Raw genomic sequence first — 56,470 nt, 5'->3', positions numbered from 1 at the left:
CGTTGACGATGCCGTTGGCGTCGATGTCGAAGGTCACCTCGACCTGCGGCACGCCGCGCGGCGCCGGCGGAATGCCGACCAGATCGAACTGGCCGAGCATCTTGTTGTCGGCCGCCATCTCGCGCTCGCCCTGGAAGACCCGGATCGTCACCGCCGTCTGATTGTCCTCGGCGGTGGAGAAGGTCTGGCTCTTCTTGGTCGGGATCGTCGTGTTGCGGTCGATCAGACGGGTGAAGACGCCACCCAGCGTCTCGATGCCGAGCGACAGCGGCGTCACGTCGAGCAGCAGCACGTCCTTGACGTCCCCCTGCAGCACGCCCGCCTGGATCGCCGCGCCCATGGCCACGACCTCGTCCGGGTTCACGCCCTTGTGCGCTTCCTTGCCGAAGAAGTTGGTCACGACCTCCTGGATCTTCGGCATGCGGGTCATGCCGCCGACGAGCACGACCTCGTCGATCTGGCCGGCCGCGATGCCGGCGTCCTTGAGCGCCGCCTTGCAGGGCTCGATCGTGCGCTGCACGAGATCGTCCACGAGGCTCTCGAACTTCGCCCGCGTCAGCTTCATCGTCAGGTGCTTCGGACCGGACTGGTCGGCGGTGATGAAGGGCAGGTTGATCTCGGTCTGCGACGAGGACGACAGCTCGATCTTCGCCTTTTCGGCGGCCTCCTTGAGGCGCTGCAGCGCGAGCTTGTCGCCCTTCAGGTCGATGCCCTGATCCTTCTTGAACTCCGAGGCGAGATAATCGACGAGGCGCATGTCGAAGTCCTCGCCGCCGAGGAAGGTGTCGCCGTTGGTGGACTTCACCTCGAACACGCCGTCGCCGATCTCCAGGATGGAGACGTCGAAAGTGCCGCCGCCGAGGTCATAGACCGCGATGGTCTTGCCGTCGTTCTTGTCGAGACCATAGGCGAGCGCGGCCGCCGTCGGCTCGTTGATGATGCGCAGGACCTCGAGCCCCGCGATCTTGCCGGCGTCCTTGGTGGCCTGACGCTGCGCGTCGTTGAAGTAGGCCGGAACGGTGATCACCGCCTGGGTGACGCTCTCGCCGAGGTAGCTCTCGGCCGTTTCCTTCATCTTCTGCAGGATGAAGGCGGAGACCTGGGAGGGAGAATAGGTCTCATCCTCGACCTTGACCCAGGCGTCGCCATTGTCGGCCTTGACGATCGTATAGGGCACCAGATCCTTGTCCTTGGCGACCGTCGGATCCTCATAGCGCCGACCGATCAGGCGCTTGACCGCGAACAGCGTGCCGGTCGGGTTGGTGACCGCCTGGCGCTTCGCCGGCTGGCCGACCAGACGCTCGCCGTCGTCGGAGAAGGCGACCATGGAGGGCGTGGTGCGCGCGCCTTCCGAATTTTCGATAACCTTGGCGGTCTTGCCGTCCATGACGGCGACGCACGAGTTGGTCGTGCCGAGGTCGATACCAATGACCTTTGCCATATTGTCCTCTCTTTCCAGCAGACCGGACGGACCCGTTGCGGCGTCGGGCCGGCCCCTATTTTCCTGGTACGCCTGAAGATGCCTCACCGTCGTTCCGCGTGGCGTTCCGCGCGGGGGTGCGATACGGTGCGGCGGCAAACCGTGACGGCTATATAAGAGGCCGTTTCCGGCATCGCAAGGCTGACGCGCGGCCCGCTCCCCCGGCAGGACAACGCCCCGTCGCATGGCGGGTTTGCGCGCCGCGTTGTTGCGTCGCAGCATCGCCTCGCGTAAACCCGGCGTCAAAACGCATCCGCTCCTACGCGCAAGACGCCGCACCGGATGCCCCTTGCACGTGCGGCGCCAAGCGATGCGCCCGCCCCATGCGCCCCGCATCCGGGGCCCGACGCCAGACAGGATTTTCCATGTTCTCCCTTCTCGCGTATCGCGACCAGTGGACCGGCAATGTGCGCCGCGATCTGCTCGCCGGCCTGGTCGTCGCCCTCGCGCTCATTCCCGAGGCGATCGCCTTTTCCATCATCGCCGGCGTCGACCCGAAGGTCGGCCTCTATGCCTCCTTTTCCATCGCCGTGATCACCGCGATCACCGGCGGCCGGCCCGGCATGATCTCGGCCGCCACCGCCGCGACCGCCGTGCTCATGGTCACGCTGGTCAAGGAACACGGCCTTGAGTATCTGCTCGCCGCCACGGTGCTCGCCGGCCTGCTGCAGATCGGCGCCGGACTGCTGAAGCTCGGCGCGGTGATGCGCTTCGTCTCGCGCTCGGTGATGACCGGCTTCGTCAATGCGCTCGCCATCCTGATCTTCATGGCGCAGCTGCCGGAACTGATCGGCGTTCCCTGGCTCACCTACGTGATGGTCGCCGCCGGGCTCGCCATCATCTATCTGTTCCCGCGCCTGACGACGGCGGTGCCCTCGCCGCTCGTGTGCATCATCGTGCTCACCGCGATCGCCATCGGCTTCGGCCTCGACGTGCGCACCGTCGGCGACATGGGCGAACTGCCGGACACGCTGCCGGTCTTCCTCATTCCCGACATTCCGCTGACGCTGGAAACCTTGATGATCATCCTGCCCTATTCGGCCGGCGTGGCCGCCGTGGGCCTGCTGGAAAGCCTGATGACGGCCTCCATCGTCGACGATCTCACCGACACGAACAGCGACAAGAACCAGGAGTGCATCGGCCAGGGGCTTGCCAACACCGCCACCGGCTTCATCGGCGGCATGGCCGGCTGCGCCATGATCGGCCAGTCGATGATCAACGTGAAGTCCGGTGGGCGCGGCCGTCTGTCGACCTTCGCCGCCGGCGTGATCCTGCTGTTCCTGATCGTGGTGCTCGGTGACTGGGTGAAGCAGATCCCCATGCCGGCGCTGGTCGCGATCATGATCATGGTGTCGATCGGCACCTTCTCCTGGTCCTCGATCAGGAACCTCAAGGACCACCCGCGCTCCTCCTCCGTCGTCATGCTGGCGACGGTGGCCGGCGTCGTGGTCACGCACAATCTGGCCATCGGCGTCGTCATCGGCGTGCTGCTGTCGGGCATCTTCTTCGCGTGGAAGATCGCCCAGCTGTTCCGCGTCACCTCGACCCTGTCGGCCGACGGACGGGCACGCACCTATGTCGTCGAGGGCCAGCTGTTCTTCGCCTCCGCCGAGGAATTCTCGGCCGCCTTCGACTTCAAGGAGGTGCTGGAGCGGGTCACCATCGACGTCAGCCGGGCGCATATCTGGGACATTTCGGCGGTTGCCGCGCTGGACATGGCCGTGCTCAAGTTCCGCCGCGACGGCGCGGAGGTCGAGATCGTCGGCATCAACGAGGCGAGCGAGACCATCGTCGACAAGCTCGCCATTCACGACAAGCCGGGCGCGCTCGAGCGCCTGATGGGCCACTGAGTGTCAGGAGACGGACCCATGACGACCCTCATCGCGCTGGTTGACGGCTCCCTCTACTCCAGAAGCGTGTGCGATCACGCCGCCTGGATCGCGACGCGCAGCGACGCCCGCGTCGAGCTGCTGCACGTGCTCTCCCACCGCCACAGCGAGGGCGGCGAGAGCGATCTGTCGGGCAATATCGCGCTGGGGGCACGCACTGCCCTGCTCAACGAGCTTGCCGATCTCGACGCGCAGATGGCGAAACTCGCCCAGAAGCGCGGCCGCGCCATCCTGGAGGATGCCGAGGCGGTGCTCGCGGAAGACGGCGTCAGCGAGGTGACCGCACGGCTGCGCGTCGGCGACATCGTCGAGACGCTGGCCGAGGTGGAGGCCGACGCGGACCTCCTGATCGTCGGCAAGCGCGGCGAGGCGGCGGATTTCGCCAGGCTGCACCTCGGCTCCAACCTGGAGCGGATCGTGCGCAGCTCCACCAAGCCGGTGTTCGTCGCCGCCCGGGCCTTCAAGCCGATCACCCGGGTGCTCGTCGCCTTCGACGGCGGCCCGAGCAGCCTCAAGGCCGTCGATCACATCGCCCGCAGCCCGCTCTTCTCCGGCCTCGACATCCGGCTTGTGAGCGTCGGCGCGGACACGCCCGACACCCGCAAGAAGCTCGAGGACGCCCGCGCGACGCTCGCCGCCGGCGGTCACGAAGCAAGCGTCGCGGTGGTCCAGGGGCAGCCCGAGGCGGTGATCGCCGAGCGGGTGGAGGCAGACGACATCGACCTGCTGGTGATGGGCGCCTACGGCCACTCGCGCATCCGCTCCTTCATCATCGGCTCGACGACGACGGAGATGATCCGCTCCTGCAAGATCCCGATCCTGCTGTTCCGCTGAGGCGAGACCGCCGGACCGGGCGGGGCTGGAACGGGCCGCGCGGCACGCTATAACTGCGAGGATGCGGGCGGCTGCCTTGGTGCACGGCCCGCGCCCGCCTTCGCCCCGCCCCGCTTCGACATCCCGTTTCGACAGAATGAGCCAGCCATGACCCAGGATCCCGATCTGCACGACGACGCCACGCTTCAGGACGTGGAGAGCCGGGTCGCCGCGGGCGATCCGTTCACGCTGTTCGGCGAATGGCTGTCGCTTGCAGAAACGAAAGAGCCCAACGACCCGAACGCCATGGCGCTTGCCACGGCGGGCGCCGACGGACTGCCGGACGTGCGCATGGTGCTGCTGAAGGAGTTCGACGAGACGGGTTTCGTCTTCTACACCAACACCGAATCCCAGAAGGGCCGGGAACTTTCGGAAAACATGCAGGCCGCCGGCGTGCTGCACTGGAAATCGCTGCGCCGGCAGGTGCGCTTTCGCGGGCCCGTCGAGTTCGTGGACGATGCGGAGGCCGACGCCTATTTCGCCTCGCGGGCCCGCGACAGCCGCATCGGCGCCTGGGCGAGCCAGCAGTCGCGGCCGCTGGAAAGCCGCTTCGCGCTGGAAAAGGCGGTGGCGCGCGAGGCCGCGCGCTTCGGCTTCGGCGAGGTGCCGCGCCCGGCGCATTGGACCGGTTACCGCATCCGCCCGGTCTATATCGAGTTCTGGATGGACAAGCCCTTCCGCCTGCACGACCGCCACGTCTTCCGCCGCGACCGGCCGGACGGCTCCTGGACGACCGAACGCCTCTACCCCTGACCTCTCCCGGCGGGGGGTGCAACCGCCGCCCTTTACGCAGCCGTCCCCGCCGTGCTTTCCTCAAGGGAAGGGACGATCAAGATCCCTCTTGAGAGCTTGGGTCGAAACACCCCGGGGAGGGACGCGCCATGGGCGGGACGCACCGCGTCGCGACGACGCATGTCAGCGAGATCGAACAGGTCCTCAACGGCGCGGCCTCGGCCCGCGACACCATCGTCGTCGACAGCTGGAAACGCTGCGTCAACGACCACGGGCTCGACCCGGCGCGCGCGCAACCGGCCTACATCGTGCCCGACACGCGGCTGCGCGAGCACCGCGAGCAATCGGAACGGCTGATTTCCATCGCGCGCAGCGGCGTGGAGGATCTGTTCCGTCAGGTCGCCGGGCAGAACTACGTGCTGCTGCTGGCCGACCGCGCGGGCGTCACCGTCGACTTTTTCGGCGATCCCGCCTTCGAGGACGAGCTGCGCCGCGCCGGTCTCTATCTCGGCGCCGACTGGTCGGAGGATCTCGCCGGCACCTGCGGCGTCGGCGCCTGCATCGCCACCGGCGAGGCGATGACCATTCACCAGGACGATCATTTCAACGTCGCCCATACGCCGCTGAGCTGCACGGCCGCGCCGATCTTCGACACGACGGGCCAGCTCACCGCCGTGCTCGACATCTCGCTGCTGCGCTCGCCCCAGCCCAAGATCAGCCAGAACCTGGCGCTCAATCTCGTCAGCCGCTCGGCGCGGCGCATCGAACTCGCCAACCTGATGGCGACCATGCGCCGCGACTGGGTGCTGCGCCTCGCCCATGCGCCGGACTTTCTGGACGTCGATCCGGAAGCGGCCGTGGCGCTCGACGCCGGCGGACGGATCCTCGGCTTCACCCATGGCGCGGCCACGCTGCTGGCGCGGGTCGGCGGTCTCGACGCGCGCACCCCCGACACGCTGGCGCAAAGCCTGATCGGCGCGCCGCTGTCCGACTTCTTCGACATGGCGGTCGACGACCTGCCCGCGCTCACCCGCAGCCTGCCGGCGGAAGAGCGCGTCGCCCGGCTCAAGGACGGTTCGGCGATCTATTGCCATGCCATTGCGCCGACCCCGGTCCGCGCGCCGGCTCGGCCCGGCACGCCGACCCTGCCCGCCGCCCTCAAGGCGCTCGGCGAGGCGGACACCGCCATCCGCGCGGTCCAGGCCAAGGCGACTCGGCTGGCCGACACTGATCTGCCGATCCTGATCGCCGGCGAGACCGGCACCGGAAAGGAGCGGCTGGCCCGCGCGCTGCATGCCAGCCGCAAGCGGCCCGGGCCCTTCGTCGCCGTCAATTGCGCGGCCATCCCCGAGACGCTCATCGAGGGCGAATTGTTCGGCCATGCGGCCGGGGCCTTCTCCGGGGCGCTGTCGAAGGGCCGTCCCGGCCTGATCGAGGAGGCCGACGGCGGCGTGCTGTTTCTCGACGAGATCGGCGACATGCCGCTGGCCCTGCAAGGCCGCCTGCTGCGGGTGCTGTCGGAAGGCGAGGTGACGCGGCTCGGCGAGGCGCGCGCCCGGCCGGTGCGGATCAAGACGATCTCCGCGACCAACCGGGACCTGGCCGAGCTTGCCGCTTGCGGCGCCTTTCGCAAGGATCTCTTCTACCGCCTGGCGGCGGCGACGCTGGACCTGCCGCCGCTGCGCGCGCGCACGGATTTCGAGTGGCTGGTCGACCGGCTGCTCGACGACATCGGCCGGAGCGGGCGGACGCGTCCGCGCCTCGACCCGGCCGCGCGGCTGGCGCTGATCCGCCGCGCGTGGCCGGGCAACATCCGCGAGTTGCGCAACACGCTCGAGGTCGCCGCCGCGCTCTGCGACGACGCCACCATCACGCCCGCCGACCTGCCGGCGCCGCTTGCCGAACGCCTGACGGCGGGCGCCCTGCCCGAACATCCGATCCCGCCCGTCGACCGCTGCGGCCTGCCCGCCGCCGCGGCCTCGCAGGCGGACCGGCGCAGCGACGCGCAGATCGGCGCGCTGGTCCGGGCGCTCGAGACGGCCGACGGCAACATCAGCGCCGCCGCCCGCGCCCTCGGCGTCGACCGCACGACGGTCTACCGGCGGATGCGCCGCTTCGGCCTGAGCACCTGACGCGCCCCGAACTTCCCACCGGACGCGCCACCGCGCATCGCCCCCGAATGACGCGACACGCGTGCGCCTGAGCGTTCGGGCGCAGCGCGGCTTGCGGCGCGCGGGCTCCGATGTGTGGCGGGCGACTGTGGCGGCGGGTTGCAACACTGTTGCGGGCACGGGCGCGGGCCTGCAACAGACCCGCCTCTTTCCCCGACTGTCCGGCGCGCATCTCTTCCGACTTTTCAAGGGCCTGGCCGGCCGGACGCCGCGCGCCGGCGACTGGCACGCAACTTGCGGAACTGTCGGCGCCGCAACGTCGGCATGCAACAGCGCCGCGACCGTCCGCAAGAGACGGCGACGCGCCTTGCATCGACCCCAAAACGTCTAGGGAGATCTTTCCATGCTCGACACATCGCCCAACGCCCGCGCGCAAGGCGTGCTCTCGTCGCTCGACGAGGCGCTGGCCGCCCGCGACATCGACGCCGCGCTGGCGCTTTTTCAGGACGATTGCTACTGGCGCGACCTTGTCAGCTTCACCTGGAACATCCGGACGATGGAGGGCAAGGACCAGATCCGCGACATGCTGAGCGCCCAACTCGACAAGGTGAGCCCGGCCAACTGGACGCTCGCCGACGGTGAGGACGCGAGCGAGGACGCCGGCGTGGTGACCGCCTGGCTGACCTTCGAGACCGAGGTGGCGCGCGGTTTCGGGCTGGTGCGCCTCAAGGACGGGCTGATCTGGACATTGCTCACGTCGATGACCGAACTCAAGGGCCATGAGGAGCCGCTCGGCTACGAACGCCCGCTCGGCGCCAAGCACGGCGCGGGCAAGCACCGCAAGACCTGGAAGGAGGAGCGCGACGAGGAGGCCCGCACGCTCGGCTACACCACCCAGCCCTATGTGGTGATCATCGGCGGCGGCCAGGGCGGCATCGCGCTCGGCGCGCGGCTGCGCCAGCTTGGCGTGCCGACGCTGATCATCGAGCGCAACGAACGCGCCGGCGACAGCTGGCGCAAGCGCTACAAGTCGCTGTGTCTGCACGATCCGGTCTGGTACGACCACCTGCCCTATCTACCGTTCCCGCCCAACTGGCCGGTCTTCGCGCCGAAGGACAAGATCGGCGACTGGCTGGAGATGTACACCCGCATCATGGAGCTGAACTACTGGTCCTCGACCACCGCCAAGTCCGCCCGTTACGACGACAAGGCCGGCGAATGGGTCGTCACGGTGGAGCGTGACGGCGAGGAAATCGTGCTGCGGCCCAAGCAGCTGGTGCTGGCCACCGGCATGTCAGGCAAGGCCAACGTCCCGAACTTCCCCGGCATGGAGCGCTTCAAGGGCGACCAGCACCATTCCTCGCAGCATCCCGGACCGGACGCCTACACGGGCAAGAAGGCCGTGGTGATCGGCTCCAACAATTCCGCGCATGACATCTGCGCCGCGCTCTGGGAGCACGATGTCGACGTCACCATGGTGCAGCGCTCCTCCACCCATATCGTGCGCTCCGACACGCTGATGGAGGTGGGCCTCGGCGCGCTCTACTCGGAAGAAGCGGTGGCCAACGGCATGACCACGCAGAAGGCGGACATGATCTTCGCCTCGCTGCCCTACAGGATCATGCACGAGTTCCAGATCCCGCTTTACGACGAGATGCGGAAGCGCGACGCCGACTTCTACGCGGGCCTGGAGAAGGCCGGTTTCCAGCTCGACTGGGGGGCGGACGGCTCGGGCCTCTTCATGAAGTATCTGCGCCGGGGGTCGGGCTACTACATCGACGTCGGCGCCAGCCAGCTGATCATCGACGGCGAGATCAAGCTCAAGGCCGGTCAGGTGAGCGAGATCACCGAGACCGGCGTCAAGCTCGACGACGGCACGGAGCTGCCCGCCGATGTCATCGTCTACGCCACCGGCTACGGCTCGATGAACGGCTGGGCCGCCGATCTCATCAGCCAGGAGGTGGCCGACAAGGTCGGCAAATGCTGGGGGCTCGGCTCCGACACGCCCAAGGACCCCGGCCCCTGGGAGGGCGAGCAGCGCAACATGTGGAAGCCGACCCAGGTCGAGGCGCTGTGGTTCCACGGCGGCAACCTGCACCAGTCGCGCCACTATTCGCTGTATCTGGCGCTGCAGCTCAAGGCGCGGATGGAAGGGATCTCCACCCCCGTCTACGGCCTGCAGGAGGTGCATCACCTCGGCCGGTGATCCGCCGAAAGCGCAAAAGGATGCGGGCGCGGGGGATCTCCCCCGCGCCCGTTTCGCGTGTGGTCACGGGCTCATCGGGCCGTTCGTGCCTCCCCGATCCCGGGTCGCGGCTTCGCCTTGCCCGGGAAGACGCCGGGGTGTGGCGTTTCACACCCCATCTTTCGTCATACCGGCCGAGCGCCAAGCGAGAGCCGGTATCGGGGAGCTCCGTCGAAGACGGCGGGGACACGGGCGCCGCCAGGGCTCGGCGAGGGCTCGGCAAGGACCCGGCAAGCGCCCGTCTGACCCGCGCCTCAGGCGGCGTGCGCGACCGGATCCGCCTCCGTGGCCGGCAGGGTCTCAAACGTCAGCTCGCCCGCGTAGCGCGCGGCGATCCGCCCGTCCTCGCCGAGCGCGAAGAGCGTCACCCAGCCGTTGTCGAAGAGGTCCCGCAGCAGCGCATGGCGGGCGATCACGTCGAGGATCGCCTCCTGCGGCGCCTCCACCACCACCTTGAGGCGCTTCGGCGCATGCATGAGCCTTTCGCCGTCATGCACGGATTGCCACGGCAGGCCGACCCGAAGATCGCCGCCGCCGCCTTCCAGCACGCCGATGCCGCCGACCACATTGTGCAGCACCTTGTTGCCGCTGCCGAAGACGGCATTGTCGACGCTGGAGGCGTAATACTGGAGATTGATCCAGCTGGCGACGACCACCGGCGCGGTGAGGATCAGCTCCAGCGTGCCGAAGCCGGTATCCTTGCGCCAGTCGTAGCTGTGCAGGAAGGCCGAGCCGCCGAGATCGAGGGCGGCGGTGCGCCCGCGCGGCGCCGCGATGAAGGAGGAACAGCCGGCAAGCCCCCACTCGGGCCGGGTCTCCGCCCAGTTGGCGGCCCGCGCCAGGACGCCCGTCTGCGCATCCGCGCCCGGCGCGAGCGGCAGCCGGCCGGCCCGCTCCGCCCGCGTCAGCCGGCCCGCGTCCTCCGCCCAGCGCAGCAGATCCGCCACGTCCCCGGCGTGCGACGCCGGCACGCTGTCCCGGTCGAAGAGCGTCAGCCGGTCCGTCGTCGTGTCGTGCAGGCCGGCGAGAAACACCGTGTCGGTCGGGATCGCGATCCCGCGTTCGGCGAGGCCTTCGCGCACCTGCGGATCGTTCAGGATGGCGGCGCCGACGCGGGCGTTGGCCTCGCCGGTGTGACCGCCGCAGGCGCCGCAGTCGAGGCCGCTGGCATGCGGATTGTTGACCGTGGTCGACCCGTGACCGGCGAGCAGCACCAGCCGGGCGAAGTTTTCGGTCAGCGACATCGCCTTCAGCACGCCCTCGGCCGCGTCGATCCGCTCGGCCAGCGAGAAACCGCTTGCCCGTCCGGCGATCTCGCCCGGAGCGATCTGCGGCTTGAGCGCCGGATCGCCATCGGCCGAGGCGCGCAGGCCGAGCCCGTCCGTCACCAGCTTGCCGAGATAGGCAAGGCCCAGCGTCTCGACGAAGGCGAAGGAGGAGACGGCGGCGAGCTTGAACGAGGACCAGGCCGCGCCGATCCGCGCGGTCAGACCACGCTCGGTCAGCCGCCGCGCGATGGCGCCCTCGTCCGCCCCGTCGACCGCCTCGCACACGAGCTTCTGCGGCGTGAGCAGGACCGGGCATTGCGCCGCGCCCCTGGTCTCGCCGAAGCGGACATATTCGATGGCAAAGCCGAAGAAGCCGGCGAAGCCGATGGTCTCGACCCGGGGCGCGACGCTCTCCAGCGCGCGGCGATAGACTTCCGAGCGCACGTCGATGCAGAAGACCGCCTGCACCGCCTTGCGGGTGCCCGCGCCCGTGTCCAGGTCGCTGTCCGCGTCTGGCGCGGAGGCCGTCGCCGTGCGCGCGAAGGTCGCCGCCAGCCGCCGCTCGGCCGCCCGGTCGAAGGCGGCCTGCAGCAGGCAGTCGAGCGCAAGGTCGGCATCCGGCGCATCGGGTGCCGCATAGGCCGCGCGCGCCGACTGCCAGGTCTCGCCCAGCCGCGCGTCAGCCTCCAGGATCGCCAGATCCCAGCCGGCCCGGATGGCCAGCAGCTCGATCAGCGTCGGATCGCTCTCGCCGGCCAGCTCGCTCTGCCAGACCTTGTGCCGGGCGTAAGCCGCCCAGCCGCCGACGCTCATCAAAAGCCGATGGAAGTAGAGTTCGAGCGCCGCACCTTCGAGCCCGAGGGTCGAAGCGGCGGCCGCCAGCACCGCCTCCGGCGTCTCCGGCAGCCGCGCGATGGCGGCCCGCGCCCCCTTCAGCCCGGCGAGATCCGGCGTCCGGTCGATCGCCGCTTCCGCCCGCCAGCCGGCATAAAGGCCGTCGCCCTTCACCGGCGAGGTCCAGCCGGCCTGGCCCTCGTCGAAGAAGGCCGCCGCATGGGCCGAGATCCGCTCCGTGACAAGCTCCGTCCAGAGCTTGCCCGCCCGCGCGCCGGCGAGATCGGCGATGGTGGGCAGCATTTCGGGCGGCGCGGCCGGCGCGGCCGCCGCCATCCGGGCCAGCGCCTCGGCGTCCCGGGGCAGGTCCGGATGGTCCACCGTTTGCCGGGCGGCGAGGAGATCGGCGGGCGTGATTTCGCCCGCTTCGAGCGCGGCGCGATAGACCGCCCGGTCCTGCGTCGTGCGGGCCCCGGCCACCCGCGCCAGCCGCGTGGCGGCGGAGGCAAAGGTCTTGTCGGCGAGGCCGAAATAGGGATTCACGGCAACGAAGGTCTTGAGCGGCCAGAGCGGGGCGACCCGCTTGGCGGCGGCATTTGCCGCAGCCTGCACGGCGGATATATCGGCAATCTGTTGAGCGGTCATCGGTCGTGTCCTCCGGTCACGGGGAAAGTCTGGAAGATGGGGGGCGGTCAGCTGTCGGCGGCGGGGGCGCGGCGGTCGAAGCCGCCGACCAGACGGTCGAACACCGCGTTGGCGTAAAGCCCGTTCGCCAGATGCACCCGCGCGGCGCGCCACAGCGGCCGGGTGGCGCGGGCCGGCTCCATCACCTGAAGCACCGTGACAGCCGCGAAGGAGACGACGGCCAGCACCAGGACCGCGATGCCGAGCGCATCCGGCGTCGGGGGTAGCGGCAGGGTGGCGGCATAGAGCGCGGTCACGCCGGCATGCAGCGCAAGGTAGGCGAGCGTGACCAGACCGGCCGCGCCCAGCACCCGGGGCAGGATCGCCGCCAGCGCGGGCGCGGGGCCCTCCCCGTTGGCGGCGGCCTGCACGATCATCAGCGTCAGGCCCATCACCAGGATGGCCCCGAGCGCCAGCGCCTGCGGCGCGGTGTTGACCGCATCGCCCATCAGGGGACCGGCGACCAGGGAGAAGAGGCTGGCGAGACCGAGGGCCAGCGTCAGTGCCAGCGCACCGGAGAGCGCCAGATGCGCCGGGCGCGGCGCCAGCCGGGCGAGCGCACGCGCCTCGCCCGCCGTTTCGACCGCGCCGCCCGACGACAGGAAGGCATGCGCCTTGTAGAGCGAATGGGCGACCAGATGCAGCAGCGCGAGCGCGAAGAGACCGAGCCCGCATTGCAGCAGCATGAAGCCCATCTGCGCGACGGTCGACCAGGCGATCGAGACCTTGATGCTGGTCTGGGTCAGCATCACCGCCGCGCCGAACAGCGCGGTGAAGCCGCCGACGATCGCCAGCAGATGCAGCGAGGCGGCCGAGAGCACCATCACGTCGGCGAAGCGGATCACCAGAAACCCGCCGGCGTTGATGATCCCGGCATGCAGCAGCGCGGAGACCGGCGTCGGCGTGTCCATCACCTCCGGCAGCCAGCCGTGGGTGGGAAACTGCGCCGACTTCACCAGCGCGGCGAGCGCGATCAGCACGGCGGCGGCGATCACGCCGGCCGGCACCGTCTCCAGCGTCGCAGCCTGGGCGAGAATGGTCGCGATGTCGGTGGTGTCGAAGGCGAGCGCCAGCGCCACGGCGGCGGCGATCAGAAAGCCGTCGCCGAGGCGGGCGGCCACGTATTTCTTGCGCGCGGCCAGCACGGCGCGCGGCCGGTCGCCATAGAAGACCAGCAGCCCGTGCAGGGCGAGGCTGGTGCCGATCCAGGCGGCGACGAGATGGACCAGATTGCCCGCCGTCACCAGCAGCATCACGGCGGCGAGCGTCGCGCAAAGCCGGCTCATGAACAGGCCCTGCCGCGCGTCCCCGTCGAGATAGCTGACGGAAAAGCGCACCACGGCGACGCCGACGGTGGCGACCAGCAGAAGCATGGTGACGCTCACCGCGTCGAGACGCAGCGACAGGCCGATGCCGGCAACGCCCAGCAGCGGAGAGGTGGACGGTCCGGCAACGATGAGGACGATCAGCGCGGCGACGGCGCTGGCCAGCCCCAGCAGCGACGCCGCGCCGACCAGAGAAAGCGCGCGGTGCGGCCTCAGGCCGGGCCGGGCGCGGGCGACGGCAGCAGCCGCCAGAAGCGCGAGAGGGGCGGCAAGCGGCACGAAAGCGGCGAGAGAGGTCATGGCTTCCTCCGTTTGAGTACGGTGACGGGGGATAGCAAAGACACAGATATCTATTAAATTCATTGTTTGGATGTTATCGTTCTTCAAAAGGGAACGATTGATGGCGGCCTTGAATTACAACCACCTGCGCTACTTCTGGGCGGTCGCGCATGAGGGCAATCTCACGCGCACTGCGGAGCGGCTGAACGTGTCGCAATCGGCGCTGTCGACGCAGATCCAGAAGCTCGAACACCAGCTCGGCCACGCGCTGTTCGAGCGGCGCGGCAAGCAGCTGCATCTGACCGAGGCCGGGCGGATCGCGCTCGACCATGCGGATGCGATCTTCGCTTCGGGGGCCGAGCTTCTGGCGACGCTCACCGGAACGGGTGGACCGGCGCGCCAGGTGCTGCGGGTCGGGGCGCTCTCGACGCTGTCGCGCAACTTTCAGGTCAACTTCCTGCGCCCGGTCCTGACCCGGCCGGATGTGGAGGTGGTGCTGCGCTCCGGCGGGCTCGGCGAGCTGCTGCAGGCGCTGGAAGCGCTGCGGCTCGACGTCATCCTCGTCAACCAGACCCCGGTGCGCGATGCGGCGACGCCCTGGATCACCCATCGCCTGATCGAGCAGCCGGCCAGTCTGGTCGGCACGCCGGCGCGCCTTGGCGACGCAGGACACGCGCAAGGCGCGCTCGACGCGCTGATCCGCGCGCATCCGCTGATCCTGCCGCCGCTCGACAGCAGCGTGCGCACCGGCTTCGATGCGCTGACCGACCGTCTCGGCCTGCGTCCGACCATCGCCGCCGAGGTCGACGACATGGCGATGATGCGCCTTCTGGCGCGCGAGGACATGGGACTGGCGCTGGTGCCGCCCATCGTCGTGCAGGACGAGCTTGCCAGCGGGCGTCTCCTCGAGGCCGCGCGGCTGCCGGATCTCGGCGAGACCTTCTTCGCCGTCACCCAGGCGCGGCGCTTTCCCAACCCGCTCGTCGCGGATCTTCTGCGCGCCGCCGGCAACGCGCCGGGCGATACCGCTGCCGCCGCGAATGGTCTACCCTCGCCCCGATGAGCGTGCCCGACGACACCCCACCCGCCGCGCCGGCCGCGGCCGACGACAGCGGCCTGCGCCTGAGACTGGTGCTGGAGCCGGACGTGGCCTTCGGCCCCGGCAAGGCGGACCTGCTCGAGGGGATCGCCGAAACCGGCTCGATCGCCGCCGCCGGGCGCCGCATGGGCATGAGCTACAAGCGCGCCTGGACGCTGGTCGAAACCCTCAACGGCGCCTTCGCCGCGCCGCTGGTCGCGCGCAGCCGGGGCGGCGCGCAGGGCGGCGGCGCGCGGCTGACGGAGACCGGCGCCACCGTGCTCGCGCTCTACCGGGATATCGAGGCCAAGGCGGCGCGGGCCTCGCGCGCCGACCGGGATCGCCTGCAGGCGCTGCTGCGCTCGCAACGCCCGGCGGGCGAGGCCGCAGAGGATCCCGACGCCTGAGCGGACGCCGGCGCGCGATACGGGCGCAACAGGACCCTTGCTTTCGCCGCGCCACGCGTCGATATTTCCCACTGGACATATCGCTTTCCCGTTCCGCCGGAGCCCTCCATGTCGCACAAAGGCGCCTCTCGCATTCTCACCCTCGCCCGCGCGATGGCGCTTGCGCTGCTCCTGATGACGGGAGTGACGGGACGCGCGGCGGCCTCCGACCTCACCGTCTTCGCCGCCGCCAGCCTGAAGACCGCGCTGGAGGACGTCGCGGACGCCTGGCGGGCGGAGACGGGCAAGCGGGTGACCCTTGCCTTCGCCGGCAGTTCGGCGCTCGCGCGTCAGATCGAGGCCGGCGCGCCGGCCGATCTCTTCATCTCCGCCAACACCGCCTGGATGGACCATCTGGCGGCGGCCGGGCTGATCCGCCCGGAAACGCGGCGCGATCTTCTCGGCAACGATCTGGTGCTGATCGGCCATGGCCGCGATGCACCGCCCGTGCGGCTCGCGCCCGATCCCGACCTCGCCGCCCGCCTTGGCGAGGGGCGGTTGGCGATGGCGCTGGTCGATGCCGTGCCGGCGGGCATCTACGGCAAGGCGGCGCTGACCCGCCTCGGCCTGTGGGACGCGGTCGCCGACCGGGTCGCCCAGACCGACAATGTGCGCGCCGCCCTTGCGCTGGTCGCGCGCGGCGAAGCGCCATTCGGCATCGTCTATGCGACCGACGCGGGCGCTGCTGACAGTGTCTCCATCGTCGCCCGCTTTCCCGCCGACACGCATCCCCCCATCGTCTATCCCGTGGCGCAGGTCGCGGGGCGCGACCACCCGGACGCGGCCGGCTTCCTGGCCTTTCTCACGGGCGAAACGGCGGCAGCGCTGTTCGCGCGCCACGGATTTCGGTCTGCGGAGTGAGGCGCCGTTCGATGAGGGTCCGCTTGCGATGACACCCGATCGCGTCCCCCCACCCGGCAAGGAAAGCGGCGCATGACGGAGCTTCTCGGCCCGGAGGAATGGACCGCCGTCGCCCTGTCGCTGCGCGTCGCGTTCTGGGCGACCTTCGCCAGCCTGCCCTTCGGCATCGCGGTCGCCTTCGTGCTGGCGCGCCTGGAGTTTCCCGGCAAGCAGATCCTGAACGGCCTGGTCCATCTGCCGCTCATCCTGCCCCCCGTCGTGACCGGCTATCTGCTGCTGGTCACCTTCGGGCGCACGGGTCCCGTCGGCGCCTTTCTCGACGAACATTTCGGCGTGGTGCTCGCCTTTCGCTGGACGGGGGCGGCACTGGCGGCGGCGATCATGGCATTTCCGCTGATGGTGCGCGCCATCCGGCTGGCGCTCGAGGCGGTCGACCCCAAGCTCGAACAGGCCGCCAGCACGCTGGGCGCGGCGCGCCCGCTCGTTTTCGCGACCGTCACCCTGCCGCTCATTCTGCCCGGCGTGCTCGCCGGCGCCGTCCTCGCCTTCGCCAAGGCGATGGGCGAGTTCGGCGCGACCATCACCTTCGTCTCCAACATACCGGGACAGACGCAGACGGTCCCTTCCGCGATCTACGCCTTCCTGCAGGTGCCCGGCGGCGAGGAGCAGGCCCTGCGGCTGGTGGTCGTCTCCATCGCCATCGCCATGGCGGCGCTGCTCGTGTCGGAAAGCGTGGCGCGGCGCGTCGCCAGACGGATTTCGGGATCATGAGCCTCGACGTCGCCGTCCGCCACGCCTTCCCCGGCTTCACGCTGGATGTCGCCTTTTCCGCGCCGCCCGGCGTTACCGCCCTGTTCGGCCGCTCGGGCTCGGGCAAGACGACACTGGTCAACGCGGTCGCCGGCCTGCTGCGCCCGGACGAAGGCCGCATCGCCGTCGACGGCACGGTGCTGGTCGACAGCGCGACGCGCGTTTTCCGCCCGCCCCACCGGCGCGGCATCGGCTACGTCTTTCAGGAGGGGCGGCTCTTTCCGCATCTCACCGTCGCGCAGAACCTCAGCTACGGGCGATGGTTCGCCCGCCCCCGGGTGCCGGCGACGGATGTCGCGCCGGTCGTCGAGCTTCTCGGCATCGGCGATCTGCTGGCCCGCCGACCGGGCACCCTGTCGGGCGGCGAGAAGCAGCGGGTCGCCATCGGCCGGGCGCTCTTGTGCGCGCCGCGCCTCTTGTTGATGGACGAGCCGCTCGCCGCCCTCGACGCCGCGCGCAAGGCGGAGATCCTGCCCTATCTGGAACGTTTGCGCGACGAGACGCGGATCCCGATCCTCTACGTCAGCCACGCGGTGGACGAGGTCGCCCGGCTTGCGACGACGGTCGTGTCGCTCGACGCCGGGCGCGTCACCGGCGTCGGTGCGCCCCGCGCGGTGCTGGCCGACCCGCAGGCGGTGCGCCGGATGGGGGTGCGCGACGCCGGCGCGGTGCTCTCCGCCGTGATCCGCCGCCACTGCGCCGACGGGCTGAGCGAGCTGGACACGGCGGCCGGGCCGCTGGTGCTGCCGCGTGTCGACGCTCTAGAAGGCACGCCCGTGCGCGTGCGCATCCAGGCCCATGACATCATCCTGGCGCGCAGGCGCCCTCAGGAGATCTCGGCCCTCAACGTGCTGGACGTGCGCATCTCGGACCTGCGCATCGGCGAAGGCCCGGGCGTCGTGGTGCAGCTGGAGGCGGGCGGCGACCGGCTGCTGGCGCGCATCACCCGCCGCTCGGCGGAGGCGCTGGCCCTCGAACCGGGGCTTGCCTGCCACGCGATCCTGAAGTCGGTCGCGGTCGCGCCTTCCGATGTTTGGGTCGGCGACGCGCCGGCTGACAACCTGCGGAATGGCGACGGGTCGAGCGGCGACCGCGATCCTGCCGGGCCCTGACCGGTCCGGATCTGCGCCTCAGTCGCCGGCAGCCTCCCGGGGCGCGCGGTTCGTCTCGCCGAGGCGCGCCAGCACCAGACCCGTGACGATGGGGCCGACGAGTTCGAACACCACCGTGGTCGCCACCGTCACGGTGATGATGGTGGTCGCATGCTCCGGCACCGCGCTCGCCGCGACGAGCGCCATGCCCAGCGCCACGCCGGCCTGCGGCAGCAGCGTCAGCCCCAGCAGACGCGCCGGCCGGCCGGACAGACCGCCAAGCCGCGCGCCCGCATAACCGCCCGCCACGCGCCCGAGCGTGCGCAGGATCACGAAGCCGAGACCCAGCGGGCCGGCCACGAGCACCGCCTCCAGATCGATCGCCGCGCCCGCCAGCACGAAGAAGAGAATGAGAAACGGCCAGCTCACGTGTTCGATCTCGTGAAACGGCCGGTCGTGATGGCGGGCGAGGTTCACGATCACCACGCCGGCGGTCATGCCGGCGAGCAGGCCCGACACGTCGAGCCATTCCGAAATGCCGGCGATCAGCAACACCAGACCGAGGGCCTCCGACAGGGTCGGCTCGCCCGGCTCGATCCGCCCGGTGAGAAAGACCGCCGGCAGGCCGACGACGAGGCCGACCGTCACCGCGCCGACCACGTCGCGCATCCCGTGGACGAGCGCGACCTCCAGTCCGCCCGCGGCGCCGACGACCCCCAGCACCAGCGAAAAGGCGATGACGCCCCAGGCATCGTCGATGGCGACGACGCCGAGCAGCACGCGCGTCGCGGGACCGTCGGCGCGGACCTGACGCACCACGTCGCGGGTCGCGGCCGGGTCGGTCGCAAGCCCGACGCCCGCCAGCAACAACGCAAGCGCCACCGGCACGCCGGCCAGCGCCAGCCCGCCGGCGACAATCGCGAAGGAGCCGACCATCACCGCCGCGGAGACCGCGAGGATCGCCCGACCATGCGCCCGCAGCCGGTCGCGCGAAAGTTCGCCACCAAGCAGGAAGGCGATCATGGTGAGCGTCACGGCGGCGACGACATCGCGCCAGCCTTCGGTGTCGATCGCCAGCAGATCGGCCCCCGACGGTCCGACGGCGATCCCGAAGAGCACCAGCAGCGTGATGCGCGGCAGACGCGTCAGCCGGCCGAGCCCGTCGATGGCGAGACCCGCCAGCACCAGAAGGCCGAAGGTGATGAGGGGAAGACTCAGATCCATTGTGGTCCTGTTCGGCTCGGCGACGCGGCGCGGCAAGGGGCGAGAGGTCGACCAGACCCTACCGTGCGAGCGCCGAGGATCAAGCCGCACCGCCCGCGCCCCGCCAAGCGCGGATTTCGCGCTTTCTTGAAACGCCCGCGCGAAACAGCCATATAAACACCGAAACGGGGCGGCAGCCCCGGCCGGATGCCGATGTCGGGTCCGGCGCACAGGGATGTCCCGCTTGTCGGCCGCGACCGGCCGGGCGAGGCGTTTCGAAGACAGGCCGCTTTGAACAAGGGCTTTGAGCACATGACGCGCATGTCTGCGTTTTCCTCGCCGCTGCTCCTCGGCTTCGAGGACATCGAGCGGGTGCTGGACCGGGTCAGCAAGGGCGCCAACGACGGCTATCCGCCGTATAACATCGAGCGCCTTTCCAAGACCGAGACCCACGGCGATATCATCCGTATCACCCTGGCGGTGGCGGGCTTCACCCGCGATCAACTCGACGTCTCGATCGAGGAAAGCCAGCTCGTGATCCGCGGACGGCAGGAGGACGACAAGTCCCGTCAATTCCTGCATCGCGGCATCGCCGCCCGGCAGTTCCAGCGGGCCTTCGTTCTCGCGGAAGGCATCGAGGTTCTCGGTGCCGAGCTCAAGGACGGCCTGTTGTCGATCGACCTCACCCGACCGGAACCGGAAAAGATCGTTCGCCGCATCGAGATCGACGCGCGCGACTGATCCCGACCCCTGAACACACGCCCACCGGTCCAGTACCGGCGCGGGTGCGTAACCAGACTATGCGGGACCGGCGGCTCGCCACGCGAGCCGGCCATCACGGAAGGAACGACGCAATGATCCGAGACATTGAACGTCAGGCCATGAATCCCGGCGAGTTCAAGGCGCTTGGCGCGGGCGAGATCGCCTACGTCAAGCCGATGACCTCCGACGATCTCTCCACGCTGTTTCCCGAGGCGCCGAAAATGGCGTCCGGCCTGCAGCTCTGGGTGCTGCTCAATGCCGACGGCACGCCGATCATGCTGAGCGACAGCAAGGATGTGGCGCTGGCCAATGCGGCCGAGCACGATCTGGACACGGTAGCCCTGCACTGAGGCCCGGAAGCCGGCCGGAGAGCCAGACGGCGGCCAAAACGGCCGGACGCCGAAGACACCAGACAAAAGGGCGCCGACCGCGATGGCCGGCGCCCTTTTTGTTCGATGATTTGCTTGATGCCACGGGCGGCGGTGTGCGTCGGCGACGCGTTCGTCGGCCTCCACCGCTCCGATGGCGCAGCCCCGCTCAGGCGGCGTTGGAGGCCGCCTGCTCGGTCAGCAGCGTGTAGAGCGCGTCGGCGTCGTCGCTGGCACGCAGCTTCGCGACCATGCCCGGATCGCGCATGCGCCGCGCGATGCGGGCCAGCGCCTTGAGATGGTCGGCGCCCGCGCCCTCCGGCGCGAGCAGGACGAACACCAGATCCACCGGCTGGTCGTCCAGGGCGTCGAAATCGATCGGCCGCTCGAGCCGGGCGAACAGGCCGACCAGCCGGTCGAGCGCGACCAGCTTGCCGTGCGGGATCGCGATCCCGTTGCCGACGCCGGTCGACCCGAGGCGTTCGCGCTGCAACAGCGTGTCGAAGATATCGCGCTCCGGCAGTCCGGTGACGCGCGCCGCCTTGGCGGCGAGTTCCTGCAGGGTCTGCTTCTTGCTGTTGGCCTTCAGGCTTGGAACGATCGCTTTCGGCGAAATGAGATCGCTGAGATCCATGGTCCGACCTGTGGGTTTGAGCAGCGGGTTCGGGCAGCAAGGCCCGCGATGCCGGGCCGCGATGCGGCGGCCCGGCACGCCCGGATTATTTTGCGGCGTTTTCTGGGTCGATCCACCCGTAGTTTCCGTCGGGACGACGGTAGACGACATTCACCGTCCCGTTGCCCGCATTACGGAACACAACCACGGGAGATTCCGAGAGGTCAAGCTGCATGACCGCCATGCCGACGGTCATCGTCTTCACCTTGGCGGAGGTTTCCGCGACGACGAGGGGATTGTAGTCGGCAGGGACTTCCTCCTCCTCCTCGACGGAGGCAAGCACGTAGGAGGCCGCTTCGAAGACCTCGCGCCCGTTGGCGCCGTGCGCGTGGTGATCCTTGAGCTTGCGCTTGTAGCGGCGCAGGCGCTTCTCGATCCGCTCGGCCGCCGCGTCGAAGCTGTGGCGCGGATCATGGCTGTCGGCGGAAACCTGAAGATCGATCCCGGTGTCGAGGTGAAGCAGGCACTCGGAACGGAACCCGGGGCCCTCGCGGCCGATCGTCACGTGTCCCGTAAATCCGCCGTCGAAATACTTCGACACCGCCTCGTCGACCCGGGTTTCGATGTGCGTGCGCAGCGCATCCCCGACGTCGACATTCTTCCCCGATACACGCAGTGTCATGGGACCCTCTTCTTATCTCGAAAGCCATGAAGTGACGCCTCGAAAAGCCGGCGCCGCACCTTCGGAGCAGTGTGCTCCGATTCGATCCCGTGTCACGCGCGTCATGGCGCGCGAAACGGCAGGCCCCGCGCACGGCGGGTCCCGAGGGCGCGTCTATAAGCGCGCGCCCCGGCGAAGTCAAATCGGATCCGCCGTGCAGCCGGCCCCTTGCGGCCGGATCGGGCGGGGCCGGCCAGAATGCCGCTGCGCCCGCGCGCGGCCACGCGACCCGCCGGCATCTCCTGTTTCAGGTCTCTCAAGTTTCCTGCAAGGAGTCCTGCAGTGTCTCCTGCGATCGTCCGCCGCGCTCACGGGCTTCGCCTCCTGATCGAGTTCAGGCGCCCCCCTTTTCTCACTGTACCGGTTCGTCCGGCCCGATGCCAGCGTTGCCCGACCGCGCCCGGGAAACCGGGCTTCGACCGTCACCCGAGGCGGGCCCGCTTTTCGCGCCGGCGCTGGACCGAAGAGGGAATGCGCAGCGATTCCCGGTATTTGGCGACCGTGCGCCGGGCGATGTCGACGCCGTCGTCCTTGAGGATCTTGACGATGGTGTCATCGGAGAGCACGGCATCGGCGCTCTCCGCGTCGATCAGCGCCTTGATGCGATGACGCACGGCCTCGGCCGAATGCGCCTCGCCGCCGCCGGCGGCGGGAATCGAGGCGGAGAAGAAATACTTCAGCTCGAAGATGCCGCGCGGCGTCGCCATGTACTTGTTGGAGGTCACGCGGCTGACGGTCGACTCATGCATGGAAATCGCATCCGCCACGGTGCGCAGGTTCAGCGGGCGCAGGTGCTCCACGCCCCGGGTCAGAAAGGCGTCCTGCTGGCGCACGATCTCGCTCGACACCTTGAGGATCGTGCGTGCGCGCTGATCGAGGCTCTTGGCCAGCCAGTTGGCCGTCTGCAGGCATTCGCTGAGGAACTCCTTGTCCTGCGGCGTGCGCGTCTTCCGGCTGACGGTGGCGTAATAGGTCTGGTTGACCAGAATGCGTGGCAGCGTGTCGGAGTTGAGCTCCACCGCCCAGCCGCCGTCGCGCGCCGGCTGCACGATCACATCCGGCACCACGGGCTGGATCAGCGTCGTGCCGAAGGAACTGCCGGGCTTGGGGTCGAGCGCCCGCAATTCGCCGATCATCTCGGCGAGATCCTCGTCGTCGACGCCGCAGGCGGCGCGCAGGCCCGCGTAGTCGTGGCGGGCGAGCAGGTCGATGTTGTCGATCAGCGCCGCCATGGCCGGGTCGAAGCGGTTGCGCTCCTGAAGCTGCAGGCGCAGGCAGTCGGTCAGCGAGGTGGCGAAGACGCCGGTCGGCTCGAGCCGCTGCAACACGGGGAGAAGCGCGTCGAGCCGCGCCCGCTCGACGCCGAGCCGCTCCGCCGTCTCGTCCAGATCGCCGCGCAGATAGCCCGCCTCGTCGAGCGTGTCGATCAGGCTGCGGGCGATCATCCGGTCCGCCGGATCGTGGAGCAGCAACACCATCTGCTCCGCGAGATGCTGCTGCAGCGTGACATCCGAGGCGACGAAGCTCTCCAGATTGTAGTCCTCGCCCGATCCGCCGCTGCCGCGCGCGCCGAGGCCGCTCTGCCAGGGGTCGCGGTGCAGCGTGTCGCCGCCTGGCGCGCCGCCCTCGTCCGCGCCGGCGCGGGTGCCGGGTTCGTCCGGGTAGAGATTGCCGAGATCCGTGTCGAGCCGCCCGGCAATGTCCTGCGCGCTGTCGGCGAGATCGGTGCGGATCCAGTCGCCGTCTCCCTCCGATCCGGCGTCCGTCCCCCGCTCCTCCGCCGGCGGCTCCGACGACTCCCCGGCATCGCCCGGCGCGGAATCATTGTCGGCGCGCTCCAGCAGCGGATTGCGCTCCAGCTCCAGATCCACGAAGGAGGTCAGCTCGACGCTCGACATCTGCAACAGCTTGATCGCCTGCATCAGCTGCGGCGTCATGACCAGGGACTGGCCCTGGCGGATTTCAAGCTTTGGCGACAGGGCCATGCCGTCTCCCGCTGTCGAGACACGCAAGATGGAAGGACCGCCCGCCAGTCCGGCATGCCGTTCGGCCGGCAGCCCCGCCCGCAGCCTGGACCGCGGCGTGACCGACAGTTGGTCCGCTTCTTGCTTTGTACCTCAAGGGCAGGGTGTCATCAAAGCGTAAACTGCTCGCCGAGATAGAGGCGGCGCACGTCCGGATTGGCGACGATCTCGTAAGGCGCGCCTTCGGTCAGCACCTCGCCGGCGGCGATGATATAGGCCCGGTCGATCAGGCCGAGCGTTTCGCGCACGTTGTGATCGGTGATCAACACGCCGATGCCGCGCTGGGTCAGATGACGCACCAGTTGCTGGATGTCGCCGACGGCGATCGGGTCGACGCCGGCGAAGGGTTCGTCGAGCAGCATGAAGGTCGGCCGGCTGGCCAGCGCCCGGGCGATCTCGACACGGCGGCGCTCGCCGCCCGACAGGGCGATGGCCGGCGACTTGCGCAGGTGGGTGACGCCGAATTCCTCCAGCAGGCTTTCCAGATCCTCGGCGCGGCGCCGCCGGTCGGGCTCCACCACCTCCAGCACCGCCTTGATGTTGTCCTCCACCGACAGGCCGCGAAAGATCGAGGCCTCCTGCGGCAGATAGCCGATGCCGAGACGCGCCCGGCGGTACATCGGCAGGCGGGTGATGTCGAAGCCGTCGAGCCGGATGGTGCCGTGATCGGGCTGGATCAGCCCGGTGATCATGTAGAAGCAGGTCGTCTTGCCGGCGCCATTGGGGCCGAGCAGGCCGACCGCCTCGCCCCGGCGCACGGTCAGCCCGACATTGCGCACCACCTGGCGGCGCTTGTAGCTCTTGCCGATCCCGTCGACGACGAGCAGGCCGTCCTCCAGCGCAGCGCCCTCGACATCGGCGTGCGACGCGTCGCGCGCATGACCGTTCGGGGCGCCGTCGGCGGGGGCGGATTTCACACGGGAAAAGAGTTTCACGATCGTTCCATGCCTGATCGTCTTATGCCTGATCGGTTCATGCTTGCGCGGCGGGTCCGCAGGCCAATGCGGCCCGCGACCCTACGGCCGGTCGCGGTCCCTGTCGAGAGGGTCAGTTCGTGCCGCCCTGCGGCTGCAGGCTGTTGGGCTGGATCAGCAGACGGATGCGCCCGTCGCCGCCGCCGCCCTCGGTCTTCTTGGCGTCGAGGTCCGCCTGACCGGTCTTGAGATCGACGGTCAGCCGCGTGCCGACCACGACGTTCGGCCCCTGGGTCAGCACCACCTCGCGCCCGGTCATCACCATCACCTCGCGGTTCATGTCGAAGGTCGCGCGGTCGCCGGTGGCGGTCTGGTCCTTGGCCGCGATATAGACGCGACCGCTCGCCTCGAGCTTGGAGATGCGCTGGTTGACCCCGCCGGCGGCCGAGCCGTCGTAGCGCACGACCAGGCGATTGGTCTTCAACTCCGCCTCGCCCTGACGCACGATGACGTCGCCGGTGAAGACCGCGCTCTGGCTCTTGTCCTGAACCTTGAGTTCCTTCGCCTCGATCTGGATCGGCTCGCGGTCGTTCGATCCGAAACCCGCGAAGGCATCGGAAAAGGTCTGCGCCCCGGCGGGCAGCGCGGCCCAGGCCAAAAGGCCGAGACACGCAAGCACCGCGCGGCACGAACGCCAAAACTCCATCATGGTCGGGTCTCTCCCTTGGACGGATGAACGGTCATCCGGATGCCCTCGCCGAAGATCAGGGCGCCCGCCGCCTCGTCGAACCGCATGGCGCCGGCGGACAGCGACCCGAAGGACGAGGTCAGCGTGAGCTTATCCTCGCTCCAGATTGTGCCCGTTTTGAGCTCGGCTTCCAGAGTTTCCAGACGGCCCGTCTCGCCGTCGTTCGTCGTCACCGTGATCCCGCCCCCCAGGATGAGGGTCTCGGCGGTGCTGTCATAAGTTCCGCGCACCGCCTCGAGCCGCACCTCCTGTTCCGCCGACAGGCGCAACTCGGCGGTGATGTCCTCCAGATCGATGATGCGCGGATCGGTGATGCGCTGGATCGCCCGTTTCGCCGACACGCGGTAGGAGCGGTCGCCGTCGTGGCCGGAGAGCTCCGGACTGTCCATCACCAGGCCCTCCGACGACAGCCGCACCTTGCCCAGGCCCAGACTGTCGAGATAGTTGCTCGCCGCGATCATGCCGACGGTCGCCAGCAGCAGCAGCGCGCCGGTGCCGGGCAGCAGCCAGCGCATCCAGCGCACCCGGGTCGAGTGCCGCCGCGCGCGGGCCCGGGCCTCGGCCCGGCGCATGCCGTCGCGCGCGGTCTCGCCGGGCGCATTCGCGCCGCCGTGCATGCCTGATGTCGCGACCGTTTCGTAATGATCCATCGCCTGGCCGTTTCGTCACGCCCCGATCGCGCGTACCCGCCGGGTCATGCCCGACACGCTCAATGTTGCGCGCAGTATACGCCGCGGCAAGTGCCGTGTCTTTTCACGCGGGCGCGCCCCGCCGCAGCCGCTCAGCTGTGGGCGAAGATGTCGGCATCCTCCCAGCCGGCGAGATCGAGCCGCGCCCTTGTGGGCAGGAACTCGAAACAGGCGGCCGCCAGATCGCCGCGGCCCTCGCGCGCGAGCCGGGCCGCGAGCTTGTCGCGCAGGGCATGGAGATGCAGCACGTCGGAGGCGGCATAGGCCTGCTGGGCGTCGGTCAGGTCGTCGGCGGCCCAGTCGGAGCTTTGCTGCTGCTTGGAGATCTCCACGCCGAGCAACTCGCGCGTCAGATCCTTCAGGCCGTGCCGGTCGGTGTAGGTGCGGGTCAGCCGCGAGGCGATCTTGGTGCAGAAGATCGGCGCGCAGGCGATGCCCAGCGCGTTTTCCAGCACCGCGACGTCGAAGCGGGCGAAGTGGAAGATCTTGGTCTTCGACGGATCGCCGAGCAGGCGCTCCAGATTGGGCGCCCTTGTCTGGCCGGCGGCGATCTGCACCAGATCCGCCGTTCCGTCGCCGGCCGAGAGTTGCACGACACACAAGCGGTCCCGATGCGGCCTGAGACCCAGCGTTTCGGTATCGACCGCCACCGCGTCGGCGGCGGCGTAGGCGGAAAGCGTGTCGCTCGCAAGATCGGGCAGGTCGCCGCGATGGAGACGAATGGTCATGGGGCATCCTTCGTGTCACTCGTGCCGCCTTGATAAAGGGCTTCGCGGCGCGCGTCCATGGCGCGGCCGCGACACGCGCCCCTGGCCGCGCGGCAGCCGCCATCCCACGTAGGGCAGTGACGCCCGCGCGCCGCCTTGGCACTTGGGACACCGCTCCCTCAAAAAACCGAAAGGCCCCGCATGACTGACCCGATCCTCGACGATCTCCGCAATCCCCACCCAAGGGCCGCGACCGGCACGCGCTGGGAGCTGGTGACCGACGGCGTGATGGGCGGCGTTTCTCAGGGCAATCTTGTCCGCGCGGAGATCGACGGGCGTCCCGCCCTGCGCATGACCGGCGACGTGCGTCTCGACAACGACGGCGGCTTCGTGCAGATGGCGCTCGATCTCGCCCCCGACGGCCGAAGCGTCGACGCGCGCGGCTTCGAGGGGCTGATGCTCGACGTCCTCGGCAACGGCGAGCGCTACAATCTCCACCTGCGCACCGCCGATGTGACGCGCCCCTGGCAGTCCTATCGGCAAAGCTTCACCGCGCCGCCGCGCTGGACGACGGTCGCGCTCCCCTTCGCCGGCTTCACACCGCATCGCCTGGAGGCTCCGCTCGATCTGTCGACCCTGCGCCGCATCGGCATCGTCGCCATCGGACGGGCGTTTGCCGCCGACATCGCGATCGGCGGACTGCGGTTTTTCCAGAAAGCCGCCCCTCCCCTGCCGGACGAACCTCGCCTCCGCCCGGATTGACGCCGGCGCGGGGCCCTGCTACCTGTTTTAAGTCTTATGCTTTAAGCAATTGACTTTTGCTTGAGCGGTGACGTTTCAGGCCGGCGCGCGCCGGCTTGACCAGGGAGGAAAATCAATGCCGTCCAAAGTTCTCGCGGCCGCGCTTGCCGGTGCCGCGCTGTGCACGGGTGCGTCGCTCGCATCCGCCGACACGCTGAAGTTCGCCTACGGTCATCCGCCGGGATCCTATTTCGATATCGGCGTGAACGCCTTCGCCGACGCCCTCGCCGAAAACACCGACGGCGGGATCAAGGTCCGCACCTTTCCGCTGTCGCTGCTGAACCTGATGGAGACCTCCGACGGCATCGCCTCGGGGATCGTCGACTTCGGCGCGCTAATGACCACGCTGTTTCCCACCGAGTATCCGCACACCAATCTCGCGATGGAAACCGCGATGATCCTGCTGCAGGAGAACGGGATCGACGACGACATGCAGGGCGTGCTCTACGGCGCGGCGATGACCGACTTCGTGCTCAACGACTGCCCCGAGTGCAATGCCGAGTTCGCCGCCCGCAACAACGTCTTCACCGCCGGCGCGGCGTCCACGCCCTATTCGCTGAACTGCACCGAGCCCCATGTCACGCCCGACGACATGACCGACGCCCGCATGCGGATCTCCGGCTCCTACTGGGCGCGGTGGTCGCAGGCCATGGGCGCCTCGCCCGTCACCGTCTCGGGCAACGAGATGCTGGAGGCGCTGAGCCAGGGGCTTATCGATTGCGTGCTGCTGTCGGTCCCGGACGTGTTCAACTTCGGCATGGGCGATCTGGTCACCGACATCACGCCGGGCATTCCCGGCGGCATCTATGTCGCCTCCTACGCGCAGGTGAACCGCGACACCTGGGCGGGGCTGTCCCTCGACGCGCGCGCCGCGGTGATGCGCGCCGCCGCCACCGGCGCCGCCGAGATTTCGATGATGTACGAGAACGGCCTGCGCGAGTTGCGCGCCAGGTCCGAGGCCGGCGAGATCAAGGCCCGCTTCCACGATCCCGATCCGGCGCTGGTCGAGGCCACCCGCGCCTTCGTCGCCAGGGACATCGAACAGGTCGTGCAGCATTACGCCGAGACCTACGGCGTGCAGCGGGGCCAGGCGATGGTCGCGGCGCTGCGCCTGCGCGTCGCCGAATGGCGGGCGCACCTGGAGGGCGTGACGACCGCCGAGGAGCTCGCCGCGCTCTACTGGGACGAGATCCTGTCCGAGGTCGATCTGGCGTCTTACGCGCAATAACCCCGCGCAGGCGCTGCGCGCTCCGGCCGGCAAGCCCCGGCCGATATCCCCCGATAGACTGGACAGGGCTGGCAACGCCATCCCGAGACCGGCGCCCCGGCGGCATTTCGCCGGGGCGTGTCGTCCCTCGCACATCCGGACAGCTTCATGACCACCGAACGCCTCGCCATTGAACGCCTGGATCGTGTCGCCCTTGCGGTCTCCGACCTCGACCGGGGCGCGTCCTTCTTCGAACGCCTGCTGGGGCTGCGGTTCGACCCGGCCGTGTCGGACGAGCGCCTCGGCATGACCGCGCGCTATTCGCGCGAGGGTCTCGAGCTCGTGTCGGGCACCCCGGGCTCCGTCATCGACCAGTTCACCCGGGCGCGCGGCGAGGGCGTCTTCTGCGTGGTGTTCAAGGTCTCCGACATGGAGGCCGCGATCGCGCATTTTCGCGACTGCGGCCTGGAACCGGTGAACGACGTCACCTTCGGTGAACTCCGCGAGGTCGCCTTCCACCCCAAGGCCGCGCACGGCCTGCAGATCGTGCTCGCCGCCTACCCCGAGCCGCATCCGGCGACGCGCGCGGCGGGAGGCTGACATGACGGGCGCAACGGACATCGGGACGGACGCCGGGACGGACGCCGCGCTCACCGGCCTCAAGGTGCTGGACCTCGGACGCCTCGGCCCTCCGGCCATGGCGTCGATGTATCTGGCGGATTTCGGCGCCGATGTCGTCACCGTCACCGCCGAGCGGGTGGACGATCCGGGCCCCCCGCCCGCCGACATCTGGAGCTTCGAGGCCCAGGTCCGGCTGATCACCCGGGCGCTCAACCGCAACAAGCGCAGCGTCGCGGTGAACCTGCGCGATCCCGCCCGGCGCGACGCCTTTCTCGAGATGGCCCGCGACGCGGATGTGGTGATCGAGGACTTTCGCGCCGGCACGGCGGAGCGACTCGGCATCGGCTACGAGACCCTGAGCCGGATCAACCCGCGCCTCGTCTACTGCGCCATGTCGGGCTATGGCGCCGGCAGCCCGATGGGCGACCAGGGCGGCCACGACCTCAATTTCATCGCCAAGGCCGGTCTGCTCGACCTGATCGGCCCGCGCGCCGACGCCCCGCCGGTCATACCGCTGATGTTCCTGTCGGACTTCGGCGCGGCGGCGATGCATGCGCTGTCGGGCATCCTGATCGCCCTTCTGGCGCGCGGCCGCACGGGACGCGGCCAGTTCATCGACCTCGCCTTCCTGGACACCACGCTCGGGCTCGCCAATCCGCTGGCGTTCCACCTGCTGAACGGCGGCGCGGCGCTGACGCGCGGCGCGCTGCTCTATTCCGGCAGCTACCCCCACTATGCGCTCTATCCCGCGAAGGACGGGCGCTATCTCTCGGTCGGCTGCGTGGAGCCCTGGCTGTGGGCGCGGTTTTGCGCCGAAATCGGCCTGCCGCAGCATGCCGAGGCCGACCTCATGGATCCGAAGACCGCCGAGGCGGTGCAGGCGGAGGTGGCCGAGGTTCTGCGCGGCGACACCGCCGACGCCTGGGAAGCCCGGCTCGGGCCGAAGGGGCTTTGCGTGACCGCCGTGCAGACCATGAGCGAAATGCTGGCGAGCGATCAGGCCCGCGCCCGCGCCCTGATCGGCGAAACCCGCCATCCCGCCTTCGGCACCGAGCGCCATCTCGTCAATCCGATCTCGCTTTCGGCGACGCCCGCGACCCTGCGCCGGGCCGCGCCGCTGCCCGGCGCGGACACGCCCGCCGATGCCCCATCCCTCCCCGCTCACGTGAAGGAGACCGACCGATGATCGCGACCATGCTCGCGCACCAGGCCGACCGTCAGGGTGGCAAGACCGCCCTCCGCTTCGGCGATCTCACCCTCAGCTACGGCGATCTGCATGCCCGCGCGGCGGCGCTCGCCGTCCGTCTTCAGGAGATGGGCGCGGGCGAAGGCACCAAGATCGCCCATCTGAGCTTCAACGACGTGTCCTTCTTCGAGCTGCTGTTCGCCTGTTCGCGCCTCGGCGCGGTGATCGTGCCGCTGAACTTCCGCCTCGCGCCGGCCGAGATCGTCTATCAGATCGAGAACGCGCAGGCCGAGGTGGTCGTGCATTCCGCCGACTTCCGGGAGACGATCGCGGAGGTGCGCGCCGCCACCGGCGGCGTGCGCCACTGGATCGAGGCCGGCGAGACCGGGCTCGCACCGGACGCGCCGCCCGCCCCGACGCAAGGGCTCACCCGCCACGCGCCCGACGCCTGTCTGGTGATGATCCACACCTCCGGGACCACCGGCCGGCCGAAGGCGGCGATGCTGTCGGAGCGCAATCTGGTCGCCACCGCGCAGAACCAGATCGCCGATTTTCCGCTCACCCACGCCGATGTGACGCTGACCGCCGCGCCGATCTTTCACGCGGGCGGGTCGCTGATCTGCACGCTGCCGCTGCTCCTGATCGGCGGCCAGGTCGTGCTCAAGAAGCACTTCGATCCGGCCGAGATCGCCGAGGATCTGGCGACGGGCGGCATCACCTGCATGTTCGCCGCCCCCGCCATGTGGCAGGCGCTGATCGCGACGCTCAAGGACACGGGCACGCGCGCCCCCGACCTGCGGATCTGCCTGTCGGGCGGGGCGGCGGAAACCGAACGCTCCATGCGCGCCTTCCGCGAGATGTTCGGCGTGCCACTGATGCAGGGCTTCGGCCTGTCGGAATGTTCCTCGACCTCCACGGTGCTGCGCGCCGAGGACGCGGAAGCCCGCATCGGCTCGGTCGGCAAGCCGATGCTGATGAACCGGGTCCGGGTGGTCGACGCGCAAGGGAACGACGTGAAGCCCGGCGAGGTCGGCGAGATCGTGCAGAGCGACGACACGGTCATGCTCGGCTACTACCGCAATCCGACGGCCACCGCCGAGGCGATCCGCGACGGCTGGCTGCACACCGGCGACCTCGCCACGGTCGACGAGGACGGATTCATCTACATCCACGGCCGGCTGAAGGACATGATCATCTCCGGCGGCGAGAACATCTATCCGGCCGAAGTGGAAGCCGTGCTCAACGCCCATCCGGATATCTCGGAAAGCGCGGTCATCGGGGTTCCCGACGCGCGCTGGGGCGAAACGCCGGTTGCCTACATCGTGCCGCTGGCCGGGGCGACCCCGAGCGCGGAGGAGATCATCGCCCACTGCAAGGCGCATCTCGCCTCCTACAAGAAGCCCTCGCGGGTGTTCGTGGTCGACGCCCTGCCGCGCACGCCGACCGGCAAGGTCAAGAAGTTCGAACTGCGCGAGACCTTCTCGCCGGAAGGCGCCCCCGCCGGGTGATCCCGACGCCGGCCTTCCGACAGGAGCCACACAAAAACGCCCGCCACGGTCTCGCCGTGGCGGGCGTTTCGTTTGACCGGCGGGCGCCTCAGCCGCCGTCGGCGATCCGGCTGCGCAGATCCTTCTTGGAGATCTTGCCCGTCGCCGTCATCGGCAGCGCGTCGGCGACCACCACCTGGTCCGGCACCTGCCACTTGGCGAGATGCGCGCGCATGTGATCGAGCAGCGCGTCCGTATCGACGCCCGTGCCCGGGTCGGCCGGCACCACGACGAGCAGCGGGCGTTCGTCCCACTTGGCGTCCGGCACGGCGATGGCCGCCGCATTGGCGACGGAAGGGTGCGCCAGCGCGAGATTTTCCAGCTCCAGCGACGAGATCCACTCGCCGCCCGACTTGATCAGGTCCTTGGTGCGGTCGACGATGCGAAGCTGGCCGGCCGCGTCGATGGTGGCCACATCGCCGGTGCGGAACCAGCCGTCGGCGTCGAAGGCGAGCCGCGAGGCCTCGGGGGCGTTGAAATAGCCGTTGACGACGGCCGGCCCGCGCACCAGCAGTTCGCCGCGCGCCACGCCGTCATGGGGTTGCGGCGTACCGTCGTCGCCGACGATCTTCATCTCCAGCCCGAACAGCCGCTTGCCTTGCGGGATCGCATTGTCGATGCGCGCGGCGCGCCCGGCGCCTTCCGCCAGCGGCCGGGTGCAGGTGCCGATCGGGCTCATTTCCGTCATGCCCCAGCCATGCACGGTGCGGATGTCGAAGTCCTCGAGCCGCTCGATCATCGCCGTGGACACCGCGGAGCCGCCGATCAGCAGCATCTCCAGCGCGTCGGGCTTCGCGTCGCGGCGGCTCATTTCCTCGATCAGCCCGGCCCAGACGGTCGGCACGCCCCAGGCGTTGGTGACGCCGGTCTCGGCCATCAGGTCGAACAGGCTCGCGCCGTCCAGATGCGGTCCGGGGAACACCAGATCGGTGCCCGACAGCGGGCAGGCATAGGGCAGGCCCCAGGCGTTGACGTGGAACAGCGGCACGACGGGCAGGATCGCCCGGCCCGCGCCGAAGCCCTGCGGCACGCCGAGGACGGCCGACATGGCATGCAGCACCGTCGAGCGGTGCGAATAGAGCGCACCCTTGGGATCGCCGGTCGTGCCTGAGGTGTAGCACAGCGCGGCGGCCGCTTCTTCCGGCACCTCGGGCCAGTCGAAGGTCGCGGGCTGGGCGTCGAGCAGCGCTTCATAGGCGCGCACCTCGGGCGGCGCGCCCTCGGGGCGATGCGCCTCGTCCGACAGGAAGACCTGCGTGAGACCCTCGGGCATGCGCGGGCCGAGCTCCGCCACCAGCGGGGCGAAGGTCAGGTCGTAGAACAGCGCCCGGTCGCCGGCGTGGCTCATGATCCAGGCGATCTGGTCGGGGAACAGGCGCGGGTTGATCGTGTGACAGACCGCGCCGATGCCGGCGACCGCGTAATAGAGTTCGAAATGGCGGTAGCCGTTCCACGCGAGCGTCGCCACCCGGTCGCCAGGACCGATCCCCATGGATTTGAGGGCGCCGGCGAGCTGCGCGATGCGCGCCCAGGCCTCGCGGTAGGTGTAGGAATGGCGCCCGCCCTCGACCGTCGCCGAGGTGATCCGGCCGGTCGGATGCACGTCGGCGGCATAGGCCATGATCGAGGAAATCGTCAGCGGACGGTCCATCATCTGGCCGGCGAGATAGGGGCCGTCGGTCACGGTCTGCATGTCGGAATTCTGCATGGCGATGTCACCTCTGGTTGGAGCGGCGGGATGCGGGTTTGCGAAAGCGCGCGCGGCGGATCAGCCGGCGAAGGCGGTCAACGGAAACAGGACGATCTGCGGCCAGGCGATGAGCAGGCCGAGGACCACGAGGTCCATCAGCAGGAACCAGCCGATGCCGCGAAAGATCTGCCCCGTCGTCACCAGCGACCCGACCACGCTCTTGATCACGAAGACGTTCATGCCGACCGGCGGGGTGATCATCCCGATCTCCAGAAGCTTGGTCAGCACGACGCCGAACCAGATCATGTCGAAGCCGGTCTCGCGGATGATCGGCAACACCAGCGGCAGGGTCAGCAGCATCGCGCCCACCGGCTCCAGGAACAGGCCGAGGAACAGGTAGAGCACCACCAGCCCCAGCATGATCACGACCGGATTCGAGGTGCTTTCCACGACGAGATCGCTCAGGAAATCGCCGGCGCCCGAAAAGGCGAGGAAGCGCGTCAGCACCGTCGCGCCGACGCCGATGATGATCATCGTCGAGGTGGTCAGAACCGTGTCGGAGATCGCGGCGAGAAACACCCGCCGCGTCAGCGTTCCCTTCATCAGGGCGACGAGGGTGGCGAGAAACGCGCCGACGGCCCCGGCTTCCGTCGCCGTGAAGACGCCGGAAAAGAGCCCCGTGAAGACGCCCAGCATGATCAGGATGATCGGCCAGGTATCCCGGGTCATCAGGATGCGGGCGCGCAGCGGCAGCGGATTGTCGTCGCGCGGCGCGAGCGACGGCGTCAGCCTGACCCGGATGACGATCACCAGGATGTAGCCCAGCGCCGTGACGACGCCGGCGGCAATGCCGGCGACGAAGAGGTCGGTGACCGGCACCTTGGCAATCACCGCGAAGATCAGCATGATCACGGAGGGCGGGATCAGCGCGCCGATGGTGCCGGCGACCGCCACCGTGCCGGTGGCGAGTTCGGGATCGTAGCCCGCCTTCGTCATCTCCGGCACCGCGACCCGGCCCATGGTCGCCGAACAGGCGATGGAGGAACCGGAGACGGCGGCAAAGCCGGCCGAGCCGAGCACCGATGCGATCGCGAGACCGCCGGGCATCCCCTGAAGCCAGACGCGCGCGGCGCGGAACAGCCCCTCGGTCAGTTTCGCGTGGTAGCAGAGAAAGCCGAGCAGAAGAAACATCGGCACGGCGGAGAGCACCCAGCTCGCCGCGAAGTTGAACGGCAGCAGGCCGAGGCTCGCCCAGGCGATCTTCCAGCCGCCGAGCAGATAGAGCCCGCCGAAGGACACGCCGATCATCGCGATGCCGATGGGGATGCGCAGGGCGATGAGGGCGAAAAGCAGCGCAAGGCCGTAGAGGCCGATCTCGATATCGCTCATGTCAGGCCCCTGTGTCCGTGGCGCGATCCGCCTTCCGGCCCGTTCTCTGGCCCGCTTTTTGACCGGTCGCCGGATCGACACGGAAGACGAGAAACTGCACGAAGCGCAGGGCGACCAGCGCCGTCATGAGACCGGCGCCGAGCGGCAGGGCGAATTGCGCCGGCCAGGTGGGGATCGAGGTCGTGCCCTGCACCTGGGCCGCGCCAATCTGCATCTGGTTGAGCGCCTCCTCGACCCCGCGCACCGTCAGGGCGCCGGTGACGAGACCGGTCGGCAGCAGGCCCCAGCCAGTGACCCACAGCGCGCCACGGCGCGGCATCAGGTTGGTGACGAGATCCATCTGGATATGCGCGCGGCGCAATTCGGCGAAGCCGAGCGGCACGAAGGCGACGATCACCATGTAGTAGTAGCTGACGATGGTCAGCGTGCCCGGCAGGCCGCTGCCGGTGGCGTAGCGCAGCGCCACATCGACGGCGACCTGCAGCATCATCGCGACGATGGCCAGCCCGGCGGCAATGGCGACCAGCCGGATCACGCGGTCGAGCGCGGCCTCGACCCGCGCGAGCGGCACGGGCGGCAAAGGGTCCGGCGCGCTCATGGGGCGTCTCCCGCGCAGGCCGCAGCGAGCGCGTCGATCAGCGCGGCACCGCGCGGGTTGACGAGGAAACCCTCGCCCATGCGCGTCATCGCATAGCCGACCGACAGGTCGCGCCCGGGATCGCGGAAGCCGAAGCTGCCGCCCGCGCCGACATGGCCGAAGGCGCCGTCGGGAATGAGGAAACTGTCGCCGGCGGCCGGGCGGCCCCCGCTCCCGCGCCCCGCACTCCCCCGCCCCGCACTCCCCCGCCCCGCACTCCCCCGATTGTCCATCCGGTGCATGAAGCCGGAGCCGAAGCGGGTCGGCTGCAGCAGCATGCCGTCGCGCCGGGTCGCCGAGGTGGTGCGGGCGAAGCGGGCGACCGTCTCCTCGGTGAGGCCGAGCGCCCCGCCGGGCCGCAGCGCGTCGTGCAGACGCGCGAGCCCGCGCGCGTTGGTCACGCCGGAGGCCGCGCCGATCTCGGCCGCGCGGCCCGCGCGGGTGTTCACGCCCCGGGCCATCCAGTCGCCATGGTTGAAGAAGAACAGCGCCTGCGGCGACGTCTTGTCCCTGAGCGCCGCGCCGAAGGGTGTCGGCGTCCCGCCCTTCTCCGGTACGAAATGCCGGATCGGCGCGACGCGCGGCTCCTCGGCCGCGGGAAGGCCGATCCAGAAGTCGAGGTCGAGCGGGCCCGCGATCTCTTCCGCGAAGAAGCGCCCGAGCGTGCGTCCGTCGACGCGCCGGATCATCTCCGCCAGGATGAAGCCGCCGGTCGCCGGGTGATAGGCGGTGCGCGTGCCCGGCTCGAACAGCGGCGCGGCGCGCGCCAGCACGTCCGCCATGTAGCAGTGATCGGTGAGGCAATCGGCCTTCAGCGGCTCGCGCACGGCCGGCAGGCCGGCGGTGTGATCGAGGACCATGTCGAGCGTGACGGCGCCCTTGCCCTCGGCGGCGAAGGCCGGCCAGTACTCCGCCACCGGCGCGTCGAGCGCCAGCGCGCCGCGCTCCGCCAGCAGATGCACGCAGAGCGCGGTGGCCACCTTGGTCGCGGAAAACACGACGCAGAGGCTGGCCTCGTCCCAGTCGCGCTCCGCGTCGACCGGCCCGCCCCACAGGCTCACGACCTCGCGGCCGCCGCGAATCGCATGCAGCGAGGCCGCGGCCTCGCCGCGCCGCGCGAAATTTTCCCGGAAGGCATCGGCGACGGGCTCGTAGCCGGGCGCCACGCGGCCGGCAAGCCGCGCCTCTCCGAACGGCGTTTCGACCGCGCACGACCAGCGCTGCGCTGCTTCTCGCATCGACATGTCCTCCTCCCGGGCTCGCCGTCCTCTTCGGCGGGCATGGCTTCCGGCGAGACCCGTGGCGATCCGTCGCGCGCCCCGCTCGAAAGACGGTTGCCAGCGACCTCACGACCATTTAAGTCATTCGCTTGAGCCAATTGACTTCATGACATATACAACGGGGTCAAGGCCGTCAATCGGGAAGGGAGGCGCATACCGATGACCGTTCAGGACACGAAGCTCGCGACACGGGTCGACCGCGACCTGCTGCGGGCAGGAATTCGCCAGGGCAACATCCCGACCCTGCTCGCCGTGCTGCACCAGATGACGGGCGAGGAGCGCTGGCTGAACCCGCCCTACGCCCCGGGCCGGTCGCGCGGCCTCGACGACAATGACGACGGCGGTCTGCCGGAGGACATCCAGACGGAGATCCGCGACGCCGCGGAAACGGCGATCTTCGACTGGCTCGACGGCAAGCCGCTCGCCGTCCCCGCGCCCTCGCACGAGACGCTGGCGCGCATCCTGTCGGTCTCGATGAGCGAGCCCGTGCCGGAAAGCTACGGCGAGGTGATCGCCTCCGACCTGGGCCTCACGGCGCATCGGCTGACCCCCGACGTAGCCTGGCCCGAGGGCACGCGGGTGCTGGTGATCGGCGCCGGCGTGTCGGGCATCTGCGCCGGCGTCAATCTCAAACGCATGGGCGTCGATTTCGAGATCATCGAGAAGAACGAGGAATTCGGCGGGACCTGGTGGGAAAACCGCTATCCCGGGGCCGGCGTCGACACGCCCAACCACATCTATTCCTTCTCCTTCGCGCCGAACGACTGGTCGCGCTACTTCGCGCTTCAGGGCGAGTTGCTGACCTATTTCCGCTCGGTCGCCGACCGTTTCGGCCTGCGCGCGGCGACCCGCTTCCGCACCACCGTGAGCGCGGCGCGCTGGGACGCCGAGGCGCGCAAATGGTCTGTGACGATGACCGGACCGCAGGGCACGACGACGGAGACCTGCGACATCCTGATGAGCGCGGTCGGCGTCCTGAACACCCCGCAAATCCCGGATATCCCCGGCGCCGACAGCTTCCCCGGCACCGCCGTCCACACGGCGCAATGGCCGGAGGATCTCGACGTGACGGGCAAGCGCGTCGCGCTGGTGGGCAACGGCGCCTCGGGCATGCAGGTCGCCCCGGCGATCGCCGACAAGGTCGAGAGCCTGACCATCTTCGCCCGTTCCAAACAGTGGGCCGCGCCGTTTCCGCAGTTCCGGAAGAAGGTGCCCGATCCCGTGCGCTACCTTCTGATGACGATCCCGCTCTATCAGCAGTGGTACCGCATCCGGCAGTTCTGGACCTTCAACGACCGGATCCACGACTCCCTGCAGAAGGACCCCGACTGGCCGGAGCCGGAAAAGGCCCTCAACGCCACCAACGACCGGCATCGGCGGATCTTCACCGAATACGTGAAGGCGGAACTCGGCGACCGGCAGGACCTGCTCGACCAGGTGCTGCCCGACTTCCCGCCCTACGGCAAGCGCATCCTGCTCGACAACGGCTGGTACCGCACGGTGACCCGACCCAACGTGGAGCTGGTGCCCGAACGGCTGGGCCGCATCGAGGGCAGCACGCTCGTCGCCGGCAACGGCGCGCGCTTCGAAGCCGATGTGCTGGTCTATGCGACCGGCTTCAAGGCCGCGGAAATGCAGTCGTCCTACGACATCGTCGGCCGCGACCGCGTGCATCTGCGCGATGTTTGGGAAACCGACAACCCCTCCGCCTACATCGGCTCGGCCGTGCCGGGGTTTCCCAACTTCTTCACAATTCTCGGCCCGAACGTCGGCCTCGGCCACGGCGGCAGCATGATCAAGGCGATCGAGCTCCAGACCTCCTTCATCCTGTCGATCATCGGCCGCATGTACGAGCGCGGCGCGACCACCGTGGAAGTCCGCCCCGAGGCCTATGAAGACTACAACGCGCGCATCGACGAAGCGCACAACAAGATGGTCTGGACCCACGAGGGCACCGAGAACTGGTACCGCAACAGCCGGGGCCGCGTGGTGGCGATCTCACCGTGGCGCAACGACTATTTCTGGTCGCTGACGCGCGATGCCGACCCGCGGGCCTTCGTGTTCGGGACCTGAGGCGTGCGCGCGCGTTTCACGGCTTTGACCTTCGGCCCCCGTCTGCGCTATCGACCCCGGGCGGAAAGCTCGGATAGGATCGGCGCATGACGGTGGCCAACGTGGAAGACGATACCCGCGAACGGATCAAGCGCGCCGCGATCCGCCTGTTCTCGCGGGCCGGGATCGACGGCGTCTCGGTGCGCGCGATCCTTACCGCCGCGGAGGTGAAGAACTCCGCCGGCATCCACTATTACTTCCGCACGAAGGACGACCTCATCCGCGAGCTCGTCGCGGATGCGCTCATCCGCACGCGCCGGGCGCGCAACGCCGCGCTGGACGCGCTCGAGGCGCGGGGGCGCCCGATCACCGTGCGCGATATCGTCGACCTGATCGTCAAGGTGGAGACCACCGAGACCAACGACCCCGAGGCGCGCACCGACCTGCCCATCGGCTTCGGTCACATGCGCTTCATCTCAGTGATGCAGCTCAACCACCGCGACACGTTCACGAAGGCCGTCGAGGCCGAGGGCGACGACAGTTTCGAGCGCTGCATCGCCCATGTCGCGGCGGCCCTGCCCGATGTGCCGCGCCCGCTGCTCAATCAGCGGATCGTCTTCTTCTATCAGTTCGCGCAAGCCGCCCTGTCCGCCCGCGAGGCGGCCTTCGTGGCGACCGGCGACGGCGGCAAGCTGTGGGGCGCCCCCACAGCGCTGGAAAACCTGATCGACAGCCTGACCGCCGGCCTCACCTGCGCTGCTCACCCGGGCTGACGCGCCGCCCGAAGCGGCACCGGAAGCAAGAACGCCGCCCCGGCACAGCCGCGACGGCGTTCAGTCTCCCGCTCATGACAAGCCGGCTCACCAAAGTCGGGCTTACCGGGCCGTTTCCAGGATCTCCAGCACGTCGGCGGCCTCGCGGACCGGGCGCGGGTTCGTCTTCCCCCAGATGTCCTGCAAGGTGTATTCCGCGATCTGCGGCAACCGCTCCGCCCCGACCCCGACGGCGCCGAGGCTGCGGGGCATTCCCAGGTCGGAGATGAACCGGTCCGCCTGGGTCGCCGCCGGTGTCTCGGGATCGCCGAAGATCGCGCGGATCGGCGCCTGACGGTCGGCATTGGCGGTCGCGTTGACGGAGGCGTTCCAGGCCAGAACGAAGGGCGACATCACGCAGGACGTATAGCCGTGCGGCACATCGCACAGCCCGCCGAGCACATGGCCGATGGCGTGGCTCGCCCCCATCGGCACGCCGGCGATGATCGGCAGCATCGACTGCCACACGCCGATCTGGCATTTCAACCGCGCCTCGAGATCCTCCGGGTTCGCCTTGGTGCGCGGCAATCCCTCGACCAGAAGCTGAAGCGCGCTGCGGGCGAGGCCGTCGCAGAAATCGTTGGACTGGAACGACTGCAAGGTCTCCACGGCATGATCGAGCGCGCGCACCCCGGTCGACAGCCAGAGCCACTCCGGCGTGTGCGCGGTGAGCGCCGGATCCAGGATCACGGCGACGGGCGCCATCATCCGCTCCTGATAGCCCTGCTTGTGTTTCGTCGCCGGGTCGGTCGACCCCGACAGCGGATTGAACTCGCCGCCCGACAGGGTCGTGGGAATGCAGATCGTGCGGATGTCCTGGCTTTCGAAGCGCGGGAGCACCATGGCCCCGGCCGCATCCACGGTGATGTGATAGGCGTCCATCGCCTCGACCGTGCGCACGTCGTGCTTCAGCATCGCCGGCACGATCTTCGCGCAATCGGTCACCGAGCCGCCGCCGACGGACACGATCAGGTCGGCGCGCGCCTCGCGGGCCACCTCGGTCGCCGCCAGCACGTCGTGACGCGGCACATGCGGTGCGACACCGGTGAAGGTCGCGGCATGGCGCGACCCAAGCGCCCGCTCGATGTCCGCGATCTCGTGTGTCGTCTCGGCCAGCGACGTGCTGGCGATCACCACGACACGCCGGGCGTCGCAGATCTCGGCTTCCGCCCTGAGCGCCTCCGGCGCACGCTCCCCGAAGCGCACGCGTTCCGTCGCCGTCATGGCGACCATCCCTGTCGTCAGCGTCATGTTTCCTCCCATCGACACCGCACACCGTTTCGCTTTTCCCCCGCGCGACGACGGGGGCAATCCCCCTCGGCGATCAGGCCGTGGAGCGGAATCTCTCTCCCTTGATCCGCAGTCCCGCGGCCTCGCGGTCCCAGGTGTCGTCGGTCTTGCCGTCCGTGCGCAGCTGATGCTTGAGCACCTTGGCGGTCGGCGTCTTGGGAAGGCCGTCGCGCACGACGCGGACGTAGCGCGGCACCATGAAATAGGCGAGCCGATCGCTCAGGAAGGCGATCAGCTCCGCCGGATCGATCTCCCGCCCCTCGACCGGCGCGACGCAGACGAGCACGTCGTCCTCGCTGAATTCGCTCGGCACGGCGACAACGGCGGCCTCGGCCACATCCGGATGGGCGAGCACCTCGCTCTCCACCTCGAAGGAGGAGATGTTCTCGCCGCGCCGGCGGATCGCGTCCTTGACGCGGTCGGCGAAGAAGAAGTTGCCGTCCGCGTCCTGAGTGAAGGCGTCGCCGGTGTGGAACCAGCCGTTGCGCCAGGCGCGCGCCGTGGCCTCCGGCATCTTGTAGTAGCCGCTGTTCATCGCCCAGGGCCGGTCGGTGCGAATGATCATCTCGCCCATCTCGCCCTGCGCCACCTCGCAATCGTTGGCGTCGACGAGCCGGACCTCGACGCCGGGACGCGGCCGGCCGCAGGTGCCGCGCACGGTCGGGTTCGGCTCCGAGATCAGCGGCGTGGAGATCTCGGTCATGTTGAAGATCGTGTAGACGTCGAGCCCGAACCGGCGCGCGAAGCTCTCGGAGTTCGAGGCCAGCGGCACCATCAGCACGAGGCGCAGCGGATTGTCGCGGTCGTCGTCGCGCGCGGGCTGCTTTTCCAGGAAGCTGGCCATCACGCCCAGCAGGAAGGCGACCGTGCTCCCCGTGCGGCGGACCGAGTCCCAATAGGTCGCGGTGTCGAAGCGGTCGACGACCGCGATCGAGGCGCCGCGCGCCAGCATGCAGAACATCGGCCCCGATCCGCCGATGTGAAACATCGGCGCGTTGATCATGTAGCGGTCGTCCTCGGTGACGAAGGTCCAGGTCTCCGGCCCGGCGTTCGAATAAAGGTGCATATAGGACATGAGCACGCCCTTCGACGGCCCCGTCGTTCCCGACGTGAACACCACGGTCATCGGATCCCAGGGCTCGATGGCGCGCTCAAGCGGGGCGAGCGTGCCGCTTTCGGGCAGCAGCACGTCCTCGTAGCGCACGCTCGGCAGAGGCGCGGTCGCGGCCTCGCCGCCCGTGACGATCAACCGCTCCAGCCGGGCGAGGTCGACCGAATGCAGCCGCTCGACCAGCCCCGCCTCGACCACCGCGAGGCGGGCGTCGGAAATGTCGATCACATGCTCCAGCAGACGGCCCTTGTAGGCGGTGTTGATGGGCACATAGACGGCGCCGATGTAGTTCAGCGCGAAGAAGATGCGGATCTGTTCCCGGCAGTTGGGCATCCACACCAGCACATGGTCGCCCTGCCCGACGCCCTGGGCCTGAAGGCCGACGGCGGTTTGCAGCACCAGGTCGCGGAACGCCGCATAGGTCCATTCCTCGCCGGTGTCGTCGAACTTGGCGAAGACCCTGGCCGGGCGCTCCTGCGCCCATCGCTCGATGAGATCGCGCGTCACCACCTTGCGGCGCGCCGGCATGCGCGGGTCGCGCGTCTCCGGGGACAGCGGACCGTCCGTAACCTTGAACATGTTTTCCTCCCTCATGCCCTCGCCCGGCGCGCGTTGTCTCGCGCGTTGCACGGAACGGGCGGCCGCGTGCCGATGCGTCTGGCCGGATGAAGAATGCTGCCATCGTTTGATGTAAGTCAATAGCTTTAATTTAGCGACTTAGGGTCGCCTTACCCGACCGACCGGGCCGCAGGACGCTTGCCTGGCTCGCGTATCCACAAGGTTCGCGGCCCGAACGGTCTGACGGTTTCGGGTCCGGCGGAGACCGAGGGCGTGGCGGGAAGGGCTTGTCCCCCGGGGCAGGATGTCCGACAAGCCGGAGGCGGAGGGGGCGCGCCGTCGGGAGAGCGGCGGGCCCCCGAACAGGCAACCGGGTGAGGATAGATGAGCACCGACCAGATTCTGATTTTCCTCATCCTGGTCGCCACGATGGGGCTGTTCCTGTGGGGGCGGTTTCGCCACGACGTCGTCGCGCTGGCGTCGCTGATGGCCTGCGTCATCGCGGGTCTGGTTCCGGCCGGCGACGCCTTCGCCGGCTTCGGCCATCCGGCCGTGATCACCGTGGCCTGCGTGCTTGTGCTCAGCCAGGGCCTTCAGAACACCGGCGCCGTCGACTGGCTGGCGCGCAGCGTGCTGCCGCGCGAGGCCGGACGCACCACCAGCATGATGGCGCTCATGGGTCTGGGCGCGGCCCTGTCGGGCTTCATGAACAACGTCGGCGCGATGGCGCTCCTGATGCCGGTCGCGGTGCAACTGTCGGAACGCCTTGAGCTGTCGCCCGGACAGGTGCTGATGCCGCTCGCCTTCGGCACGATCCTCGGCGGCATGACGACGCTGATCGGCACGCCGCCGAACCTCATCGTCTCCGGCTTTCGGGAAGAGGCGGGGCTTGGCGCCTTTTCGATCTTCGATTTCGCGCCCGTCGGGCTCGCCGTCGCCGGCGCCGGCGTGATCCTCGTCGCCCTGGTCGGCTGGCGGCTGGTGCCGGCGCGCAAATCCGCGGCGGAGGCGGATTTCGAAACCGGCGCCTATTTCACGGAAGTGCGCGTGCCCGACAAGAGCAAGGCCATCGGCCTGACCCTGCGGGCCTTCGAGCGCGAGATCGAGGACAGCGACGTCCAGATCGTCGGCATGATCCGCAACGATGTCTATCTGACAGCCCCGCACGGCGGCCGGCACATTCGCGCCGACGACATCCTGGTGCTGCAGGCCGAGGTCGATGCCCTGACGGAGGCGCTCTCCGTGTTCGACATCAAGCTGGAACAGGCCATCGTCGAACCCGAGGAAGACGACACGGAGGCGGCCGACGCAAAGGCCCGGGCGACCGCAGAGGACGCGGCGGCCGGGGAGGCATCCGACGCCGAGGGGGACGACGCGAAGGACCGCAAGCGCGGCCGCGACGTCGTCCTGCGCGAACTGGCGGTTCTGCCGGGCGCGAGCATCGTCGGACGCTCGGCGAAGGAGATGCATCTGCGCGCGCGCTACGGGCTGAACCTGATCGCGATCTCGCGCGAGGGGCATCCGCCGCGATCCGGGCTGCGCAGCGCGCAGCTGCGGTCCGGCGATCTGCTGCTCGTTCAGGGCCTGCCGGAATCGGTCGGCGAGTTCATCAGCGAAACGGGCTGCGTGCCGCTTGGCGCGCGCGAGCTGCGCCTGCCGGACAAGCGCATGGCCATGCTCGCCACCGCGATCATGCTCGGCGCCATCGCCCTGGTGACGCTGGGGGCGCTGCCGGCGGCCCCGGCCTTCGCGCTCGGCGTTCTGGCGTCGATGGTCATGCGCACCGTGCCGCTGCGACAGGTCTATACCTCCATCGACTGGCCGGTGATCGTCCTGCTGGCCGCGCTGATCCCGGTCGCCGGCGCGATGCAATCCACCGGCGCGGCGGAAGTGCTGGCGCGGTTTCTCATCGACACGGTGGCCCAGGGCAACACGGTGGCCGCGCTGGTCGTGGTGCTGGTCACGACGATGTTCCTGTCGGACGTGATGAACAACGCCGCGACCGCCGCCGTCCTGTGCCCCATCGCGCTCGGCATCGCCGCCGCGTCGGGCGTCAATCCCGACAGTTTCCTGATGGCGGTCGCGATCGGCGCCTCCTGTGCGTTCCTCACTCCCATCGGCCACCAGAACAACACGCTGATCCTGGGACCGGGCGGCTTCCGCTTCGGCGACTACTGGAGGCTCGGCCTGCCGCTGGAGCTGCTGGTCGTCGCGATCAGCGTGCCGCTGCTGCTGGTCGTCTGGCCGCTGTAGCCCGTCCGTGTCCGGGCCGGGCGGATCATGCCCGGTCGCCGCGCTTGTCCGACTTGCGGCTTTCCTGGGCGGTGCGCCCGCCACCTCGCAGGATCACCAGCGCCAGCGCGCCGAGCAACGCCCCGGCCGCGAGCAGGAAGGTCGTGCGCAGACCCTCCGTGACCTGCGAAGCCGAGGCGGCCGCCATGTCGCTCGTGCCCACCGATACGGCGAAGACGGCGCCCATGGCCGCCGCGCCGGTGATCAGCCCGAGATTGCGTGACAGGCTGAGCATCCCGGACACCACGCCGCGCTCCCCGGGCGCCACCTTGAGCATCACCCGGGTCATGGTCGCCGCCTGAAAGAGCTGATATCCGGGCGTCAACAGCACCAGCCCGGCCAGATAGCCGGCCACGCCCGCGGGCAAGACCGCGAGAGCGAGCGCGCCGAGCGTCATCGCCGCGAGACCGACGCGCAAGACCGCGTCGGCCCCGCAACGGTCGACAAGCCGGCCGGAGGGCACGCCGCACAGCGCGGCAAGGACAGGCCCGAAGGACATGACAAGCCCCACCTGCCAGGCGCTCAGCCCCAGCGCGAAGGCCAGGAAGAAGGGGCCCACCACCAGCGTCGTCATCATCACCGTGGACACCAGCGCGGTGGCGATCAGACCGGTGCTCAACACCGGGTCGCGCAGCGCCGACAGATCGACCAGAGGCGTCGCGACGCGGCGTTCCACCACGACGAACGCCACAGTCGCGCCAGCCGCAACCGCCAGAAGCATCGCATTGAGCGCGCCCAAAGCCTCCCCGTTCAAGGTCATCGACAGGGCATAGGCAGTGAGCGCCAGACACAGAAGGACGATCCCCGGAAGGTCGAAGGCGCCGGTTGGCTTGCGCGCCGTCGGCGCCGCCACCGGCAGGACCCGGGAGGCGAGAAGCGCGGCAAGCCCGGCGACGGGGGCGAGCGCCAGAAACACGGCGCGCCAGTCGAAGGCGGCGATCAGCGCCCCGCCGAGCGCCGGGCCGAGCGCCGTCCCGACCGCGGACATGGTGCCCAGCAGCCCCATGGCGCGCCCGGTCCTGTCCTCCGCCACGGTTTCGCGCACCAGCGCGACCGCCAGCGCCATGGGAACCGCCGCGCCGAGGCCCTGCACCGCGCGGGCCGCGATCAGCGCCGGCAGCGTCGGCGCCAGCGCGCAGAGGACGGTCGCGACGGCGAAGACCAGAAGGCCGCCCGCCATCACCCGGCCCCGCCCGAGCCGGTCGCCAAGCCGCCCGGCGATCACCGTCAGGACGGTGACCGACAGGAGATAGGCGATCACCACCCATTGAACATCGGACATCGGCGCTGCAAAGGCCCCGGCCAGCGCCGGAAGCGCCACATTCGCGATGCTCACGCCGAGCGACGCCAGGAGCATCGACGCCGCCAGACAGATCACGGCCCAGGGCCCTTGCGATGCGGCCGCCGGGTCTTGCACGGGCCGCTTCATCGGGGCGCATCCGCGTCGGAGCGCACCAACGCGGCGACGCATTTTCGCGCGAGCGGCGCGACCACGAGCACGACCGGGAAGGCGATCACCCAGGACGACAACCAGGCCTCGAGCCAGAGACCGAGGAAGCCCTCGACCGGACCGAGATTGCGCAAGGTCGCGACGCCCGCGACCAGCAGGGACATCAGGCACGACAGCACAAGGGCGAAAGCCACGGGGGCAAGGCGGGGCGGCAGCATGGGAAACCTCCTGTCGGGTTGGTCCACGACAGGTAGCCCCGCAGCACATATGGCGGAACACGCATCATTTGCACTGAATCCCTGCATGAAACGCCATGTCACCACCGGGCCGACATGCTATCGTCGCGGCATGGCCGATCCCGATCTCAACCTTCTGCTGGCGCTCGACGTCCTGTTGAGCGAGTGCAGCGTCGCGCGTGCGGCGAAGCGGCTTCGCCTCAGCCCCTCGGCGACGAGCCGCACGCTCGCCCGGTTGCGGGACACCACCGGAGATCCGCTGCTGGTGCGGGCCGGACGCGGGCTCACGCCAACCCCGCGTGCGCTTGAGCTCCACGCGCGTCTGGCGCCGCTGATCGCCGAGGCACGGGCGGTCCTGAGCCCGCCGGACGCGCTCGATCCGGGCGCGCTGCGACGCAGCTTCACCCTGCGCACCACGGACGGGTTCATCGAGACCTTCGCCCCGGCCCTTCTGGCCCGGGTGCGGGCCGAAGCGCCCGGCGTCACGCTGCGCTTCATCGCCAAGACCGATCCGGACAGCGCGCCGCTGCGCGAAGGCGAGGTGGATCTGGAGACCGGCGTGGTCGGGCCGAGCCTCGCACCGGAACTGCGCGCGCAGGGGCTCTTCCGCGACCGGTTCATCGGCGTGACCCGGCCGGGCCACGCGCTGAGCGAAGGGCCCATCACGGCGGAGCGCTACGCCAGCGCGGACCATGTGTCGATGTGGCGGCCCGGCGTGGCGCGCGGCCCCGTCGACGAGGCGCTGGCCCCGCTCGGGCTGTCGCGCACCATCGTCACCATGGTCAGCGGCTTTTCCGCGGCCCTGGCGCTGGCACGTCGCACCGATCTGGTGGCGAGCGTGCCGGCGCGGATAACCGCGGGGCTGCGCGAGGACTTGCGGGAATTCGCCCTGCCCTTCGAGGCGCCGCAGGTCACGGTCTCGCTGCTCTGGCATCCGCGCATGGACGCCGACGCCGCCCATCGCTGGCTGCGCACGCTTCTGCGCGCGGTGTGCGCCGAGCCGTCTGCGGCCGACGCCCCGCCCGCTAGATCAGCGGATTGAGCACCCGCTTGAGGAACTCCTGGGTGCGCGGCTCCTTCGGATCGCGCAGGACGTCGCTCGCCGCCCCCTGCTCGACGATCACGCCGCCCTCCAGGAAGAGAACCCGGTCGGCCACCTCGCGGGCGAAGCCCATCTCGTGGGTGACCACGACCATGGTCATGCCCTCTTCGGCCACCTTGCGCATCACGCCGAGCACGTCGCCCACCAGTTCCGGATCGAGCGCGGAGGTCGGCTCGTCGAAGAGGATCGCCTCGGGCTTCATCGCGAGCGCCCGGGCAATCGCCACGCGCTGCTGCTGCCCGCCGGAAAGATTGTCCGGGTAGCTGTCCATCTTGTCGCCGAGGCCCACCTTCTCGAGATATCCGGCGGCCATGTCGCGCGCCTCGGCGCGGGGCACGCCCATGACGTAGACCGGCCCCTCCATGACGTTTTCCAGCGCGGTGCGATGGGGAAACAGGTTGAAGCGCTGAAACACCATCGACACCCGCTGGCGGATCGCCTTGATCGACTTGTGCTGCGGGTCCACCTTCTGGCCGTCGATCAGGATCTCGCCGCTTTGATAGGTCTCCAGACCGTTGAGGCAGCGCAGGATCGTGGACTTGCCCGAGCCCGACGGGCCGATGACGCAGACGACTTCCCCCGGATCGACATTGAAGCTGATGCCGCGAATGACCTCGACGGCGCCGTAACTCTTGTGGATGTCGCGGACCTCAATCATGCGGTCTTGTACCTCTTCTCGAGTTGGCGGGCGAGGTAGGTGAGGGGCAGCGCCATCACCAGATACATGACCGCGACCAGCGTGAAGACGGTCATGTTGTCGAAAGTGGAAGACGCGATGAGCTGGCCCTGGCGGGTCAGTTCGGCAACCGTGATCGTCGACACCAGCGAGCTGTCCTTGAGCATCATGATCATCGTGTTGCCATAGGGCGGCAACGCGATGCGGAAGGCCTGCGGCAGGATCACGCGGCGCATGATCAGATTGTCGCTCATGCCGATGGAGTGCGCCGCCTCGATCTGGCCCCGGTCGATCGCCTCGATCCCGGCGCGGAAGTTCTCGGCCTGATAGGCGGAATAGGCGATGCCCATGCCGATCACGCCGGCCTGGAAGGCCGTCAGATTGATGCCGATATCGGGCATCACGAAGTAGATGTAGAACAGCTGGACGATGATCGGGATGCCGCGGATGACCGTGATGAAGGTCCGGCTGATCAGCCGGAAGGCGCGCACCCGGGTCCAGCCGAGAATGGCCCAGAAGAGCCCCAGGACCGTGCTGACCAGCAGGGACAGGACGGTCACGGCGATCGTGATCCAGACGCCTTCCATCAGGACAGGCAGATAGTCGGCGGCGCGTGACAGAGCCTCGGACATGAGAATTCCCGTGAAGAGCTTCGAAGACGGCGAACGGCGCGGGAGGGGTGTCCCGCGCCGTCGAGAGCGCTGTGCGGCGGGTTAGTTCAGGCCCCACTTGGCGAGGATCGCGTCGAGCTTGCCGTTCTCGCGGATCGTCTTCAGGCCGTCGTTGAGCGTGGCGCGCAGGGCGTCGTTGCCCGGCTTCACCGACATCGCCACATGGCCGACGATGGTGGATTCGTAGCTGTCCACCAGCCGCACCCGGGCCGCGCCCTGCGACAACTGATAGGCGACGATGGGCAGATCGCCGAAGCCGGCGTCGATCCGCCCGAGCTGCACGTCGCGCATGATGTCGGGGATGCTGTCGTAGATCTTCACGTCCTTAAAGATGCCGAGCGCCTTCATCGGCTCGATGTAGGCGGTGCCGACCTGCACGCCGATGGTCTTGCCCTTGAGGTCCTGCGGCGAGGCATAGGCGGTCTCGTCGTCGTTGGCGACGAACAGGCCCTCGCCGTAGGAATAGACCGTCTCGGTGAAGTCGACGACCTTGGCACGCTCTTCGGTCGCGTACATGGCGGCGGCGATGATGTCGATCTTGCCGCTGGTGAGCGAGGGGATCAGCGCCGACCACTGCGTCGCCTTCACGTCCGGAGAGAAGCCTTCCTCCTCGCCGATCGCCTCGATGATGTCGACCATCACGCCCTGGATGCTGTTGGAGCTCACATCGAGAAAGGTGAAGGGCACGCCCGTCGGCGTCGATCCGACCGTATAGGTCGGCGTCTCGGCGGCCGCCGGCACGCCCGACAGGGCGACGGCGACAACGGCCGCGGCGCCCAGACGGGCAAGGCGGGGGCGGCGGGCGAGAAGGCGCGTGAAGCTCATGGTAGTTTCCTCTCCTTGGGGGTCCGGGTTGGACGTCGTTTTTATCCCGGATTGAAATTTTGAGACTGTTATTTCATATTGAGTGAAGAAATGGAGGCTTGTCAACGCCATGACCGAGAAAGCCGGAAATCGCAGGCGGTCCCCGCCGGGCGCCCCGTCGGCAAGGAACGCCGAGCACCCGGAGGGGGGAGAGGAGACCGCGCCGGAAGAAACCCCGTTCGACTGGCGCAGCGATTCGCTGGGCGCGCGTCTGCGGCAACGGCGGAAGGTGCGCGGCCTGTCGCTGCAGGTCGTCGCCAACCGTGCGGAGGTGTCCATCGGGCTCCTGAGTCAGATCGAACGCGGTCTGACGATGCCCTCGGTGAAATCGCTGAACGCGATTTGCGCGGCTCTCGAAATGCCCGTCAGCTGGCTGTTCGACCCTGGCGGCAACGTGCAGGAACGCTACGTGGTGCGCGCGCATCAGCGCCGCGTGCTCGACCTCGGCGCCAAGGGCATGCGCAAGGAACTGATGACGCCGGACGAGATCACCGGCATCCAGATGATGAAACTCGTCATCCAGCCGGGCGGCTCCACCGGCGACACGCCCTACCGGCACGAGACCGGCGCCAAATGCGGCACCGTGGTGAGCGGCACGCTGGGGCTGGAAATCGACGGGCGCACGGTCCTGCTCGAGCCCGGCGACAGTTTCGCCTTTCCGGCAAGCGCATTCATCCGCTTCTGGTGCGAGGGCAGCGAGACGACCAAGGCGTTCTGGGTCGTCACGCCGGCCGTGTACTGACGCGCCGATAACCAGGACACCGCCGCGGCGGCCGGACGATTCACCGGACGAGGCGGGCGGGAGGAATATTCAGGAGGAGATGTTGATGACCGAGGCGACCATCGCCAACGAGCACAGTTTCATCGCGCGGTCCCTGTGGACCGCGACGGCCAATCCGTCGAAGGCCTATCCGGCGCTCGTCGGCGAGCAGGCCTGCGACGTCGCCGTCATCGGCGGCGGCTTCGCCGGGCTTTCGGCCGCCCTGCACCTGGCGGAAGCGGGAGTTCAGGTCTGCCTGCTGGACGCGGAAACGCCCGGCTGGGGCGCCTCGGGGCGCAATGGCGGCCAGGTGGTGCCCGGCCTCAAGGAGGACCCCGACGAGATCGAGGCCCGCTTCGGCCCCGCGCTCGGCGGGCGCATGATCCGGCTGGCGGGCAACGCCGGCACCTTCGTCTTCGACCTGATCGAGCGTCTCGGCATCGATTGCGAGGCTTCGCGCGCCGGCTGGATCCAGCCGATCCACAGCGAGGCCGCCCGGGCCACCGTGCAACGCCGCTACGACCAGTGGCGCCGGCGCGACGCCGCCATGCGCCTGCTCGACCGCGACGAGACCGCCGATCTCCTTGGAACCGGCAGCTATCTGGGCGGCATGCTGGACCAGCGCGGCGGCAACCTGCACCCTCTCAACTATGCGCTCGGCCTGGCCGAGGCGGCCGAGCGCGCCGGCGCGCGCCTCTTCGCCCACAGCCGCGCGCTGCGGTGGGAGACAACAGGCGACGGCGTATGCATTCACACCGCGCAGGGCCGTCTTCAGGCCCGGCAGCTTCTGGTCTGCACCAACGGCTATGCGGATGCCTTTTCCGGCGCCATCGGCCGTACCGTCGTACCGATCCGCTCCATTCAGGTGGCCACCGAACCGCTGCCGCAGAACATCGCCGCCAGCATCTTTCCGAAAGGCCATTCGGCGTCGGACACCCGGCGGCTGCTGCATTACTTCCGCAAAGGACCGGGCAACACCTTCGTCATGGGCGGGCGCGGCGACTATTCGCAGACCGGCACGGAGCGCCAGTTCGAGGTGCTGCGCAAGGCGAGCGTCAAACTCTACCCGCAGCTGGAAAGCGTGGGCTGGCGCTATCACTGGGGCGGAAACGTCGCCATGACCGTGAGCCACTACCCGCAACTCCTGCGCGTCGACGACCGCATCTGGGCCGCAACCGGCTTCAACGGGCGGGGCGTCGCGATGGCCACGGCGCTCGGCAAGGTGATCGCGGATGCCGCACAGGGCGTGCCGGAGACGGAGCTCGACTTCCCCGTCACGCAGGTCAAGCCGATCCCGTTTCACTTCATGCGCCGCTATGCGGTCATGGCCGCCGTGAGCTGGGCCCGCCTGCGCGACGCGGTCGGCTGACGCGGCAGCGGTTGCGCGCAGAAGTCGACAAGAGCGACAATAAGCCGTGACGGGCACGCGGGCGAACGCGCCGCGCGCGCAGGATGTGCGGCGGCATTCGGTTGTCCGGGTGGCGTCGGTCCCCGCATGGTCAAGACTGCGCTTTGCAAACGTGGCGCGACCGCAAGGGGGCGGCCTCCTCCACGACATGGGAAGAGCGAAAGGCGGACCGACATGCCGGGCTCGGAAGACTGGGATTGGAGCGAGCCGAAAAGACCTCGCAGACTTGCATCCGTCGAGGACCACCTTCTGTGGACCTATGCCCGGCTCAGTGTCACACGCCAGATGATGGAGGCGCATCGACATGGAAGACCCGACCGCTTTGCGGGCGGGAGGAGCAAATGGGCCAACATCGAGATGACGAAGTACCAGCGCGGGGTACGAAACATTTCGTCCCTCGATCGGGATGACAGATTGTCACAGGACGGCCTGCGACTTTGCGCTCACTGCGGCACGAGTGCGCCAAGATACCAATGGGATCACCTCATTCCGCGCAGCAAGCTCGCCGGAGCCTATGTGGCGCTCAATCAGGTTCGCTCCTGCCCGCGCTGCAACATGAGCCGGGGTGACAAGGATCTGATGCTCTGGCACAGACAGAACCTGACCTTTCCCACTCTGGGCATTTTGCGCAGATATCTGAACCTCTGTTACTTTTACGCAAAACAGCAGGAGTGCCTCGCAATATCGGCGGACAAGGCCGTGGAAGGCGGCTTGCCCTTCGATCCTCGATACCTCCCGCGAAAGTTCCCGAAGGTGGACGCCGTGATTTGGGATTATGCGCATCCCCCCTCGTCGGACACCTCGCACAGGGAGTAAGGCGGTGCCGGGCCTTGGCTTGAGGCTCGAGAACATCGATGTTGTCGAGGACGCATTGAAATAGCGAGACGAGCCCGCGCCGGATGGGCGATGACTTTGCCAACCGGGCGAACGGACGACGGTGACGAAAATCCCTGCAACGCCTTACGCAACGGCGGAAGCAGCTTCAAAGATCATTCGGGCGTGTCGAGCTCATGCAACCGGGCGCGCGCGAGCATCTCGAGACGCTCCTGGCGGTGTTTTTCAGCCAGCGCGCCCGGTCCGCAGAGGCTCATCTTGTTCCCAACCCGTTCCTAAACACCGACCTCAAGGCGTTCATGCATCGGGCGGCGCCGTCCGGCCTGAGGACAGGGCGGGGGCTGCGGGTGTTCGCCCCTCGTGCCGGAGACTCGATCCTGCCGACGGACCGCGTCCTGGTGACACGTGACAGCGATGCGGAATTTGCGAAATCCATGGACCACGGATTCACAAAATTCAGCCCGGCGAAGCTGCTTTCACACGATCTTTTCAAAGAGGTTCATGCAAGGGGTATCTGCGCGCGCGTGTTTGAATGATGACGGTTTGAACGCTGACCTGAGACCCCAGAACTCCTCCAATTTTGTGTAGAGTCCGTTTCAAGCAGGAGACGGACGGAATGAAGCGTTCACGGTTCACAGAAGAACAGATCATCGGGATCTTGCGGGAGCAGGAAAGCGGCCAGAAGACGGCCGATGTTTGCAGGCGGCACGGGATCTCGGAAGCCACGTTCTACAAGTACAAGGCCAAGTTTGGCGGCATGGATGTATCCGATGCCCGCAAGCTGAAGGCGCTTGAAGACGAGAACGCGAAGCTCAAGAAACTGTTGGCCGAGGCCATGCTCGACAACGCCATGCTGAAGGACGTTGCATCAAAAAAATGGTAACGCCCGGTGCAAGGCGGGAAGCTGCGGCTCACCTGTGCGGAGCGCACGGCGTGAGCCAGCGTCGGGCGTGTGCGGTTCTGGCAATTGACCGGTCGAGTGTTCGGTATCGTAGCCTTCGACCTGATGATGCCGATTTGCGTGAAGCCATGAGACGAGTTGCCGGAGAGCGCCGGCGCTTCGGCTACAGACGCATTCACCTGATGCTGGAACGCCAGGGCATCCGAATGAACCAGAAGAAGCTGAGACGACTCTATCGCGAGGAAAAGCTGCAAGTCCGCAAACGTGGTGGCCGGAAGCGAGCTTTGGGCACCAGACGGCCGATGGTGTTGCCAGGCAGGACAAACGAGCGGTGGAGCCTGGACTTCGTGTCGGATGCCTTTACGGACGGCCGCCGTTTCCGGGTTCTGGCGGTGGTCGATGATTACAGCCGCGAGTGCCTGGCGCTTGTGGCCGATACTTCATTGTCCGGCTTGCGGGTCGCCCGTGAACTTGATGCGCTCATCCGTCTGCGTGGTAAACCGGTCACCGTGGTCTCTGACAACGGAACCGAACTTACCAGCATGGCGGTTCTCAAATGGTGTCAGGGGACTGGTGTCGACTGGCATTACATCCAGCCCGGCAAACCGATGCAGAACGGCTTCGTCGAGAGTTTCAACGGTAGCTTCAGGGATGAGTGTCTCAACGAGACGCTGTTCTCGTCGCTTTCCGAAGCCCGATCCCAAATCACCGCATGGAAGGACGACTACAACCGAAACAGACCCCACTCATCCCTGGGCAATCTCACGCCCCACGAATTCGCATTGAAAATGACATTGCAAACACAGGCCGCATAAGGCCAAAAATCAACCGAAGGACTCCGCGCTAAGTCGGAAGAGGATTGGGTCTCAGGTCAACGCCCACCCGATAGTCACGCAAGCATACCCCCGAAAACAAAAAAACCGCCCCAAAGGGCGGCGATCGTTCATAAACATCAGCTGACCACGGCAGGATTTGAACCTACGACCTTCAGGTTATGAGCCTGACGAGCTACCGGGCTGCTCCACCCCGCGGAGAGTTTTGTTTGAGTATCGTAGAGGTTTTTTTTTGCGCTTTGCGGGCCTGGCGGCGACCGACTCTCCCACGTCTTGAGACGCAGTACCATTGGCGCTGGGGCGTTTCACTTCCGAGTTCGGGATGGGATCGGGTGTTTGGGTCCCCGCTGTGGCCACCAGGCCGGCGAAGCGCAAGTTTTGTGAACTGGTCTTGTTTCCGCGTTGTCCGGACGAGACCGGTGTGCGGTGTTTTTGAACGCGTTTCGCTGACCAGCCCGCGACTGCGGGCCGCCAACGTTTTGGCGCGTGGTTCGCAGCCGTTGGCGTGCGCCAACTGGCGTGAGAACGAAGGATGGATGGGCATTGAGTAATGAGAGTGATCAAGCCGATCGAGCTATTAGTACCGGTAAGCTTCACGCATTGCTGCGCGTCCACACCCGGCCTATCGACGTGGTGGTCTTCCACGGCTCTCAAGGGAGACCTGGTTTTGAGGCCGGTTTCCCGCTTAGATGCTTTCAGCGGTTATCCGTTCCGCACATAGCTACCCTGCAATGCCGCTGGCGCGACAACAGGTCCACCAGAGGTGCGTCCATCCCGGTCCTCTCGTACTAGGGACAGATCCTCTCAAGTTTCCTACACCCACGGCAGATAGGGACCGAACTGTCTCGCGACGTTCTGAACCCAGCTCACGTACCACTTTAATCGGCGAACAGCCGAACCCTTGGGACCTGCTCCAGCCCCAGGATGTGATGAGCCGACATCGAGGTGCCAAACGATTCCGTCGATATGGACTCTTGGGAATCATCAGCCTGTTATCCCCGGCGTACCTTTTATCCGTTGAGCGATGGCCCTTCCACGAGGGACCACCGGATCACTATGACCGACTTTCGTCTCTGCTCGACTTGTCAGTCTCGCAGTCAGGCGGGCTTATGCCATTGCACTCAGCGAACGATTTCCGACCGTTCTGAGCCCACCATCGCGCGCCTCCGTTACCATTTGGGAGGCGACCGCCCCAGTCAAACTACCCGCCACACACGGTCCCGGACGTTGTTGCGCCGCGGTTAGACATCCATGACGACAAGGGTGGTATTTCAAGGGTGACTCCACCAAGGCTGGCGCCCTGGTTTCGACGTCTACCACCTATCCTACACATGTCGTGACGAATGCCAGTGTGAAGCTGTAGTAAAGGTGCACGGGGTCTTTCCGTCTGACCGCAGGAACCCCGCATCTTCACGGGGAATTCAATTTCACTGAGTCTGTGCTGGAGACAGCGGGGAAGTCGTTACGCCATTCGTGCAGGTCGGAACTTACCCGACAAGGAATTTCG

48 protein-coding genes, 1 tRNA gene and 2 rRNA genes (2 of these 51 only partly in view) are annotated in these 56,470 nt (G+C 68.5%); 26 read left to right on the top strand and 25 right to left on the bottom strand.

Features of this window, described 5'->3' with window-relative positions:
- On the bottom strand, positions 1-1,441 hold the 5' portion of the coding sequence (dnaK, locus tag ABL312_RS18955; RefSeq protein WP_349358957.1) for a molecular chaperone DnaK. 482 nt of this gene lie to the left of the window's left edge; the window shows 1,441 of its 1,923 coding nt (coding positions 1-1,441); it begins with the start codon at positions 1,439-1,441; its stop codon lies off the left edge, out of view.
- Positions 1,442-1,845: 404 nt separating this feature from the next.
- Here dnaK and ABL312_RS18950 point away from each other — a divergent pair, with 404 nt between their 5' ends.
- The 5 genes from ABL312_RS18950 (at position 1,846) to ABL312_RS18930 (ending at position 9,291) form a co-directional block, all read left to right on the top strand.
- Positions 1,846-3,330: a SulP family inorganic anion transporter gene (locus ABL312_RS18950; protein WP_349358956.1), complete on the top strand. Its 1,485-nt coding sequence runs from the start codon at positions 1,846-1,848 to the stop codon at positions 3,328-3,330.
- Between the two features lie 18 nt (positions 3,331-3,348).
- Positions 3,349-4,203 (top strand): universal stress protein, encoded by an 855-nt coding sequence (locus tag ABL312_RS18945; protein ID WP_349358955.1) that lies wholly within the window; start codon positions 3,349-3,351, stop codon positions 4,201-4,203.
- Positions 4,204-4,350: 147 nt separating this feature from the next.
- On the top strand, positions 4,351-4,995 hold the full coding sequence (gene pdxH / locus ABL312_RS18940; protein WP_349358954.1) for a pyridoxamine 5'-phosphate oxidase: 645 nt from the start codon (positions 4,351-4,353) through the stop codon (positions 4,993-4,995).
- Between the two features lie 128 nt (positions 4,996-5,123).
- The gene (locus ABL312_RS18935) at positions 5,124-7,106 is read left to right on the top strand and encodes a sigma-54-dependent Fis family transcriptional regulator (RefSeq protein WP_349358953.1); all 1,983 of its coding nucleotides are present in this window, start codon (positions 5,124-5,126) and stop codon (positions 7,104-7,106) included.
- Positions 7,107-7,488: 382 nt separating this feature from the next.
- A complete protein-coding gene (locus ABL312_RS18930) occupies positions 7,489-9,291 on the top strand; it encodes an NAD(P)/FAD-dependent oxidoreductase (RefSeq protein WP_349358952.1) in 1,803 nt (600 codons plus the stop codon).
- Between the two features lie 293 nt (positions 9,292-9,584).
- On the opposite strand, the gene ABL312_RS18925 is transcribed toward ABL312_RS18930, so the two are convergent.
- Both ABL312_RS18925 and ABL312_RS18920 read right to left on the bottom strand, forming a co-directional pair.
- Positions 9,585-12,077, bottom strand: a complete 2,493-nt coding sequence (locus ABL312_RS18925; protein WP_349358951.1) for a DUF2309 domain-containing protein — start codon at positions 12,075-12,077, stop codon at positions 9,585-9,587.
- 47 nt (positions 12,078-12,124) lie between these two features.
- Positions 12,125-13,741, bottom strand: coding sequence for a proton-conducting transporter membrane subunit (locus ABL312_RS18920; protein ID WP_349358950.1), 1,617 nt, complete (start codon positions 13,739-13,741; stop codon positions 12,125-12,127).
- Between the two features lie 100 nt (positions 13,742-13,841).
- On the opposite strand from ABL312_RS18920, the gene ABL312_RS18915 reads away from it, so the two are divergent.
- From ABL312_RS18915 to modC, 5 genes are all read left to right on the top strand, one after another.
- On the top strand, positions 13,842-14,783 hold the full coding sequence (locus ABL312_RS18915; RefSeq protein WP_349358949.1) for a LysR family transcriptional regulator: 942 nt from the start codon (positions 13,842-13,844) through the stop codon (positions 14,781-14,783).
- Entirely contained in the window at positions 14,780-15,205 is a 426-nt protein-coding gene (locus ABL312_RS18910) for a LysR family transcriptional regulator (RefSeq protein ID WP_349358948.1), read from the top strand. Before ABL312_RS18915 ends, ABL312_RS18910 begins: the two co-directional genes overlap by 4 nt.
- Positions 15,206-15,313: 108 nt before the next feature.
- Complete coding sequence (modA, locus tag ABL312_RS18905; protein WP_349358947.1) at positions 15,314-16,105, top strand: molybdate ABC transporter substrate-binding protein; 792 nt, start codon at positions 15,314-15,316, stop codon at positions 16,103-16,105.
- Positions 16,106-16,177: 72 nt separating this feature from the next.
- A complete protein-coding gene (modB, locus tag ABL312_RS18900) occupies positions 16,178-16,876 on the top strand; it encodes a molybdate ABC transporter permease subunit (protein WP_349358946.1) in 699 nt (232 codons plus the stop codon).
- A complete protein-coding gene (gene modC / locus ABL312_RS18895) occupies positions 16,873-18,027 on the top strand; it encodes a molybdenum ABC transporter ATP-binding protein (RefSeq protein WP_349358945.1) in 1,155 nt (384 codons plus the stop codon). Before modB ends, modC begins: the two co-directional genes overlap by 4 nt.
- 18 nt (positions 18,028-18,045) lie before the next feature.
- Here modC and ABL312_RS18890 read toward each other — a convergent pair whose 3' ends face one another.
- Positions 18,046-19,230 (bottom strand): cation:proton antiporter, encoded by a 1,185-nt coding sequence (locus ABL312_RS18890; RefSeq protein WP_349358944.1) that lies wholly within the window; start codon positions 19,228-19,230, stop codon positions 18,046-18,048.
- 291 nt (positions 19,231-19,521) lie between these two features.
- Here ABL312_RS18890 and ABL312_RS18885 point away from each other — a divergent pair, with 291 nt between their 5' ends.
- Together ABL312_RS18885 and ABL312_RS18880 are read left to right on the top strand one after the other, a co-directional pair.
- The gene (locus tag ABL312_RS18885; protein ID WP_349358943.1) at positions 19,522-19,950 is read left to right on the top strand and encodes an Hsp20 family protein; all 429 of its coding nucleotides are present in this window, start codon (positions 19,522-19,524) and stop codon (positions 19,948-19,950) included.
- Between the two features lie 113 nt (positions 19,951-20,063).
- Positions 20,064-20,321 (top strand): DUF1150 family protein, encoded by a 258-nt coding sequence (locus ABL312_RS18880; protein WP_349358942.1) that lies wholly within the window; start codon positions 20,064-20,066, stop codon positions 20,319-20,321.
- 187 nt (positions 20,322-20,508) lie between these two features.
- Here the strand turns inward: ABL312_RS18880 and ptsN are convergent, their stop codons facing one another.
- The 7 genes from ptsN to ABL312_RS18845 all read right to left on the bottom strand — a co-directional run bounded on the left by ptsN (position 20,509) and on the right by ABL312_RS18845 (position 26,776).
- Positions 20,509-20,973, bottom strand: coding sequence for a PTS IIA-like nitrogen regulatory protein PtsN (gene ptsN / locus ABL312_RS18875; RefSeq protein ID WP_349358941.1), 465 nt, complete (start codon positions 20,971-20,973; stop codon positions 20,509-20,511).
- 85 nt (positions 20,974-21,058) lie between these two features.
- The gene (gene hpf, locus ABL312_RS18870) at positions 21,059-21,634 is read right to left on the bottom strand and encodes a ribosome hibernation-promoting factor, HPF/YfiA family (RefSeq protein WP_349358940.1); all 576 of its coding nucleotides are present in this window, start codon (positions 21,632-21,634) and stop codon (positions 21,059-21,061) included.
- Positions 21,635-22,095: 461 nt separating this feature from the next.
- Positions 22,096-23,658 carry an RNA polymerase factor sigma-54 gene (gene rpoN, locus ABL312_RS18865; RefSeq protein ID WP_349358939.1) on the bottom strand — a complete coding sequence of 521 codons (1,563 nt, stop codon included), beginning with the start codon at positions 23,656-23,658 and terminating at the stop codon, positions 22,096-22,098.
- Positions 23,659-23,807: 149 nt separating this feature from the next.
- Entirely contained in the window at positions 23,808-24,536 is a 729-nt protein-coding gene (gene lptB / locus ABL312_RS18860; protein ID WP_349361461.1) for an LPS export ABC transporter ATP-binding protein, read from the bottom strand.
- 208 nt (positions 24,537-24,744) lie between these two features.
- Complete coding sequence (locus ABL312_RS18855) at positions 24,745-25,320, bottom strand: LptA/OstA family protein (RefSeq protein ID WP_349358938.1); 576 nt, start codon at positions 25,318-25,320, stop codon at positions 24,745-24,747.
- Entirely contained in the window at positions 25,317-26,009 is a 693-nt protein-coding gene (gene lptC / locus ABL312_RS18850) for an LPS export ABC transporter periplasmic protein LptC (protein WP_349358937.1), read from the bottom strand. Before lptC ends, ABL312_RS18855 begins: the two co-directional genes overlap by 4 nt.
- Positions 26,010-26,140: 131 nt before the next feature.
- Positions 26,141-26,776, bottom strand: coding sequence for a ribonuclease H-like domain-containing protein (locus ABL312_RS18845; RefSeq protein ID WP_349358936.1), 636 nt, complete (start codon positions 26,774-26,776; stop codon positions 26,141-26,143).
- Positions 26,777-26,956: 180 nt separating this feature from the next.
- On the opposite strand from ABL312_RS18845, the gene ABL312_RS18840 reads away from it, so the two are divergent.
- The 5 genes from ABL312_RS18840 to ABL312_RS18820 all read left to right on the top strand — a co-directional run bounded on the left by ABL312_RS18840 (position 26,957) and on the right by ABL312_RS18820 (position 32,078).
- The gene (locus ABL312_RS18840; protein ID WP_349358935.1) at positions 26,957-27,517 is read left to right on the top strand and encodes a CIA30 family protein; all 561 of its coding nucleotides are present in this window, start codon (positions 26,957-26,959) and stop codon (positions 27,515-27,517) included.
- Between the two features lie 115 nt (positions 27,518-27,632).
- The gene (gene dctP / locus ABL312_RS18835; protein ID WP_349358934.1) at positions 27,633-28,784 is read left to right on the top strand and encodes a TRAP transporter substrate-binding protein DctP; all 1,152 of its coding nucleotides are present in this window, start codon (positions 27,633-27,635) and stop codon (positions 28,782-28,784) included.
- Positions 28,785-28,931: 147 nt separating this feature from the next.
- Positions 28,932-29,363, top strand: a complete 432-nt coding sequence (locus tag ABL312_RS18830; protein WP_349358933.1) for a VOC family protein — start codon at positions 28,932-28,934, stop codon at positions 29,361-29,363.
- Position 29,364: 1 nt separating this feature from the next.
- Positions 29,365-30,570, top strand: coding sequence for a CoA transferase (locus ABL312_RS18825; protein WP_349358932.1), 1,206 nt, complete (start codon positions 29,365-29,367; stop codon positions 30,568-30,570).
- On the top strand, positions 30,567-32,078 hold the full coding sequence (locus ABL312_RS18820; RefSeq protein ID WP_349358931.1) for a long-chain-fatty-acid--CoA ligase: 1,512 nt from the start codon (positions 30,567-30,569) through the stop codon (positions 32,076-32,078). The genes ABL312_RS18825 and ABL312_RS18820 overlap by 4 nt, the downstream gene beginning before the upstream one ends.
- Positions 32,079-32,166: 88 nt before the next feature.
- Here the strand turns inward: ABL312_RS18820 and ABL312_RS18815 are convergent, their stop codons facing one another.
- The 4 genes from ABL312_RS18815 to ABL312_RS18800 are packed head-to-tail and all read right to left on the bottom strand — an operon-like array spanning position 32,167 to position 37,071.
- Complete coding sequence (locus ABL312_RS18815) at positions 32,167-33,825, bottom strand: long-chain fatty acid--CoA ligase (RefSeq protein ID WP_349358930.1); 1,659 nt, start codon at positions 33,823-33,825, stop codon at positions 32,167-32,169.
- Positions 33,826-33,885: 60 nt separating this feature from the next.
- Positions 33,886-35,196, bottom strand: a complete 1,311-nt coding sequence (locus tag ABL312_RS18810; protein ID WP_349358929.1) for a TRAP transporter large permease — start codon at positions 35,194-35,196, stop codon at positions 33,886-33,888.
- 1 nt (position 35,197) lies between these two features.
- Complete coding sequence (locus ABL312_RS18805) at positions 35,198-35,794, bottom strand: TRAP transporter small permease (protein ID WP_349358928.1); 597 nt, start codon at positions 35,792-35,794, stop codon at positions 35,198-35,200.
- Positions 35,791-37,071 carry a serine hydrolase domain-containing protein gene (locus tag ABL312_RS18800; RefSeq protein ID WP_349358927.1) on the bottom strand — a complete coding sequence of 427 codons (1,281 nt, stop codon included), beginning with the start codon at positions 37,069-37,071 and terminating at the stop codon, positions 35,791-35,793. The genes ABL312_RS18805 and ABL312_RS18800 overlap by 4 nt, the downstream gene beginning before the upstream one ends.
- 201 nt (positions 37,072-37,272) lie before the next feature.
- Between ABL312_RS18800 and ABL312_RS18795 the strand changes: the two genes are divergently transcribed.
- Both ABL312_RS18795 and ABL312_RS18790 read left to right on the top strand, forming a co-directional pair.
- On the top strand, positions 37,273-39,186 hold the full coding sequence (locus tag ABL312_RS18795) for an FAD-dependent oxidoreductase (RefSeq protein WP_349358926.1): 1,914 nt from the start codon (positions 37,273-37,275) through the stop codon (positions 39,184-39,186).
- 86 nt (positions 39,187-39,272) lie between these two features.
- Complete coding sequence (locus ABL312_RS18790) at positions 39,273-39,938, top strand: helix-turn-helix domain-containing protein (RefSeq protein WP_349358925.1); 666 nt, start codon at positions 39,273-39,275, stop codon at positions 39,936-39,938.
- A gap of 102 nt (positions 39,939-40,040) precedes the next feature.
- Here the strand turns inward: ABL312_RS18790 and ABL312_RS18785 are convergent, their stop codons facing one another.
- Together ABL312_RS18785 and ABL312_RS18780 are read right to left on the bottom strand one after the other, a co-directional pair.
- Positions 40,041-41,228: an iron-containing alcohol dehydrogenase gene (locus ABL312_RS18785; protein WP_349358924.1), complete on the bottom strand. Its 1,188-nt coding sequence runs from the start codon at positions 41,226-41,228 to the stop codon at positions 40,041-40,043.
- A gap of 73 nt (positions 41,229-41,301) precedes the next feature.
- Positions 41,302-42,957: an AMP-binding protein gene (locus tag ABL312_RS18780; protein ID WP_349358923.1), complete on the bottom strand. Its 1,656-nt coding sequence runs from the start codon at positions 42,955-42,957 to the stop codon at positions 41,302-41,304.
- 363 nt (positions 42,958-43,320) lie between these two features.
- On the opposite strand from ABL312_RS18780, the gene ABL312_RS18775 reads away from it, so the two are divergent.
- Positions 43,321-45,189 carry an SLC13 family permease gene (locus ABL312_RS18775; protein ID WP_349358922.1) on the top strand — a complete coding sequence of 623 codons (1,869 nt, stop codon included), beginning with the start codon at positions 43,321-43,323 and terminating at the stop codon, positions 45,187-45,189.
- Between the two features lie 25 nt (positions 45,190-45,214).
- On the opposite strand, the gene ABL312_RS18770 is transcribed toward ABL312_RS18775, so the two are convergent.
- Positions 45,215-46,657 carry an MFS transporter gene (locus ABL312_RS18770; RefSeq protein ID WP_349358921.1) on the bottom strand — a complete coding sequence of 481 codons (1,443 nt, stop codon included), beginning with the start codon at positions 46,655-46,657 and terminating at the stop codon, positions 45,215-45,217.
- Entirely contained in the window at positions 46,654-46,896 is a 243-nt protein-coding gene (locus ABL312_RS18765) for a DUF2798 domain-containing protein (RefSeq protein WP_349358920.1), read from the bottom strand. Before ABL312_RS18765 ends, ABL312_RS18770 begins: the two co-directional genes overlap by 4 nt.
- Before the next feature lie 130 nt (positions 46,897-47,026).
- Here ABL312_RS18765 and ABL312_RS18760 point away from each other — a divergent pair, with 130 nt between their 5' ends.
- Positions 47,027-47,956, top strand: coding sequence for a LysR family transcriptional regulator (locus tag ABL312_RS18760; RefSeq protein ID WP_349361460.1), 930 nt, complete (start codon positions 47,027-47,029; stop codon positions 47,954-47,956).
- Here the strand turns inward: ABL312_RS18760 and ABL312_RS18755 are convergent.
- The 3 genes from ABL312_RS18755 to ABL312_RS18745 all read right to left on the bottom strand — a co-directional run bounded on the left by ABL312_RS18755 (position 47,940) and on the right by ABL312_RS18745 (position 50,188).
- Positions 47,940-48,674 carry an amino acid ABC transporter ATP-binding protein gene (locus ABL312_RS18755; RefSeq protein WP_349358919.1) on the bottom strand — a complete coding sequence of 245 codons (735 nt, stop codon included), beginning with the start codon at positions 48,672-48,674 and terminating at the stop codon, positions 47,940-47,942. The two genes, ABL312_RS18760 and ABL312_RS18755, sit on opposite strands and share 17 nt — an antisense overlap.
- The gene (locus ABL312_RS18750) at positions 48,671-49,324 is read right to left on the bottom strand and encodes an amino acid ABC transporter permease (protein ID WP_349358918.1); all 654 of its coding nucleotides are present in this window, start codon (positions 49,322-49,324) and stop codon (positions 48,671-48,673) included. Before ABL312_RS18750 ends, ABL312_RS18755 begins: the two co-directional genes overlap by 4 nt.
- 81 nt (positions 49,325-49,405) lie before the next feature.
- Complete coding sequence (locus ABL312_RS18745) at positions 49,406-50,188, bottom strand: ABC transporter substrate-binding protein (RefSeq protein WP_349358917.1); 783 nt, start codon at positions 50,186-50,188, stop codon at positions 49,406-49,408.
- A 109-nt stretch (positions 50,189-50,297) separates the two neighbouring features.
- Here ABL312_RS18745 and ABL312_RS18740 point away from each other — a divergent pair, with 109 nt between their 5' ends.
- From ABL312_RS18740 to ABL312_RS18720, 5 genes are all read left to right on the top strand, one after another.
- Positions 50,298-50,969 carry a cupin domain-containing protein gene (locus ABL312_RS18740; protein ID WP_349358916.1) on the top strand — a complete coding sequence of 224 codons (672 nt, stop codon included), beginning with the start codon at positions 50,298-50,300 and terminating at the stop codon, positions 50,967-50,969.
- Positions 50,970-51,054: 85 nt separating this feature from the next.
- Positions 51,055-52,356: an FAD-binding oxidoreductase gene (locus tag ABL312_RS18735; RefSeq protein WP_349358915.1), complete on the top strand. Its 1,302-nt coding sequence runs from the start codon at positions 51,055-51,057 to the stop codon at positions 52,354-52,356.
- Positions 52,357-52,569: 213 nt separating this feature from the next.
- Positions 52,570-53,211 (top strand): HNH endonuclease signature motif containing protein, encoded by a 642-nt coding sequence (locus ABL312_RS18730; protein WP_349358914.1) that lies wholly within the window; start codon positions 52,570-52,572, stop codon positions 53,209-53,211.
- Positions 53,212-53,345: 134 nt separating this feature from the next.
- Positions 53,346-53,765: a GNAT family N-acetyltransferase gene (locus ABL312_RS18725; protein ID WP_349361459.1), complete on the top strand. Its 420-nt coding sequence runs from the start codon at positions 53,346-53,348 to the stop codon at positions 53,763-53,765.
- A gap of 80 nt (positions 53,766-53,845) precedes the next feature.
- A protein-coding gene (locus ABL312_RS18720; protein ID WP_374730139.1) for an IS3 family transposase occupies positions 53,846-54,945 on the top strand; the annotation gives its coding sequence in 2 pieces (ribosomal slippage) (positions 53,846-54,095 and positions 54,095-54,945; 1,101 coding nt in all).
- 142 nt (positions 54,946-55,087) lie between these two features.
- Here ABL312_RS18720 and ABL312_RS18715 read toward each other — a convergent pair.
- The 3 genes from ABL312_RS18715 to ABL312_RS18705 all read right to left on the bottom strand — a co-directional run.
- Positions 55,088-55,157, bottom strand: a tRNA-Met gene (locus tag ABL312_RS18715).
- Between the two features lie 51 nt (positions 55,158-55,208).
- Positions 55,209-55,324, bottom strand: a 5S ribosomal RNA gene (gene rrf, locus ABL312_RS18710).
- A gap of 195 nt (positions 55,325-55,519) precedes the next feature.
- Positions 55,520-56,470 (bottom strand): 23S ribosomal RNA (locus ABL312_RS18705); it runs 1,768 nt beyond the window's last position.

Origin of the sequence: Stappia sp. (genome assembly GCF_040110915.1) — a bacterium.
GTDB lineage: Bacteria > Pseudomonadota > Alphaproteobacteria > Rhizobiales > Stappiaceae > Stappia.
This window is presented reverse-complemented; position numbering and strand designations above follow the sequence as displayed.

Bases quoted from the DNA above. Each gene is read 5' to 3' on its own strand.
- ABL312_RS18830 (WP_349358933.1), top strand. From the start codon at position 28,932: ATGACCACCGAACGCCTCGCCATTGAACGCCTGGATCGTGTCGCCCTT.
- ABL312_RS18930 (WP_349358952.1), top strand. From the start codon at position 7,489: ATGCTCGACACATCGCCCAACGCCCGCGCGCAAGGCGTGCTCTCGTCG.
- rpoN (WP_349358939.1), bottom strand. From the start codon at position 23,658: ATGGCCCTGTCGCCAAAGCTTGAAATCCGCCAGGGCCAGTCCCTGGTC.
- ABL312_RS18785 (WP_349358924.1), bottom strand. From the start codon at position 41,228: ATGACGCTGACGACAGGGATGGTCGCCATGACGGCGACGGAACGCGTG.
- ABL312_RS18845 (WP_349358936.1), bottom strand. From the start codon at position 26,776: ATGACCATTCGTCTCCATCGCGGCGACCTGCCCGATCTTGCGAGCGAC.
- ABL312_RS18760 (WP_349361460.1), top strand. From the start codon at position 47,027: ATGGCCGATCCCGATCTCAACCTTCTGCTGGCGCTCGACGTCCTGTTG.
- modB (WP_349358946.1), top strand. From the start codon at position 16,178: ATGACGGAGCTTCTCGGCCCGGAGGAATGGACCGCCGTCGCCCTGTCG.
- ABL312_RS18800 (WP_349358927.1), bottom strand. From the start codon at position 37,071: ATGCGAGAAGCAGCGCAGCGCTGGTCGTGCGCGGTCGAAACGCCGTTC.
- pdxH (WP_349358954.1), top strand. From the start codon at position 4,351: ATGACCCAGGATCCCGATCTGCACGACGACGCCACGCTTCAGGACGTG.
- ABL312_RS18795 (WP_349358926.1), top strand. From the start codon at position 37,273: ATGACCGTTCAGGACACGAAGCTCGCGACACGGGTCGACCGCGACCTG.
- lptC (WP_349358937.1), bottom strand. From the start codon at position 26,009: ATGGATCATTACGAAACGGTCGCGACATCAGGCATGCACGGCGGCGCG.
- ABL312_RS18840 (WP_349358935.1), top strand. From the start codon at position 26,957: ATGACTGACCCGATCCTCGACGATCTCCGCAATCCCCACCCAAGGGCC.
- ABL312_RS18935 (WP_349358953.1), top strand. From the start codon at position 5,124: ATGGGCGGGACGCACCGCGTCGCGACGACGCATGTCAGCGAGATCGAA.
- ABL312_RS18745 (WP_349358917.1), bottom strand. From the start codon at position 50,188: ATGAGCTTCACGCGCCTTCTCGCCCGCCGCCCCCGCCTTGCCCGTCTG.
- ABL312_RS18775 (WP_349358922.1), top strand. From the start codon at position 43,321: ATGAGCACCGACCAGATTCTGATTTTCCTCATCCTGGTCGCCACGATG.
- ABL312_RS18765 (WP_349358920.1), bottom strand. From the start codon at position 46,896: ATGCTGCCGCCCCGCCTTGCCCCCGTGGCTTTCGCCCTTGTGCTGTCG.
- ABL312_RS18920 (WP_349358950.1), bottom strand. From the start codon at position 13,741: ATGACCTCTCTCGCCGCTTTCGTGCCGCTTGCCGCCCCTCTCGCGCTT.
- ABL312_RS18880 (WP_349358942.1), top strand. From the start codon at position 20,064: ATGATCCGAGACATTGAACGTCAGGCCATGAATCCCGGCGAGTTCAAG.
- modC (WP_349358945.1), top strand. From the start codon at position 16,873: ATGAGCCTCGACGTCGCCGTCCGCCACGCCTTCCCCGGCTTCACGCTG.
- ptsN (WP_349358941.1), bottom strand. From the start codon at position 20,973: ATGGATCTCAGCGATCTCATTTCGCCGAAAGCGATCGTTCCAAGCCTG.
- ABL312_RS18735 (WP_349358915.1), top strand. From the start codon at position 51,055: ATGACCGAGGCGACCATCGCCAACGAGCACAGTTTCATCGCGCGGTCC.
- ABL312_RS18730 (WP_349358914.1), top strand. From the start codon at position 52,570: ATGCCGGGCTCGGAAGACTGGGATTGGAGCGAGCCGAAAAGACCTCGC.
- dctP (WP_349358934.1), top strand. From the start codon at position 27,633: ATGCCGTCCAAAGTTCTCGCGGCCGCGCTTGCCGGTGCCGCGCTGTGC.
- ABL312_RS18885 (WP_349358943.1), top strand. From the start codon at position 19,522: ATGACGCGCATGTCTGCGTTTTCCTCGCCGCTGCTCCTCGGCTTCGAG.
- ABL312_RS18810 (WP_349358929.1), bottom strand. From the start codon at position 35,196: ATGAGCGATATCGAGATCGGCCTCTACGGCCTTGCGCTGCTTTTCGCC.
- ABL312_RS18755 (WP_349358919.1), bottom strand. From the start codon at position 48,674: ATGATTGAGGTCCGCGACATCCACAAGAGTTACGGCGCCGTCGAGGTC.
- ABL312_RS18815 (WP_349358930.1), bottom strand. From the start codon at position 33,825: ATGCAGAATTCCGACATGCAGACCGTGACCGACGGCCCCTATCTCGCC.
- ABL312_RS18915 (WP_349358949.1), top strand. From the start codon at position 13,842: ATGGCGGCCTTGAATTACAACCACCTGCGCTACTTCTGGGCGGTCGCG.
- ABL312_RS18740 (WP_349358916.1), top strand. From the start codon at position 50,298: ATGACCGAGAAAGCCGGAAATCGCAGGCGGTCCCCGCCGGGCGCCCCG.
- ABL312_RS18820 (WP_349358931.1), top strand. From the start codon at position 30,567: ATGATCGCGACCATGCTCGCGCACCAGGCCGACCGTCAGGGTGGCAAG.
- hpf (WP_349358940.1), bottom strand. From the start codon at position 21,634: ATGACACTGCGTGTATCGGGGAAGAATGTCGACGTCGGGGATGCGCTG.
- ABL312_RS18825 (WP_349358932.1), top strand. From the start codon at position 29,365: ATGACGGGCGCAACGGACATCGGGACGGACGCCGGGACGGACGCCGCG.
- ABL312_RS18925 (WP_349358951.1), bottom strand. From the start codon at position 12,077: ATGACCGCTCAACAGATTGCCGATATATCCGCCGTGCAGGCTGCGGCA.
- ABL312_RS18790 (WP_349358925.1), top strand. From the start codon at position 39,273: ATGACGGTGGCCAACGTGGAAGACGATACCCGCGAACGGATCAAGCGC.
- ABL312_RS18890 (WP_349358944.1), bottom strand. From the start codon at position 19,230: ATGGATCTGAGTCTTCCCCTCATCACCTTCGGCCTTCTGGTGCTGGCG.
- ABL312_RS18750 (WP_349358918.1), bottom strand. From the start codon at position 49,324: ATGTCCGAGGCTCTGTCACGCGCCGCCGACTATCTGCCTGTCCTGATG.
- ABL312_RS18945 (WP_349358955.1), top strand. From the start codon at position 3,349: ATGACGACCCTCATCGCGCTGGTTGACGGCTCCCTCTACTCCAGAAGC.
- ABL312_RS18770 (WP_349358921.1), bottom strand. From the start codon at position 46,657: ATGAAGCGGCCCGTGCAAGACCCGGCGGCCGCATCGCAAGGGCCCTGG.
- ABL312_RS18805 (WP_349358928.1), bottom strand. From the start codon at position 35,794: ATGAGCGCGCCGGACCCTTTGCCGCCCGTGCCGCTCGCGCGGGTCGAG.
- ABL312_RS18855 (WP_349358938.1), bottom strand. From the start codon at position 25,320: ATGATGGAGTTTTGGCGTTCGTGCCGCGCGGTGCTTGCGTGTCTCGGC.
- ABL312_RS18910 (WP_349358948.1), top strand. From the start codon at position 14,780: ATGAGCGTGCCCGACGACACCCCACCCGCCGCGCCGGCCGCGGCCGAC.
- ABL312_RS18950 (WP_349358956.1), top strand. From the start codon at position 1,846: ATGTTCTCCCTTCTCGCGTATCGCGACCAGTGGACCGGCAATGTGCGC.
- modA (WP_349358947.1), top strand. From the start codon at position 15,314: ATGTCGCACAAAGGCGCCTCTCGCATTCTCACCCTCGCCCGCGCGATG.
- ABL312_RS18780 (WP_349358923.1), bottom strand. From the start codon at position 42,957: ATGTTCAAGGTTACGGACGGTCCGCTGTCCCCGGAGACGCGCGACCCG.